Here is a 55,886-nt window from a genome sequence, read left to right as displayed (position 1 = left end):
CTTGATCAGCACAGCGGTCGCGGCCGGTTCGCTGAGCAACGCGGCATCCACCCTGCCCGTCAGCAGCAATTGCACGGCTTCCGGCGGCGAGGCGGCATATTCCAGCTTGATGTCGCCGGACTTCAGGCCGTTTTCGGCAACAAGGCGATGCAGCACGAAATCGGGCATATCATTCTTGAACGGCAAAGCGAGCGTCTTGCCGGAAAGGCTTTTCAGGGAGTTCAGCGTCTCGTCTTTCGAAACGATACAGAGCAGACCCGTGGTCAGCACGTTGAGCAGCCCGAGGCCGAGGCCGCGATTATGGAGATTGGCGGCGCCATAACTCGGCATCACCACCGCCCCCATGGAGCCGGAGGCAACGGCCGCGCGCATTTCATCCGGCGTTTTCCAGGCCTTGAAGACGGCCTCAGGCGCAACGTCCTTCAGGAACCCGCCTTTTACGGCATGGGCCAGCACGGCGGACGGCGCGGCGGGAGGCCCGTAAAAGGTGAGCGGTGTCTCCGCTTTCAGAATATGCGGTGCGGCAAGCGTCGCCACCGTGAAACCGGAAAGGGCCGAAAGAGCCTGACGACGGGTGAGATGATGGGCCATGGTCCTGATCCTTGTTCGCGCCGGAAGCGCCCCGATGCCGCACAACCAGCCTTGCGGCCCGGAGCGTCACCAACCCGGAAATGACATTTTGCAAGCGGGTGCTCTTTGCGCAGGATCAAACAGCACCGGAAGCAAGGGGCTATTTGCATGTTTTAAGAGACCGGGCCTCTCGCAGAATGCGCGAACCCTCCTGCGCGGCGGCGGCGATATCGAGAAACATCAGGCTCGCCATTTCGACGACGCCTTCATCGACCGTATCGTCCTCGGCAAAATCCGATAGCATATCGGTCAGAAGCCCGATCTTGCGCCGCTCCTCGCGGGCGGCGGCAAGGAGCTTGACGACATTGCGCTGGCGCTCGAAATCCTCAAGCTCGCGCAGCGCGTCGTGCACCTTGTCGCGGCAGCCGCAATCGAGCGCGCTTTGCAAAACCACGTTACGCACGAGATGGATCGCCGCCGCGATATCCGCCCCGCCCGGCGCTGCCGCAGACTGTGATTGCGCGTTTTTTCCGTTCGTCGTCATGCATTCACCCCATGCGCCGTGTTGCGGGCGCGGGCGATCCAGGCCGCCCCTTCCTGCCCGTGGTGAAAACCATTGGAAAAAGGCACGTCCGGATAGATTTGGCTGAGACGGGCAAGACCATCTCCCGCCCCCCGCCTGCCGGTCAGAACATCGTCATGGATCTGCGCCCCCGCCACCATGTCGCAATCCTGCGGCGAGAGGCGGAAACGGGCGATGCCGGCAGCGGCCAGATCCTGAAGCTCGCCAAGCAGCGACTGGCAGGTGTGCGACACCGTCTGCACCCCGTTCAGCGCCAGAAATGATTGCCGGTCAAGCGTGCGGACCGGCAATCCATCCGGATCGTCACCGCAGACGAACTGGCAATTATCCTTGATATTGCCCTTGGCGCGGGCATGGGCGCAGCGCGCCGAAATGGCGAGCGGCAGGCGGCCGAAGGCGAAGATTTCGAAGTCCACATCAGGCGTCTCCGCCACGATGCGCTCCACCGAGATCATCGGCAGTTCCGGCGGCAGGCAGATGGCGCTTGCCCCGCGCGAGGAGAGCAGCCGCGCGGTCGCGGCATTATAGACATTCACCATCGGCCCGACGACGGGCGGCGCGCCATGCAGCATGCCAAGGGCGGAAAGGTCATTCGCCTCGACGGGATAAGGACTATCGGCGATCAGGCCGCGCAGCTGGCGGCTTTCCCGTTCCAGCGTCACCAGTGAAAGCGTCGAAAGGATCACCTGTTTTCCGGCGTTCTCCAGCCGCTCGATCACCTCTGCCAGATGCGGCTCGGTGAAATGAAACCGTTTGGAACAGACGGTCTCGCCGAGATAGACATGGCTGACGGGCGCTTCATCGGCGATGCGGAAATAGAAATCTCGCCATTTCTCGCCCTGCCAGAGATAAAGGACCGGGCCGAGCGCCAGAGTGGCCTTTGCGGGTTTTGCCATCGCCTTCACCTCCAGCGTTTCTCATAAGCGCCAACGGTGGTGCGCTGGCCTTCGCTTAAGAGCCGCAGGCGTGAGAGCAGCCTGCCGCGCTCTTCGGCACCGGCGGAAAGCGCCCGGTGCAGGGTGGAAACCACTTCCGCCACATAGGCCTTGCCGCGCTGGCGACCCTCGATCTTCAGCGCGCTGACCCCCGCCTCGCGCAGCGCATCGATCTGGTCCATCACGTCAAGCGATACCGGATCCTCGAAGGCATAGGACTTGTCATCGGCAATCTCGAAACGGCCCTTGCACAGCGTCGGGTAACCCGCCGCCTCCCCCGCCGGAAAGCGGTTGATGGTGTAATCACCGAGTTCCGACACCAGCTCCTGCCCATCCTGCCGGTAATGCACATGGCTTGCCGGCGAGCAGACGCCGTTCATGTTGGGTGATTTGCCTGTGGCATAGGAGGACAGCGAGCACCGCCCTTCTGCCATGACGCAGAGGCCACCGAACACGAAGATTTCGATTTCGCAGCGGATTTGCCGCGCCAGCCGGGCGATGTCAGGAATCGTCAGGGTGCGCGGCAGCACCACCCGTTTGGCGCCGAAGGCATCGACGAGAAAATTGACCGCATCGGCATTGGAGGCGGAGGCCTGTACCGAGACGTGGATGCGCTGCTGAGGATGGTTTTCCGCCACATGCGCCATCAGGCCGAAATCGGCGAGGATAAGCGCGTCAGCCCCCGCCTTCACGGCGTCGGCCGCACCGCGATACCAGATGTCCTCATTACCGGCGCGCATGAAGGTGTTGAGCGCCACAAAGGTCTGGACACCGCGTTTCTTCGCGTAAGTGATGGCGTCGGCCAGCTCTTCGCGGGAAAAATTGAGGCCAGGGAAATTGCGGGCGTTGGTTTCATCACGAAAGCCGCAATAGACGGCGTCCGCCCCGGCATCCACGGCCTCACGAAAGGCGGCGGGCGTTCCCGCAGGACAGATCAGTTCCATGCCAGCTCTCCCCGCGTTTCGGACAGAACGTGGCCGCGCAGGCGGTTCGCAAGACCCGTTACCACCGGCGCGAAAGGCCCGGCAAATGCACCGAGGTCACGCGGCAGATCGATACCGCTATCATCAAGCGCATTGCGCAGCGCCAGCATCGCCTCCATGTCGCCGGTGACGCTGAGATCACGCGAAAAGAACAGCGCATCGGCATCCTGCCGCCCCTCCATCAGCGCAAGCAGCATGAAAAGCGGTCCCTCGACCGCCGCGTCCGCCTTGGGCAGGCGGCCCTTTCGGCTGACGGTGATGGCAGGACTTGCGGGTTCGACCATGAAGGCAAAGGGGAGATCGACAGGCAGAAAAGCGTAGCGCTTGTTGCGATGTTCGCCGAGCCGGACGAACATATTCGGATGCCGCTTCATGATCTGCGCCAGCATCGCCGCCGTCGCTCGCTGCACCACGGCAATCGGCAGAAAATTCAAGGGGGTGGCGATGGCGGCGGGAAAAGGTCTCATGAAGGGTCCTGTCGGCTCTGTTGCGGGCGGCAACCTAACCGTGGCGCACGGATGGCGGTTTGAGCGAACGCAAAGACAGGGTGATTTTCCGGCGTGAAACGATGAAAAGCGCTATAGATCACGGACTTGCCGAGCGAAGGAGGTCGCCCATGTCCGATATAAGGGTCAAACGGATTTACGAACCCGCCAGCGACGATGACGGCACGCGCGTTCTGGTGGACCGGCTCTGGCCGCGCGGCATGCGTAAGGAAGATGCAAAACTGTCGCTATGGCTGAAGGCGATCGCGCCCAGCAACGAATTGCGAAAGAACTTCTCCCATATGCCATCGCGCTTTGCCGAATTTACCCGGCATTATCATGAGGAACTGGCGGCCAACCCCGATGCCGTGGCCCAGATGAAGGAGCTGATGGCGAAAGACCGGGTCACACTGCTTTATGCCGCCCACGATACCGAACACAACCACGCCCTCGTTCTCGCCGACTATCTTCGTTCGCACTGAACCCGCATTTGCGGCAGCGCAAGGACATGCCCCACTGCCACCGGCAAACAGGCGGCATGAACGACGAGCGCACAGACAAAGAGACAGAAACGAAACCCTTCCGCGCTGCCGATCTGCGCGGTTTCGTCCGGCTGCTGGAAGAGCGTGGGCAGCTGCGGCGAATCCGCCAACCGGTCTCGCTGGTGCACGAGATCACCGAAATCCACCGCCGCGTACTCGCCGAGGGCGGGCCGGCGCTGCTGTTCGAGCAACCCGTCGACCACGAGGGCAAGGTGCGGGAGATGCCGCTGCTTGCCAATCTGTTCGGCACGCGTCAACGCATCGAATGGGGGCTCGGGCTGGAAACGGGCGGCCTGCCCACGCTTGGCGTGAAGCTGGCAGAATTGCGCGAGCCGCGGCCGCCGAAAACCATGGCAGAGGCCTGGAGCAAGCTGCCTTTGCTCCGGGCAGCACTTTCCACGCGGCCACGCAACGTCTCCCGCGCGCCGGTGCAGGAAAGGGTGCTGACGGGCAATGCAGTCGACCTTGCCCACCTGCCGGTGCAATGGTGCTGGCCGGGCGAACCGGCCCCGCTCATCACCTGGCCGCTGGTCATCACCCGTTCGCCTGATGATCCCGACGATATCAATGTCGGCATCTCCCGCATGCAGACGCTTGGGCCGGACAGGGTGATCATGCGCTGGCTGGCTCATCGTGGCGGGGCACATCACCACCGGCTGTGGCAGGCGCGCGGGCTGGATATGCCCGTTACCGTCGCCATCGGCACTGATCCCGCCACCATCCTCGCCGCCGTCATGCCGCTCCCCGAACATAGCGGCGAGCTTGGCTTTTCCGGCCTGTTGCGCGGCCCGAAAAGCCGCACCGCCAGAGCCTTGCCCGTGCCGATGCCGGTGCCCGCCAATGCCGAGATCGTGCTGGAAGGAACCGTCTCAGTAACGGAAACGGCGCTGGAAGGCCCTTACGGCGCCCATCCCGGCTATTATAATTCCGTCGAACCCTTTCCGGTCATGACGCTATCGGCAATCACCATGCGCCGCGAGCCGATCTATCTTTCCACCTATACCGGCCGGCCGCCGGATGAACCCTCGGTTCTCGGCGAAGCCATGCTCGAGATTTTCCTGCCGCTCGTCAAAAGACAATTTGCGGAAATCGTCGATCTGTGGATGCCGCCGGAGGCCTGTTCCTACCGCGTGATGGTCGCTTCGATCGACAAACGATATCCGGGGCAGTCAAAACGGATGATGATGGGCCTTTGGTCGATGCTGCCGCAGTTCAGCTATGTAAAACTCATCATCCTGGTCGATCCCGATATTGATGTGCGCAACTGGGCGGACGTCGTCTGGGCGCTCTCCACCCGTTTCGACGCCTCGCGCGATACAACGATCATCGACGACACGCCGATTGATTATCTCGACTTCGCCTCGCCGAAAGCCGGGCTCGGCGGCAAGATGGGGCTGGATGCCACCCGCAAGCTGCCGCCGGAGACGGAGCGCGAATGGGGCCGCGTGCTGTCCATGACACCTGACGTGATCGCGAAAGTCGATCTGATATGGCGTGATCTCGGCCTTGGAGAGCGGCCATGACTCCGTGCCGCGTCGTGGTCGGCGTTACCGGCGCCTCGGGTGCCGCCATTGCGCTGCGCATCGTCGAACGCCTCGCCGGGATGAAAAGCGTCGAAATCCATCTCGTCCTGTCGCAATCGGCCAGACGCACCGTGCTGCATGAGGAAGGTGCGCAAGCCATGGGGCGGATGTTGTCGCTCGCCAGTGTCAATCACGCCGTCGATGACATCGGCGCGGCAATTGCCAGCGGCTCTTTCCCGACAGCCGGCATGATCGTTGCGCCCTGCTCCATGCGCACACTTGCGGCCATTGCAACCGGGTTTTCGGACAATCTTCTCACCCGCGCCGCCGATGTGCATTTGAAGGAACGCCGGAAGCTGATCCTGATGACACGCGAGACGCCGCTGCATCTCATCCATCTGCGCAACATGTGCGCGGTGACGGAAGCGGGCGCCACCGTCATGCCGCCGGTTCCGGCCTTTTACAACAGACCGCAAAGCATCGCCGATATTGTCGACCAGATGGCCGCTCGCGCCATTGATCAGCTCGGTATCGCTTCCGCGCCGCAGGCGACGATATGGCAGCCACATGTTGTGAAAGCGCCCTGAGCGATCAGAGATAGGCCATAGGGTCCGCGCCGAAGAGCGCAGCATGGCCACCTGCTAGCAGCCACCAGATCGTCAACGCCGTCAGCGCCACAGCAAGCAGCATCGGCCCGTCCACGGCGAGGCGCGTTTTGCCGGAGAGGATTGCTGCGAAGGGAACCGTTGCGCTGCCGGCAGCCGTCGCGCTCCACGCATCGCCCAGTCTTTTCCGCGCGCGTTTTTCGGTCATGGCCATTCCGCCGAGAGAAAACAGCGCAAAGCCGCCGAAGAGAATAACGGAGCGCAGGTCGCCATTCGGCACGACATGCCCCAGCGACCAGAACAAAAAACCGACAAGCACCGGATGGCGCGTGATGCGCACGATTGCGCCCGGTCTCTGCCCCTGCCGTACGGAAATGGAGAGCGGATTGACGCTGAGGAGGCCTGCCAGCACGAAAAACAGGCCGAGCGGTGCTGCCAGAAACGTGACATGCGCCTGCCAGGGCGCGACATCCCAGAGCGGAATGTAATCGACGGACAGCGCGGCATAAAAAACCCATGCCAGCGTCAGAAGCGAGACCACGGAATAGGCACCGAAATAAGCGGGCCTGCCGATGGCCGCAATCAGCCGGCCGCGCACGGCCGGCACGGCGGGAATGGAATGCAGTGCCACGAAAAGCGAAAGAGCGGCGACAAGTTCAAGCATGCGACTGTCTTCTCATTGGTTCAGGAACAGCACCGACGCAATCGCCACGGAGGCAAGAACGGCGGAAACCGCGCCCATGCGCTGTAATACTCCCATACGGTACAACAGTACCGCAAAGCCAATGATAACAGGGGTTGCGACAATCAGCCCGACCTGTGCGTCGTTCATGGGAAGCTCCATTTTCCAGAGTTGCGCTTTGTCAGGACAATAGGGCTTTGCGCGCTCCCTTCTTTGACCGACCGCAAAGAAGCGGGGTTTGAGGACGCCTAAGCGTGGCTTGCTGTTTTACAATTACGGACAAGGCCATGGCGACAAATACGGAAGAGGAAAGCGGAAATCTGCTCCTGTGGATTCTGGTCTGGAGCGAACTTGCCGCCTTCGGCGCTTTGACCGGCGCATACATCATCGCCTTCGCCCTCAATCCCGATGCATTCGCCGCCGCGCGCCAGCATCTGCAGCCGCAGCTTGCCGGTCTCAATACGCTTATATTGCTGGCGAGCGGCTGGCAGGCGGCCGTGGCGGCCAGCCGTCACACCGCGCTGCCGGGCAAAAGGCGGGCGCTTGTCCTTGCCGGCCTTCTGGGCTTAGCTTTCGTTGGTGTGAAGCTCTATGAATATTCCACCGAAATCGCCTTCGCGTCCGATCCCGCCTATGGCGCATTCTTCGAGCTTTATTTCCTGCTCACCGGCTTCCACCTGCTGCATGTCGTCTTCGTGGCGATCCTGCTGTTCATCGTGGCCTGCTGGCCGAAAAACGAGAACATCACGCTGGTGACGACGCTGTGGCATGTCATCGATCTGGTCTGGATCGTCATCTTTCCCGTCGTTTATCTGGTTTGACATCATGATCCATCGCACCTCCCGCCAGCTTGCAAGAAGCTTCGCAGCACTCGCCATTCTCGTTCTCGCCGGCACAGCCGTCGTCACATCGTGGAAGGCGGCGTTTCTGCCGCCGGTCGCAGCCGCCTGCCTGATGCTGCTTTTCGCGCTCATGAAATCCAGACGCGTCATCGACGACTTTCTGGGCTTTCGCGAAGAGCACGGCCTGCTGCGCGCCGCCCTTCTGGCATGGCCCGCCATCTTCGCCGCCGCAGCCCTTTTGCGGGCATTCGTCCAGGGCATTTTGTCACTCTGAAAAGGCCAGCGGCACCACCTCTCCCGTTGTTTGCCAAAAGGCAAAGAACGCCCGCGGCCAACGGCTAGAAAGGGTTCAGGCCCCACCGCATTCCGCCAGCCAGCTGGCAAATCCCGGCATGAGGGTTCGATCAAGCCAGTCCGCATAAGCGGTCTTCCGGATGGAAAGGACCATTGGCATGGCAGAACGCCTGACCAAAACAGGAGCGCGAAACGTCTTTTACGGCGGCTCCATCTTCTTCTTTGTCATATTCGTCGGGCTGACCGCCCATAGCCATTATTACATGCGCACCACCTCGACGGATGAAAGCACGCTGACGGAAAGCGTCGCACGCGGCAAGCACGTGTGGGAGAAAAATTCCTGCATCAACTGTCACACGCTGCTCGGTGAAGGCGCCTATTTCGCGCCTGAACTCGGCAATGTCTGGAAGCGCTATGGCGGCGTGGAAGACAAGCAAGCGGCGCGCGATTCCATCAAGGGCTGGATGGCCGCCCAGCCCACCGGCATCGAGGGCCGACGCCAGATGCCGCAGTTCAATCTCACCGAACAGGAGCTCGATGATCTCGTCGACTTCCTCGAATGGACGAGCCGGATCAAGACGCAGAACTGGCCGCCGAACGAGGCAGGTTGAGGTGGACGGCAAGGAGATGACGAGATGAAATACCAGACACAAAAAGTCGCCATGCTGTATTTTTACGGCGCAATCGGGCTGTTCGTGGCGCAGATCCTGTTCGGCGTCGTCGCCGCCACGATCTACGTGCTGCCCAATACGCTTTCCGAGCTTCTGCCCTTCAACATCGTGCGCATGATCCACACCAACGCCCTTGTGGTGTGGCTGCTGATGGGCTTCATGGGCTCGACCTTCTACCTGCTGCCGGAAGAGACGGAAACGGAGCTTTACAGCCCGAAACTCGCCATCGCGCAGTTCTGGATCTTTCTGGTGGCCGCAGCCGTTGCAGTGGTCGGATATATGTTCCGCATCCATGAAGGCCGCGAATTCCTCGAGCAGCCCTTCGCCATCAAGGTCGGCATCGTCCTCGTCGTCCTGATGTTCCTGTTCAACATCACCATGACGGCGCTGAAGGGTCGCAAGACCACTGTTATCAACATCCTGCTCTTCGGTCTCTGGGGTCTGGCGATCTTCTTCCTCTTCGCCTTCTACAATCCCATGAACCTGGCGCTCGACAAGATGTACTGGTGGTACGTCATCCATCTTTGGGTGGAAGGCGTGTGGGAACTGATCATGGCCTCGATCCTCGCCTTCCTGATGATCAAGCTCAACGGCATCGACCGCGAAGTGGTGGAAAAATGGCTCTATGTCATCGTCGGCCTTGCCCTCTTCTCGGGCATCCTCGGCACCGGACACCACTATTACTGGATCGGCGCGCCCGGTTACTGGCAATGGATCGGCTCGCTCTTCTCGACGCTGGAAGTGGCCCCCTTCTTCACCATGGTCATCTTCACCTTCGTCATGACCTGGAAGGCCGGCCGCAAGCATGAGAACCGCGCGGCACTGCTCTGGTCGATCGGCTGCTCGGTCATGGCCTTCTTCGGTGCCGGCGTCTGGGGCTTCCTGCATACGCTGTCGTCGGTGAATTACTATAGCCACGGCACGCAGCTCACCGCTGCTCACGGACACCTCGCCTTCTTCGGCGCCTATGTGATGCTGAACCTCGCCATGATGGCCTATGCCGTGCCGGAAATGCGAAAGCGCGCGCCTTACAATCAGTGGCTTTCGATGACGAGCTTCTGGGTGATGTGCACGGCCATGTCGGTGATGACCTTCGCACTGACCTTTGCCGGCGTGGTGCAGATCCAGCTGCAGCGCGTCATGGGCGAAAGCTTCATGGATGTGCAGGACCATCTGGCGATCTTCTACTGGATCCGCCTCGGCTCGGGTTTCGCGGTTCTCATTTCGGCGGCCATGTTCATCTGGGCAATCCTGGTCCCGGGCAAAGAAAAACAGGGTGACGTTGCCCGCCTCGTGCAGCCCGCCGAATGAGAAAACGGACCGGCTCTCCTTTTCCCCCGGAGAGCCGGTTCCTTACCATCAAACATGGAGATGACCATGAACACCCTCTTCCGCCCGACACCGCCGCCCCTGCCGGATGCCCCCTTCTACACGCCGCTCGGCAATGAATGCGTGTTGTTCGAAAGCGCCTGGGTGCGGCAATTGCCGCTTCTGCTGAAAGGCCCGACAGGCTGCGGCAAGACCCGTTTCGTCAGCCATATGGCGGCGAAACTCGGCCTGCCGCTTTCGACAGTTTCATGCCACGACGACCTTGCCGCCGCCGACCTGACCGGCCGTTACCTGCTGAAAGGCGGTGAAACCGTGTGGATTGACGGCCCGCTGACACGCTCGGTGCGCCAGGGCGGCATATGTTACCTCGACGAGATCGTCGAGGCGCGCAAGGATGTGGCCGTCGTGCTGCATCCGCTTACCGACGACCGCCGCATCCTGCCGCTGGAGCGCACCGGCGAGGTTCTGCAAGCGCCCTCCGGCTTCATGCTCGTCGTGTCCTACAATCCCGGCTACCAGAACCTGCTGAAAAGCCTGAACCCCAGCACCCGCCAGCGTTTCGTCGCCATTGAATTCGACTTTCTGCCCAAGGAACAGGAAATCGCCGTCGTTTCGCATGAAAGCGGGCTCGATGCGCGCGATGTCGAGCCGCTCGTCGATCTCGCCCACCGGCTGCGCGGCTTGAAAGGCCACGATCTGGAAGAGGGCGTCTCCACCCGCCTGCTCGTCTATTGCGCCAGCCTCATCGATACCGGCCTTCCCGCCCGCCAGGCCGTGCGCGCGGCGATGATCGAGCCGCGGACCGACGGGCCTGACGTGAAGGCCGCGCTGCATGAAGTCGCGGATGCGATCATCCGATAGGGCGCATTTATATCCATATCGGAATGCGCGGCGAGGCCCGCGCATTCCGGCCCGATGCCATGAGGATAAACCATGCTGGACTTTCTGGAACTGGAAGAAACCGTCGGCCGCGCCTGGCACAGGCTGATCGGCGAAACCGGCACATGGCTGCGCTTTCCAGATCATGCCGTGAAGCTGGAGGACATGCAGGCCGTGCTGGCCATCTGTTTCCGCGGTTTTGGCGGTGAACATGCGGTGCAGATCGCCCCGGCGCGCGCGCGCACCTCCAAGCACCGGCTGAGGCTTCGCCAGCGCATGGGCCTTGGCGAGGAGAAACTGGCCCAGCCCGGCCGCGATCACGCCACGCTGATGCTGCCGCCGGTGCTCGATCTGTTTCCCGACCGCCGCCTCAACCGCGATCTCTATCTCTGGCTCGCGGCCGCCATGGCGATGATGCCGCTTCAACCGGTCATGGTCGCCGACCCGCTGCGCAACGATCTTGCCCGGCTCGACCGCGCCGCAGAACTGGCGGAAGCTGTCATCCGTGCCTTCCCCGGAATGAAGACCCGTTATCGGCGGCTTTGCGCTGCCCTGCTCGCGGTGCGCCAGAAGCGGCCGCTGCCGCAGGCCGAGCAGCAGGTGGAACAACGAGTGCTCTCCATGCTGGCGGAAGCGGCGGGGATCGAGGGCCACACACCGCCCGCCGGCTTCCCGGTCAAAGCGCCGCCGCGCTACCTGCCCATGCTGCCGGTTCCGCTCTGGCCGGACACGCTGCTGCGCGAAACCTCCGAGGCGCGGCAGGGCGAAGACCAGCCGGCAGCGAGCGCGGCGCCGCAGGGGGCGGAAGCAGCCCGCCATATCGCCGTGCGTGAAAAGGCGGAGAACCGGCAGACCGAGCGAAGCCCCTTCATCCTCAACCGTTTCGAAAAGATCCTTGCCATGGCCGAGATGGTCAATGTCGACCGTCCCGGTGACGACAGCGACGATGCCGACGGCAGTGCGGCCGACGAGTTGGACGACATGACGCTGGGAGAAAGAAAGGGACGGCCTTCCGCCCGCTTCCGCTTCGATCTCGACCTGCCGCCCGAAGCGCTGGATCATACGCCGCTGACGGCGGAACTGACCTATCCAGAATGGGATTATCGCAGTGGCACCTACCTCGCCGACCATTGCCGGGTCATCGCCTCCCGTGCGAAGGGTGCTGAGACGGCACCGGAACCCGACCCGGACACCAAGAGCCTTATCCGCCGGGTCAGGCGGCAGTTCGAGGTACTGAGGCCACGTCACGAAATGCTGCGAGCCCAGCTTGACGGCAACGATCTCGATCTTGACGCGGTGGTGCGCGCCAGAAGCGACATCGCCGCCGGCGGACAGGGCAGCGACCGCATTCATATGGCAAGCCGTCCGCAGGCGCATGATCTTGCCGTGACGATCCTCGTCGACGTATCGCTGTCGACCGACGCCTGGTTCAACAATCGCCGAGTGCTGGACGTGGAAAAGGAAGCGCTGCTGGTGCTTGCCCACGGGCTTTCCGCCTGCGGTGACAGTCACTCGATCCTGACCTTCACCTCACGCCGCCGCTCCTGGGTGCGGGTGGAGACGGTGAAGGATTTCGATGAGCCGATGGGCCACACTATCGAGCGTCGCATCGCGGCGCTGAAACCCGGCTTCTACACCCGCATCGGGCCCGCCATCCGCCATGCCAGCGCCAAGCTGCATGAAAGACCCGAGCGCCGCAAGCTGCTTCTGTTGCTGACGGATGGCAAGCCGAACGATGTCGATCATTATGAAGGTCGCTTCGCCATCGAGGACAGCCGCCGTGCCGTTTCCGAGGCAAGACGCTCGGGCGTCAGCGTCTTCGGGGTGACTGTCGACAGCAAGGCGCAATCCTATATTCCGGCCATGTTCGGCCAGAACGGTTATGCCATCGTCAGCAGGATAGCGAAGCTGCCATCGGCGCTGCCGGCAATCTATCGCAGCCTTGCCGGCTGAAGCCTGTCGCGCAAACAGACCTGACGAATCTCAGGTTTATTTGCGCGGCGACAATGTCTCCCAACCGCACGGCGGATAGGTTTTTCCAGTCCGCCGGCCGGCCGCACCGCCGGACATAGTTTCATCCGCGGCCGTGGAGCCAGCCTATGTCCGAAGCCCAAACTGCAACCAATATCGATGTGCGCATCATTCCGCACCGCGAACGCCATCCGCGCATTTTCGGCGCGCTCGGCGCATTGGCTCAAGGGCAATCGCTGCAGATCACCAGCGATCATGATCCCCGTCCGCTGCTTTATCAGCTTGCCACCAATTTCCCCGGTGAATTCGGCTGGGAATATCTCGAACAGGGTCCTGAAGTCTGGCGTCTCGATATCGGCCGGCTGGAAGAACAGGCCGAAGGTTCCGAGGACGATATGTCCGGCTGCGAATGCTGCTGCGGATCCGAGCATTGACCCCAGCGCCTGCGGCATGGTGAAAAGACCTCTGGCGGACGGCTCATGCCGCCGCCAGCCGACTAACGAGGTGAAGCAATGACGGAAATGATCAGGGAACTCGATGTCCGGCCGCTCTTGCAGAGCGGCGGCGAGCCCTTTCCGGCAATCATGGAAGCCGTGGCCGGGCTTGCGCCGGGTGAGGCGCTGCGATTATTGGCCACCTTCCGGCCCGTTCCGTTGTTCAAGGTCATGGCCGAGCGCGGTTTCAACCATCAGGTCCGGGAAATCGGCGGCGGCGACTGGGAAGTGCTGTTTACGCCGCAATCCAGTGAAGCCGAGCAGATTTCCGTTTCGCCGGCGCTTGCGGGCAATGCCGAAGAGCCGCAGATATGGCCAGACCCGGTCATCTATCTCGATCTCAGCGACGAGGCGACCGGGGGTCAGGCGAGCCGTACGCTTGCCGCACTTGACCGTCTTCCCCCGGGTGCCGTGATCTTCGTGCTGATGCCGCAGGAACCGACCTTCCTCTACCCGGAGCTTCTGGCCCGGGGCCATCAATGGGCCGGCAATTTCGACGAGGCGCGCACGGCGTTTCGCATCTTCATCCGCGCCGGGGCCGGTGCACATTAAACCATCGGGTATCCTCGATAACGAAACGCCCCGGAAATTGCTTCCGGGGCGTTTCGTTTTGGCGGTTTAGCAACGAACCCGACTACGCTTTCAGCGGTTTGCGCTCACGCATCAGTATCGGCCCATATTCAACGCAGAAGAGACCGAAACCCACGATCCAGAGAAGCGCCGAGCAGGCGTAAAGATGCATCATGGCGCCGGGGAAGAACTCGGCTGTAGGTCTCAGCAGCGCGCAGGCGATCAGCGCCACATAAGCGGCAATAGTGACCCTGCTGGCCGCAAGCTTGCGTCCGGTGTGGCCAAGGCTTGCTCTCGTCATGACCGCAAGCATCATGCAGCCGATGACGCCGACAGTGAAGATGTGCAGGACGGACCGCGTGTCCATGACATCCAGAGCCGCCAGCGCAATGGCGATGAAACCGGCGGGGATGAAGACATAGGCCACATGCAGCACCACTAGCACCCGCTCAGGCCAGGTTGTCCAGCCGCGCCAGCGGATGAGACGCACGGCGTGCAAGAAAGCTGCCCGAAGTGCCGTGGGCACGGCCACCATGCTCTCGGGCTCTACCGTCCAGACGGCCAGCGCCGCGATGCCGGTGAGGATGGCGGCGGTGTCGAAGCCGTTATAGGGCACGGGGAAATCCGTGCGGCCGAAACGGTTCAGCCAGTTGCGGGTAAAACTCGGCACGATCCGGCCGCCGACGATAATGACGAGCACGGTGTAGGCCGAAACGGCAAGGCGGGTCGCCATCTGGCTCAGGTCGCCTTCAATCGCCGCCACATGGAAAATGATATTGGCAATGGAAAGCGCCAATAGCCCACCCAGCACTTTGAGGTCCTTCCACTTGCGCCCGGCAATGACCTCGCGCGCGCAGATCGTGAGAAGTGCCGGCAGGAACAGCCCGTCAACGGCTGCAGCGGTGACCACGCCCACCGTGTCCGGCACGAGCAGAAAAATCCGGCCCGCGCACCAGAGCGCAAACAGCCATACCAGCGGTTTGCCCGACACCGGCAGCCGCCCTGTCCAGTTCGGCACAGCCGTCAGTAGAAAGCCGGCCAGCACCGCCGAAGCGAAACCAAACAGCATCTCATGGGCATGCCAGTTCGGCGCACCGTAATCTCCGCCGATGTCGACAAGGCCGGAAAGGGCTGCAATCCACAACACCATCGCCACGATGGCCCAGATGGCGCCGCCGAGGAAAAATGGCCGGAAGCCGTAAGAAAAGATAACCGGGCCGGTGCGTGCCAGCCCCCTTGGAATGCCGCCCTTTGGCCGGCTGCGCCCTTCGGTGAGAACGGTTTGGCTACCACTCATTATAATGCTCCTCGTTTGGTCTTGACATATGTCTAGGCGCAAGCCCGTCTCGCTTCTTTGCGAACAGGCAAAGAGGAGGTGCGACGCCTCCGCATGAAGTCGTAACCGCCTGCCAAAATGTCGCAGGTGGCCCGACGCGCAGTTTGCTCCATCTCAAATTGTATTTCCGCCCCTCCGCTACAAATGCTGTGACAGAGCGAAGCATGCTCTGCCCTAAGAGGGACAGGAGAAATATGATGACGGAAACCTTCCACATCACACGGCGTAATATTCTCGCAGGCGCAGCATTTGCAGGGGCTGTAGCCCCCATGGTCATACCATCGGCGGCGAGCGCGGCAGAGGAAAAGAAGGCCGCAGCCAAGCCATTGACGAGCGCGGAGATTGCAGCGCTTCCTCGCGTAAAGGTTGATCTCGTCAAGCCGCCATTCGTGCATGCCCACACGCAGAAAGCCGAAGGCGGACCGAAGATCGTCGAGTTCACCTTGACGATCAAGGAACAGAAAATGGTCCTCGACGACAAGGGCACCGAGGTCCACGCCATGACGTTCAACGGCTCGGTTCCCGGCCCCTTGATGGTGGTGCATAAGGACGACTATGTCGAACTGACCCTCATCAACCCCGATACCAATGAGCTGCAGCACAATATCGATTTCCACTCGGCCACCGGCGCGCTCGGCGGCGGCGGGCTCACCATCGTCAACCCCGGTGAAAAGGCGATCCTGCGGTTCAAGGCCACCAAGGCCGGCGTCTTCGTCTATCACTGCGCACCTCCCGGCATGGTACCGTGGCACGTTACCTCGGGCATGAATGGCGCGATCATGGTGCTGCCGCGCGAGGGCCTGACGGACGGCCACGGCAAGGAGCTTGTTTATGACAAGGTCTATTATGTCGGCGAACAGGACTTCTACATCCCCCGCGACGAGAACGGCAATTTCAAGAAATATGAAAGCGCCGGCGACGCCATGGCCGATACGCTGGAAGTCATGCGCAAGCTGACGCCAAGCCACATCGTCTTTAACGGCGCAGTCGGCGCCCTGACGGGGGAACACGCCCTTCAGGCCGCCGTGGGCGAAAAGGTGCTGATCGTGCATTCGCAGGCGAACCGCGATACCCGCCCGCACCTCATCGGCGGCCATGGCGATTATGTCTGGGCGACGGGCAAATTCCGCAACCCGCCGGATCTCGACCAGGAAACCTGGTTCATCCCCGGCGGCACGGCGGGCGCGGCCTTCTATACCTTCGAGCAGCCCGGCATCTATGCCTATGTCAACCACAACCTCATTGAAGCCTTCGAGCTGGGCGCGGCGGCCCACTTCAAGGTGACGGGTGAGTGGAACAACAGCCTGATGCAAGCGGTGCTCGCTCCGTCGAGCATCTAACGCGCCCGGAAGCGCGCCGCCGCCAACAGAGTGCGGCGCGCTTCCTTTCTGCTCTCTACGGCCTGAAGGCAGGCCCGAACTTTGGCGTTCCCAAAACGCAGGCAGGTTCCCATGGGCATTCCCGGCAACAGCCATTTTCCAAATGCCGTCTCGCTCCTTTTGCCGCTCTCGCTTGCCACGCTGCTCGCGACGGCGATCGGTTTCCAGTCAGGGATCATCCGCAGCGACACTGATCCGCGCGCAGCCATGGCGCCGCCGCAGGTCGTTACCGTGCCTGCTGGCAGTTTCACCTACCGGGCGGAAGGCGAATATTTCCGCAATGGTTATGCCGTCGATGGCCCGATGGTCGACGTAACGATGCGGCAAAATCTGACGATCATGAAATATCAGGTGTCGAGCGCGGATTATGCGCGCTGCGTCGCCGAAGGCGGCTGCCAGCAGCCGGAACCCGGCTTTGCCGCTGCGGTCGGCGGCGAGATACCGGCAACCGGCATCAGCCAGGATGATGCCCACGCCTATGCCGCATGGCTGAGCGAGCGGACGGGCACCACCTGGCGCCTGCCGAGTGATACTGAACTGGCCTTCGCCGCCGGCTCGCTTTTTCCTGACGAGACGCTTGGCGTAGCTGCCGATAGTGAAAACCCGGCCTTGCGCTGGCTGGCGGACTACGAGCGGCAGACCAGCCGCAAGGCCTCGGGCAATCCCGTTCCGCAATCCTATGGCAGCTTCGGCGAAAACGAATATGGCCTTGCCGATTTCGGCGGCAATGTCTGGGAATGGACCTCGAGCTGCAGCCGGCGTGTGACGCTTGGCACGGATGGCGAAATGCTGGATATCGTCGCCTCCTGCGGTATTCCCGTCGCTTCGGGAAAACACCGTGCGGCGATGAGCGCCTTCGTTAAAAACCCGAAAAGCGGCGGCTGCGCGGTCGGCGTGCCGCCTGATAATCTCGGTTTCCGGCTCGTGAAGGATACGCGCTGGTATGCGCCGCTTCTCGAAAAGCTTCGCGCAGCCGCTCTGATTTCTTGATAATCGTCAATTAAAACAATTAGTTGATTTATATCATTTGATCTTCTTCCACCGGTGATAGTGCTGTATTGTGAAGATACAGAAAAGGCCGATACCCGATTGCCCATTGCGGGAACCGTGGCGGCGGCCGACCACCGGAGAGGGTGCAAGTGAAGATTGACCGAAGCGTCATCCGGTCGCTGGCCTTGTTTGCCAAGATGGCCGACGATGAGCTGGACGGACTGCTGACCCACGCCACATCCCGGCTCGTGCCGGCGGGCGAAGCCATTTTCGAGCAGGGCCGGCCGGCCACGCATTTCTTCCTGCTCATCCACGGCCGCCTGAAGGTAACGCAGGTGACCCATGACGGTCAGCAGATCATCGTGCGCGTGGTGCATCCCGGCGATCTCTTCGGTTTCGCAAGGGCGCTGCAGCGGGCCGATTATCCCGGCACCGCAACGACGGCTGCCGAAAGCGTGATCCTGTCCTGGCAGACGGATCTCTGGCCGCAATTCGTCGAGCAGAACCCGCATCTTGCCGTCTCAGCCATGCAGACCATCGGCCAGCGTCTCGAGGAAGCCCATACGCGCATCCGCGAAATGTCGACGCAGGAAGTGGAGCGCCGGGTGGCCCATGCAGTGCTGCGCCTTTCGCAGCAGGCGGGCCGCAAGGAGGTGGACGGCATCCGTATCGACTTCCCGATTTCGCGTCAGGATATCGCCGAAATGACCGGCACGACGCTGCACACCGTTTCGCGCATTCTCAGCAGCTGGGAGACCAAGGGGCTGGTGCAGGGCGGGCGGCAGAAGCTTCTGGTCTGCAATCTGCCGGGCCTTGCCCAGCGGGCGGAAGGCGAAGCCAGCCAGGTGTAGAGTGGAGGCGCCCGCCTCCATGTGCTTGGCCTTCGCCAAGGGCGGGCCTCGACTGGGTAGCCCCCGGCTCTCACTCAACCGGCTTTGAGGCCGCGCTTTCAATATAGGCGATGAGATTGTCCAGATCTTCCGGCTTGCTGATGCCGGCCAGCGCCATCTTGTTTCCGGGTATTTTCTTTTTTGGCGCGCTCAGGAAATCCCGCAATTCCTCCGGCGTCCAGACGAGACCGTCCTCGCCCGCTTTTTTCATCGCACTCGAATAAGTATAGTCAGGCACGCCGCCCGCCGCACGGCCAATGATGCCGTTAAGCTGTGGGCCGATCCTGTTTTTCGCACCCTCGCCGATGGCGTGACAGGCGGAACAGCGCTTGAAGACCGCCTCCCCCTTGGCAACATCACCCTCGGAGAGAGCGGGAATGGCGCTTGCGGCGACCATTGCCGCCGCGATGATTATTATATTGCGCATCATGTCATCCTTGTCTTGCCGCTTGAGTGTGGCCCGTCCACAAATGCGGACGGGCCAACAGTTCTCTCTTTAGGTCGTGCCCCAGGCAGGCGTGCCCCTCTTGTAGGAAATGCGGTCTTCGAAACCACCGGGAATCTCGTCGTAGACGAGAACTTCCGTGGCCCCGATCTTCGACGTGAAGAAGCCGAGCAGCGTCAGTTGTTTGACCAGCGTAAAGGCATGCGGTTTCGCCGGTGTCTGTTCCGCCTTGGCCTGCTTGTCCAGCGCCGAAAGTAGCGCCTGCCGCTGTTCCGCCGTCAGCTCCAGAAAGGCCTTCTTGTGTTCGGTCTGGCTGCGCTTCTCGATGTCGGAAATTGCCGAAAGGAAGAGCGTTCGCTGCTCGTCGGTGTAGCAATCAGCCGCATAGACGGCCATGAATGCACCCACTTCGGCATCCTTCGCACCGGGCGTGGAAGTGCGCGGAATGATGGTCTCCGCCACTTCGTCCAGAAAGCGGATTTCCTCCGGTGTAAAGACATGGCCAGCGCCGGCAGGCTTGGCAGCATTTTCCGCGGCCGTCAGGACATCCGCGCCGATCAGCGGAAGGCCGGTGGCAATGGCTATCAGTTTCAGCAGTTCGCGTCTGTTCATCACAGGTTCCCCTTCTTGCGTTCGGAAACGGCAAATTCGGCTGCACGCGCCGTCAGCGCCATGTAGGTCAAAGACGGGTTGACGCAGGAAGCCGAGGTCATGCAGGCACCATCAGTCACGAAGACGTTCTGTGCATCCCAGACCTGGTTGTTGCCGTTGAGGACGGAGGTTTTCGGGTCACGCCCCATGCGGGCCGTTCCCATTTCGTGAATGCCCATGCCGGGTGCATAGCTGCCCCTGGAGGGTTTGACGTTCTTGATGCCGACCGCCTCGAACATCTCGACGGCGTCATTGACCATGTCTTCGCGCATGTCGAGTTCGTTCTGCTTCATCTCGACATTCATGGAGAGGACAGGCAGGCCCCATTTGTCCTTCTTCTCATGATCGAGCTTCACGCGGTTCTCGTGATAGGGCAGCATTTCGCCGAAAGCGGTCATGCCGATGGTCCAGCCGCCCGGTTCGGTCAGCGCTTCCTTGTAATCGGCTCCGATATTGAGCTCGGCGATTTCCCGTTCCCAGCGCGAACGGCTGGCCGAGCCCTGATACCCGAAACCACGCAGATATTTGCGCTTGTCGTCGCCGGTATTGCGGAAACGCGGAATGTAGAAACCCGCCGGACGACGGCCCTTGAAGTAGAAGTCGTCGAAACCTTCCACCTGGCCTGTCGCACCCATGCGGAAATGGTGGTCCATCACGTTGTGGCCGAGTTCGCCGGAGCTGCTGCCAAGCCCGCCTTCCCAGACATCGGTGGCCGAATTCATCAGCACCCATGTCGAGTTCAGCGTCGAGGCGTTCAGGAAGATGATGTCGGCGGTGTATTCATAGGTCAGGTTGGTTTCTGCGTCGATGATCTCGACACCGCGCGCCTTCTTCCTGTCCTTGTCGTAGAGGATTTCCTTGACGATGGAGAAAGGCCGCAAAGTGAGATTGCCGGTGGCGACCGCCGCAGGCAGGGTGGACGCCTGCGTGCTGAAATAGCCGCCGAAGGGACAGCCCAGCCGGCACTTGTTGCGGAACTGACAGCGCGTGCGCTCCTGATCGGGAAGTTCCTGGGTAATGTTGGCGCAGCGCGAATTGATGAGGTGGCGCGTGCCCTTGAACGCTTTCTTCAGCCGGCTGGCCACATCCTGCTCCACGAAATTGAGCGGAATGGGCGGCAGGAATTCGCCGTCAGGGAGAATGTCTAGCCCCTCGCGGCTGCCGGAAATGCCGGCGAAGCGCTCGACATAATCATACCAGGGTGAGACGTCTTCATAACGGATCGGCCAGTCGACGGCGATGCCGTCTTTCGCATTGGCCTCGAAATCCGTCTGCGACCAGCGATAGGTCTGGCGTCCCCAGAGCAGCGAGCGGCCGCCGACATGGTATCCACGGAACCAGTCGAAGCGCTTTTCCTCGACATAGGGTGTTTCCTGCTCATCGGCCCACATGCCGAGCGTTGCCTCTTCCAGCAGATAATCGCGGCTGAGAACGGGATATTTCGCCTTCATTTCCTGCGTGGCGCGGTTGCGATGGGGGTAATCCCAGGCTTCCTTGTCGGCATTCTGATAGTCGGTGATGTGCTCGATGTTGCGGCCGCGCTCCAGCATCAGGACCTTCAGGCCCTTTTGCGTGAGTTCCTTTGCGGCCCAGCCTCCACTGATGCCCGAGCCGACAACAATCGCATCATAATGATTGTTTGCCATGATAACTCCTCCGATATGAGTTTGGAAAAAACGACAGGACAAAGCGCTTCCCGTCGCGACGCGGCGGAAACTGGTTATGTGTCTGTCGAACCTCATGCGCCCCCGGCGAACCGGCCGCCGGGGAGCGGTTCTGGTTTTACTGGCAGTGTTTACTGAATGGTCGGAAGACGTTCGCTCAGGAACGCATTGCCCTTGGTCACGACGGCTTCGGCATCGAGCGGAAGGTCGTGTTCAAGGATGAACCATTTTGCGCCGGCCTGTTTTGCCGCCGGCAGGATCGTCTTCCAGTCGAGAATGCCGGTGCCGAGCGTCGCAAAGCCGCGCTCGTTTTCCGCCGTTCCCGCAGGCGCATTGTCCTTGGCGTGGATGGCAAAAACCTTGCCCTTCAAGGTGCCGAGGAATTCGGCCGGATCATTGCCGCTGCGCGCCACCCAGGCGACATCAACTTCGGCCTGCAGTTTCGGGCCAGCGGCATCGAGCAGCAGTTCCAGCGCGGTCTTGCCGTCGAACTTGACCATTTCAAAGTCGTGATTGTGGTAGGCCATGGAGAGGCCTGCCGCAGACAGTTTGTCCGCATATCCGCCGAGCTCCTTGCCGAAGGCAGTCCAGCCTGCGGCGTCCTTCGGACGGTCTTCCGGCTTCAGGAAAGGCACGGTCACGACAGGATTGCCGACGGCCTTCTGCTCGGTGATGACCTCGTCGAGATTGCCGCGCAGCTTGTCGATCGGCACGTGCGAAGAAATAACCTTGATCTTGTGCTTTTCGAGAAGCGTGTTCAGTTCGCTGGCGCTGACCTTCTGCATGTCCACCGTTTCCACGGCGGAAACGCCTGCGCGGTTGAGGATGGCAAGCTGTTCTTCCAGCGTTCCAGAATTGCGCAGGGTGTACATCTGCGCGGCGATCGGCAGCGTCTTGCTGTCATCGGCAAAAACCGGATTTGCGAAACCGGCCGCCAGTCCGACGACGAATGCCATGCCTGCAAGTTTTGACTTGAACGTTTTCAAACGCGTAACTCCCTTTCCGTTTGATCAATGTGACGACACGCCCACCCTTCTCGGTCTCCTTGACCGGGCAGGTGCCGGGCACAGCCTCCGGTGCCCTGGGTCGTCTCCTCCGATAGGCTGCGACCTAGATGTCGATTTTGACCCAGGTCGAGGTCTGGCTGGAGCGAACGGCGGCATCGATGAACGCGAGACCCGCAAGGCCGTCCTCCATGCCGGGGTAAATCACCTCCCCGGCGGCTGTTTTTCCCTCCCTTTTGGCGATGATTGCATCTGCGGCTTCGCGGTAGATCGTCGCAAAACCCTCGAGATATCCTTCCGGGTGCCCTGACGGCACGCGGCTAACACGGTTGGCGGCAGCTCCCGCGCCCGCACCGTTGCGGGTGATCAGCCGCTTCGGCTCCCCATAAGGCGTGAACCACAGCTCATCCGGCACGCGGTGGTGCCATTCAAGCCCGCCTTTATCGCCATAGACCCGGAGCGACAGGGCGTTTTCATTGCCGACCGCGATCTGGCTTGCCCAGAGCATGCCCTTGGCGCCGCTTTCGTAACGCAAGAGAATATTGGCGCTGTCATCCAGCTGCCGGCCCGGCACGAAGGAGGTCAGATCCGCGTAAAGGCTGCTGGGGATTTCGCCCGTGACGAAGGCGGCGGCGTTGAAGGCGTGCGTGCCGATATCGCCGATTGCCCCGCCCGCGCCGGAGCGGCTGGGGTCCGTGCGCCATTCCGCGCCCTTCGCCCCGGTCTTTTCAACCGCTTCGGTCAGCCAGTCCTGCGCATATTCGGCCTGGACGTGACGCAGCTTGCCGATATCGCCACTGGCAATCATCTCCCGCATCTGCCGCAGCATGGCATAGCCGGTGTAATTATGCGTCAGAATGAACAGCCTGTCGGATGCCCCGACGATTTTGGCCAGTTCCTTCGCCTCCTCCAGTGTCGCGGTCACCGGCTTGTCGCAGATGACGTGGATCCCGGCCTCGAGAAAGGCCTTGGACGGGGCGAAATGAAGGTGGTTGGGGGTCACGATGGCGACCGCCTCGATCCCGTCTTCACGACCGGCCTCAACCGCCGCCATCTCCTCGAACGAGGCATAGGAGCGCTCCGGCGCGATGCCGAGCAGCGTTGCCGAAGCGCTAGCACGCGTCGCATCGGAGGAAAGCGCGCCGGCCAGGAGTTCGTAACGGTCATCCAGCCGGGCGGCGATGCGATGCACCGCACCGATAAAGGCGCCCTGACCGCCGCCGACCATTCCGAGACGGATGCGGCGGCTATCGAATTTTTTTGTAACGGAGGACATGGCTATCCCTTTCAAAGTCCGAGAAGGCGACGGTTGGCGGCATCATCGACGCCGCTTTTGGCGAAATCGTCGAAAGCCCGCTCGGTCACGCGGATGATGTGGTTTTCAATGAAGGCTACGCCCTCACGCGCGCCGTCTTCCGGGTGCTTCAGCGCGCATTCCCATTCCAGCACCGCCCAGCCGTCGAAATCATATTGGGTGAGCTTGGAAAAGACTGCGCCGAAATCCACGTGCCCGTCGCCCAGCGAACGGAAACGTCCCGGCCGGTCGACCCAGCTCTGATAACCGCCATAAACACCCGAGCGGCCCGTCGGATTGAACTCGGCATCCTTGACGTGAAAGGCGCGGATACGCTCGTGATAGATGTCGATGAAATCGAGATAATCCATCGCCTGCAGCACGAAATGCGAGGGATCGTAGAGGATGTTGGCGCGCGCATGATTGCCGGTGGCGTCAAGAAAACGCTCGAAGGTGACGCCGTCATGCAGATCCTCACCCGGATGCAGTTCATAGCAGAGATCGACACCATTCTCCTCGAAAGCGTCGAGAATGGGTGTCCAGCGCTTGCCGAGTTCGGCAAAGGCCATTTCGACAAGACCAGCCGGACGCTGCGGCCACGGATAAACGAACGGCCATGCGAGCGCACCGGAGAAAGTCGCATGGCTTTTGAGGCCAAGATGCTGCGACGCCTTCGCCGCACACTTCAGCTGGTTGACCGCCCATTCCTGCCGCGCCTGCGGTTTGCCGCGCAGTTCGGCCGGTGCAAAACCGTCGAACATTTCATCATAGGCCGGGTGAACGGCCACAAGCTGACCCTGAATATGTGTCGAAAGCTCGGTGATCTCGACGCCTATCTCAGCGAGACGGCCCTTGATATCGTCGCAATAACCCTTGGAGGCGGCGGCTTTCTCGAGATCGAAGAGCTTGGGATCGGTCGGCACCTGAATGCCCTTGTAACCGAGGGAAGCCGCCCATTGGCCGAGATTGTCGAGCGTGTCGAAGGGGGCTTCGTCCCCGACAAATTGCGCGAGGAAAATCGCCGGGCCTTTGATCGTCTTCATGTCCTTACACTCCTTGCATTCACAATTCCGACTGGCCGCTACCGGTGCGGCGGGCGGCAGGGCGCGACCGAGCCGCGCACCACCAGTTCCGTATCCAGCACGATGGTTTCGGCCGTGCGTTTGCCGTTCAGCCGGTCTACCATCAGCGCCATGGCCTTGCGGCCCATCTCCTGCCGGGGCTGGCGCACCGTCGTCAGCGGCGGTTCGAAGGCATTGGCGAAGATGATGTCGTCGAAGCCGATGACCGAGACATCGGACGGAACCGACAGGCCCCTGCCCCGCAACTCGCTGATCGCACCGATCGCCATCTGGTCGCTCGATGCGAAGATCGCGGTGAAGGCAATGCCATTTTCAAGAAGACCTGCAATCGCCTGACGGCCGGCCTCGATGCTGTAATCGCCCGTCACAACAAGTTCGTCGGCATAAGCAATATCGGCCTCGGCAAGTGCATCGCGGTAACCGTCGAAACGCTCCTGCGCCAGACTTTCCGGCACGGGACCGGCCAGATGCACGATCCTTTTGTGTCCGGCCTCTATGAGGTAGCGCATGGCGTTGATGGAGGCGGCGCGGTTATCGACCTTGACGGTCGGCAGCGCGAGGCCGGGCACCGTCTCCGACGCAATGACAATCGGCGGCAGCGCATCGCCCTGATCGAGAAGCTCGGACGGGAACTGGCCAGTCATCAGGATCAGGCCGTCGGCATGTTTCTGGCGCACCATGTCGATATGGGTCGCCACGCGGTGCTCGTCGTTGCGAGCATCGCCCATCAGCACCTTGAAACCCGCTTCGCCGGCCGCTTCCTCCACACCCTTGTAGATTTCGAGATAAAACGGGTTACCGATATCGCGAACGAGAAGGATGACGGTGTTGTTGGATTGACGCCGGAAGCTCGCCGCCTGCGCATTGGGAACGAAGTTCGCCTGCCGGACGGCGTCGAAAACCTTCTTCCGGGTTTCCGGGCGAACCTTGTCGGGTTGCTGCAGCGCCCGTGATACGGTCGCGATCGAAACGCCCGCGAGAGCTGCAACTTCCCTGATATTCGAACCTTGGTCTTTGCTCATCTGTCACACACGCAACTGCTTTTGGCGGCCATAAAGCAGCATCAGCGCTAGCAACGTGACACCGAATATGATCTGCCGTGCCCATACATCGAGGTTGAGCGTTATCAGTACGCTTTGCAGAATGGTGAGCGCAACTGCCCCGGCCATGGTTCCGACATATCCGCCCGCACCACCTGCAAGCGAGGTGCCGCCGATGACGACAGCGATGATCGACGGAAGCACATATTGGTCGCCAACGGAGATGAAGGACGTGCCGGTGTAACCGATGACGCAGACCCCGGTCAGCCCGGCAAACAGGCCGGACAGGCCGTAAAGCAGCGTGCGAATCAGGGAGACGGGCAATCCGGTGAGCGTCGCCGCTCTCTCATTCGAGCCGATGGCATAGATGGCGAAACCGAAGGCCGTGCGGCGCAGCACGAACAGCATGATCGCGGCGATGCCCAGCCAGACGAAGAGCACGCCGGGAATGCCGAAGATGAACGGACGGTTGATGAAGCCCGCCAGCAGCGGTGCCGCCGCACCTGATGGAACGCCCTGCGAATAAACCACCAGACCGCCCTGAATGACCGCCGTCATGCCGAGCGTCATCACCAGCGGCGGAATACGCACGAAGGTGATGCCGAGGCCGTTGATGAGGCCGATCAGGAAAGGAATGCCGCCCGCAACGAGAATGGCAAGCGGAATGCCGGCATTCTGGCCGTTCATCATGTTGCCGGCAAGGACCGCGCCGAGCGAGATCATCGCACCAACGGAAAGATCGATGCCTTCGCGTCCGCCGAGGATGACGAGGTTCTGCCCCGCCGCGACGATGCCGAGAATGGCGGCGATGGTCAGCAACCGCACGATCTGCGAGCCCTGTGCAAAACCGGGCGAGAGCAATTCCCCGACCAGCAAAAGGAAGGCGGACGTGCCAATGGCAATGGTCAGAGGATCGGTGAGAAGGGTTTTGAGTTGCAAGCCGGGATTGGTCATATCAACGCCTCGTCACCAGAACACCGCCGGCAAGAGCCGTCAGCACGATCAAACCCTGCACCAGTGTCTGGTACTCAAAGGGCAAGCCCGCGAAGAAAATCACATTCCCGATCATGCCAAGCACGAGTGCGCCCGCAATCGACCCGGTCGAACTGCCGAAGCCGCCGGAAAGCGCAGTGCCGCCCAAGACCACCGCCGAGATGGAGGAGAGCGCCAGACTTGCGCCGAGAAGCGGATCGCCCGAGGCCGTCTCGCCGGTGAGGCAGAGCGCCGCCAGCGCCGAAAACAGCCCGGAGATCATGTAGGCGCCAATGCGGATGCCGGAGAGGCGCAGGCCCGTCTGGAAGGCTCCGGTGCGATTGCCGCCGACCGCCAGGAGATGCGTGTGAAACGGAATGCGCGATACGATCAGCGTGAAGGCGATGCCGGCCACGAGCACCCACAGCACGAAGGGCACGCCGATGAAGCTGCCGGAATAGGTCTGCCAAAAGGCTTCCGGCACCGGAAGACCCGCCTGCGGCAGCACCCAGATCGCCGTCCCGGCGAAGATGATGCCTGTCGCAAAAGTCGTGACAATCGGCTGGAAACGCAGGCCGGAGATGAAGAGGCCATTGACCAGTCCACAGAGCAGCCCGACAGCCGCACCCGCCGCCATGCCGGCAAAGACGGCGCCCGTCGTACCACCCAGCGCCGCGATGACACTGACGGTAACGACATTGGCGAGCGCCACGATGCTGCCGACCGACAGATCGATATCTCCCGCCAGGATGACATAGGTCTGGCCGATGGCCACCAGAATCAGCGGCAGAAACGTCGTCAGGTTCGATTGCAGCACGGAGGGCTGAACGAAAGACGGCTGCAGAAACGTGTTCACGGCAACGAGAACGGCCAGAACCACGAGGGTGATGATCCAGGGTTGCCTGCGCAGAAAACCGGAAGAGCTCATGCGGCGTCTCCATAAGCGGCGCGGGTCATGTTTACGGATGTCATGTCGGCTCCGGTCAGTTCCGCGGAGATGCGCCCGCCATTGAAGACGAGAATGCGGTCGGCATATTCGAGGATTTCCGCATCTTCCGAGGAATAGAGAAGAATGGTCGCGCCGGCATCGGCCTGCTGCCGCATCAGCGCGAAGAGATCGGCCTTCGCGCCGAGATCGATGCCCTTGGTCGGATCATCGAGCAGCAGCAGTTTTGGTGCGGTGGCAAGCCAGCGGGAAATGAAGATCTTCTGCTGGTTGCCGCCGGACAGCGTGCCGATCGGCATATCCAGGCCGGCGAACTTCGTCTTCATGTCATCCGCGACCTTCTGCACGCGCGGCTTCAGCGTCGCGGGCCGGATCAGCCGCATCTTTTCGCGCACCATGAGGGCCGCAACGAGATTTTCGAAGATCGACCGGCCCTGAAGCGACGCGTCACGCCCGCGGTCACCCGAGACATAGGCAAAACCACTATGAACGGCCTGAGAAGGCTTACCGATGGTAATGTCACTGCCCTCGAACCGGATTTGCCCCGTTGCAAACGGGCTGGCGCCAAACAAGCCCTTCAGCAAGGCCGATTGTCCCTGCCCCTGCAGACCGGCCAGACCGACGATTTCGCCCGGATAGGCTTCAAGACTGACGCCACGCACGCCCTCGCCCGCAACATCCGTTACCTTGAGGCTGGGGACTGCGGCGGCACGCCCCTGCTGGCGAGCCGGTGCTGCGCGGACATCGCCGACCATATCGTGCACGACGGCCTCGCGGGTGGTGGCCGCCGTATCCAGTTCGGAAATCGTCGCGCCATTGCGCATCACGGTGATGCGGTCGCAGACGGCAAAGACCTCATCGAGACGGTGGGAAATCATGATAGTGGAGACGCCGTCGGCCTTCTTGGCCCGAAGTATCTCGAAAAAGCGCTGCGACTGGCGGCCATCGAGCGCCGCCGTCGCCTCGTCCATGATCATCAGGCTGGCATTCTGGGCGAATACCTTGAGGATTTCGACAAGCTGGCGCTGATCCGGAGGCAGCGTGCCGACGATCGCATCCGGCTCCAGCCCTTCGCCAGCCACGCCGTCAAACAGCGCGATCAGTTTGCCCGCTTCGGCCTTCAGCGCCTTGCTGTCGACAAAGACGCCGCGTTTCGGCTCACGCCCGAGGAAAATATTATCGGCAACGGAAAGCTGCGGAATGAGGCTGAGCTCCTGATAAAACAGCGCGACACCGGCATTTTCGGCGTCCCGCGGGCTTTTGAAGCGCACGTCCTCACCGTTGAACCTGATGGTGCCGCTGGTCGGCGCGACCGCGCCCGCAACGATCTTGCAGAGCGTGCTCTTGCCGCAGCCATTGGCGCCCAAGAGCGCGTGAATTTCACCGCGGCCCACGGTCAGCCTGCCGTCCGAAAGCGCACGCACGGCGCCAAAATTCTTCGTTATGCCGGCCGCTTCCAAAGCGTTCGCCATCGCATGTCCCCGAATTGTGTCTGTCGCAGGCGGATGGCCAAGGCCCGGTCCGCGCTCGAATTTCTGGTTCGGGCCGGCGTTCGCCGCCGGCCCGAGACGGATATTACTTGAAGAACTCGCCCGCCTGTTCCGGCGTCACGGTTGCCGTAACGGACCAGTAGCCGGGTTTGCCTTCTGCAGTCTTGATGTTGTCGGCAAGATTGTCGTTGCTGACGAAGGGGATCGGAATGTAGATGGCGTTGCCATAGGTGCCGCCAAAAATGCCGTCCTTGAATTCCTTGCCCTGCAGCTTCAGGACAGCAACGTTGAGCGCGCTGGCCATGACGCCGGGAGGATTGACCGAAGCGCCGGAATTGAACTTTTCCTTTTCCCAACGGGTCATGAAGTCCTTGCGGATTTCACCGGTTGCGGCAATGTCCTTGGTCTTGCCGGCGGCTTCGATGGCGCGCCATGCACCATCCGCCATGCCGTCCTGAACCCAGACGCCGCTAATATCGGGATAGGTTGCAAGCAGGTTCTGCATGGCCTGCTGGCCCTGCGCCTGATCCCAGCTCGCATTGGCTTCGTTCAGCACCTTGATGTCAGGATATTTCTTGAACACTTCCCGGTAACCGGCGACGCGGGCTTCGTTGGCGGGGTTGCCGGCGATGCCGTTGATGGCGACGACGCTTCCCTTGCCCTTCAGCGCATCCGCAAGCCATTGTGCGGACTGGGCCGCCCATGCCTTCTGGTCGATGCCGACATAGATCGCATCCTTGGAAGACACTTCCGCATCGGTGGCGATGACGAGAATGTTGCGCGCCTTGGCCTGCGCGAAGATCGGGTCGAAGGCCGTCGGGCTGCCGGGATTGATGAGGATCGCATCAACGCCCTGGTTCATGAAGTTACGGATGTGACCGATCTGCCCCTGCACATCGACATTGCCGCTCTGAACGACGACTTCGACCTTGACGCCCTTTTCGCCCCACGCTTTTGCGGCAGCCTGAGCCTCTTCGATCATCTGCGTGCGCCATTCGCTGCCGACGAAGGAATTGGAAAGACCGATCTTGAAGCTCTGCTCCTGGGCGTGCGCGGACGTGCCGGCCGCCAGCACCAAAGCGGCGGCAGCCATCAAATGTCTAAACATGAAATTTGCTCCTCCAAGCACGGTTTTCAACTGATGAAACCGTTTACATCGGCAAATGTAACCGGTTTCATAATTGAGTCAATCCCGAGAATGATTTTTATTGCGGCGTACGGAAAGAAGGAAAATGACGGCTGGCAGCGTTCGAAAACCCATATGGAAGAGCGGGATAACCACGCGAGAACGGTCGTGTCATCGGGTTTTCGAGAGGCATATAAGCGTTTCCGGTCGGGCAGATTTTCACTCGGCTGTGGACAAGCGGGGAATTCCCACATCAAATCGCCGCTCGAGACCAGTCAGGAGGTGGCATGAAAGATGCTGCTCCCAGCATTGAGAGAACGGATTTCTGAGATGCAGATAATCGTGGGACAGTCACGTTTTGCGCCATTTGGCTTATCTTTCCCGGGTTTTGACGAACTCAAGGAAGGAGTGCAAAACGTGACTGCCCGTTATGATTATCACATCGGCGTGGATTACCACAAAAGCTACAGCCACCTGGTCGTGCAGGATTCTGCCGGGAAGACGTTACGATCCGGGCGGGTGAAAAACGACCGGCAAGCGCTGGGTTCGTTTCTGGAGCGATATCGGAACAATAGCCATGCTGTGATGGAAGCTACCCGCAACTGGATGGTGATGTACGACTGGCTCGACGACATTTGTGAAGATGTCGTTCTCGCCCACCCGTTGAAGGTCAAGGCGATCGCCGACGCCAGGATCAAGACCGACAAGATCGACGCGACGGTGTTGGCACATCTGCTCAGAGCCGATCTGGTGCCGCAAGCCTGGGCTCCTGGAGACAGGGTGCGGGAGTTGCGCCTCGCCCTTCGGGAGCGGATGTTCTATGTGCGGCTGCGCACGATGACCAGGAACCGGGTCGTAACCGTGTTTGACCGCTACCCGGAGCAGACGGCACAGTTGAAGAAGCTGGGCGATCTGTTCGGCAAGACAGGGCGCCAACAACTGGTTGGGCTGAATGTGTCGGAGATCGATCGCATCCAGATCGATCGTGGACTTGAGTTCATCGGCGACATCAATGAGCGGATCAAACAGTCTGAAGCGACGATCCGGGCGATGACGAAGACCAATGGCAATGTGAAGCTTTTGAAGACCATCCCCGGTATCGGGGAGTTCTTCGCCAGGCTGATCGACGCCGAGATCGACGACATCAGCCGCTTCCGCAATCCGAAGAAGCTGGCCGCCTATGCCGGACTTGTGCCCTCGACTTATTCGTCGGGCGGCAAGACTTACCACGGCAAGATCATCAGGCAGGGCAACAAGTGGTTGCGCTGGGCTTTTGTCGAGGCCGTTCAGCCGGCCATCGCGACAGACCCACAGCTGCGCGCCCAGTACGAACATCTGAAGTTCAGAGGAGTGAACAAGGCGCGCGTCGCGATCGCGCGCAAGCTTTTGGCGATCACCTTCCAGATCCTGCGTGACCAGCGCCCGTACGAGAGGCGCAGCGACAACAGTGTGGAAGGTTCATCGTCGACGAAATCCCGGCTGTCCTGATGGTGTTCTAGCGAGCCCGGCAGGTCTGGGCTGCGCTCTTTCAGGAGAATGGGAAGCCGGGAACCGAACGCCACTCTGTGACCGAAGCCGACAAGCAGGCCGGCGTTAGGGTCACGAATTGGAGAATGGTTCAGCACCGCAGGACGGCATAGGCCCCGTCCTGCGAACGAAGAAGATTTAGCCGATCGGCAGAAATGCCGGTCTCAACACCACCGAACCCAAGGAAATGCCACGCAAACCTTGCGTTTTGCCCCTTGAGTTCTTTCATTGGAGAACAACCATGGAAATATTGCGCGCGGGAACACGAGCGTCCGGCAAAGGCCCGGATGCCTGGTTCACCGGTTCGGTCCGTATCGATCCGCTCTTCAACCCCTTCGATGCCGAACGGGTGCAGGGTGCTCAGGTGACTTTCGAACCCGGCGCCCGCACCGCCTGGCACACCCATCCTCTCGGCCAGACCCTGATCGTGGTATCCGGCCTTGGCCGCGCACAGCGTGAGGGTGGGCCGGTGGAGGAGATTCGCCCCGGTGATATCGTCTGGTTTGCACCGGGTGAACGGCACTGGCACGGCGCCGCACCTGATGTGGCGATGACCCACATCGCGCTTCAGGAGGTCAAGGACGGCAAGGTGGTGGACTGGCTGGAACATGTGACGGACGAGCAATACGCCGCATGACGCTACTCCGCCGATCCGGTGGATGAATGACCCGTAGCAGCGTGCGGAGCGCCAGCAAAATCCGACGCGCCTGCGAGCCCCGCGGCGTTAGAGAAGCTGTCGCCGGAGCAAGGCCTCCAGCCACTCCGCAAAGACCTGCAACCGCCGCGACAGATGCTGGCGATGCGGATAAAGCAGCGTCATCGGCATCGGTTCGGCCCGATAGGCCGGCATCACCTCGATGAGTTCGCCGTTCTCCAGATGCGGCCTCACATCGTAGGCAGGTATCTGGATCAAGCCGAGACCGGCGAGACAGCAGGCGATATAGGCCTCGGCATTGTTGACGGTGACCCGGCCGCGCATGGAAAACGAATGCAGCGCCTCGCCTTCCACCCACTCCCAGTTTTCCACCCGCCCGCTGGAGGGCGACGCATAGTTGACCGCCCAATGGCGGGAGAGATCATGGGGCGTTTTCGGCGTTCCATAACGCGCGAGATAAGCGGGGCTTGCGACATTGATCAACGGCAGCTTGCCGATCGGCCGTGCGATCAGGCCGGAATCGCTGAGCGGGCCAACCCGCAGCACGCAATCGATATTATCCTCCACCAGATCGACGGCGCGGTCGGTAACGCCGAGACTGATGTCGATCTGCGGATAAAGATCGAGAAATTCCGGTAGCGCCGGCGCGATCACCAGTCGACCGATCCGGCCCGGCACGTTTATCCGCAACCGGCCAGAAGGCTGCGCCGCCGTTTGCCGGAAGAGATTTTCAGCATCTTCGACATCGGCGATCAGCCGCTGGCAGCGCTCGTAAAGAGCCGAACCATCCTCCGTCGGCGAGACCTTGCGCGTGGTACGGTTGAGCAGACGTGCACCAACACGTCCTTCCAGTTCCTGTACGGCTGCCGAAACCGATGAGCGTGGAATGCCGAGCGTATCGGCGGCCCGCGTGAAGCTTGCGCAATCGACAACACGCGTGAAGATGCGGAACAGGTCGATACGGTCCAACCGAAAACACCCTATTGTGCGGATTTTCTGACATGTCATATCAGAATGAGCGCCTTTATCACAAAATGCTAGACGATATCCTGCTGCAAAGAAAGCGGTCACCAGCGTGGCCGAGCACGGCAAAAGGAGGCCGACCCATGACAGACCATACTCTCAAGGGCAAAACCGTCATCATCGCTGGCGGCGCAAAAAATCTCGGTGGCTTGATTGCCCGCGATTTTGCCGGCCAGGGCGTCCGCGCCATCGCCATCCACTACAACAGCGCCGCAACCAGGGCCGATGCCGACGCAACCGTGGCCGCCGTGAAGGCGGCCGGCACCGAGGCCGTCGCCCTTCAGGCCGATCTCACCACGGCAGGTGCGGTTGAAAAGCTGTTTGCCGATACCGTCGCCGCCATCGGCCGCCCGGATATCGCCATCAATACCGTTGGCAAGGTGCTGAAAAAACCGATCCTCGACACATCGGAAGCCGAATATGACGAAATGACTGCCGTCAACACCAAGTCGGCCTTCTTCTTCCTGCAGCAGGCGGGTCGTCATGTCAGCGACAACGGCAAGATCTGCACGCTCGTGACCTCGCTCCTGGGCGCTTTCACACCGTTTTACGCCAGCTATGCCGGCACCAAGGCGCCGGTGGAACATTTTACCCGCGCTGCGGCCAAGGAGTTTGGTGAACGGGGCATCTCGGTGACGGCAATCGGTCCCGGACCGATGGACACGCCGTTCTTCTACGGCCAGGAAACGCCGGAGGCGCAGGCCTATCACAAGAGCGCCGCCGCTCTTTCCAGCTTCTCGAAAACCGGTCTCACCGACATCGAGGACATCGTTCCCTATATCCGCTTCCTTGTCACCGACGGCTGGTGGATGACGGGCCAGACCATTCTCGTCAATGGCGGTTACACCACAAAATAGTCGCCGCCGGATCACGCCGGCGGCTTGATACCGCCCGGCATGAGACTGGTCCTGGAACCCCGATGCCAAAAAAACACCAAACACCATCTGGCCTGGAATACACGCACCGGTGTAAAACCCCGTCATCCTGTTGATGGAAACCGGGGGCATCGGATGAATTCAGGGCGTCGTGGAGTTCTCGCATTTCTGGGCGGCCTTGTGCTGGCAAGGCCGTCTCTCAGCGCAGCATCGAGCAAGCCAGCAGCCTTTGCCGCATCCCGCTCCAGTTACAAGCCAAGGCATATCCTCTGCTTTCTCGGCGCGGAAAATGGGCTGGAAGCGCTCCAGAAGAGCGCCAGCGCCGCCATCAATGATTTTGCGCCGGATTTCAGCCTGGATGACGATTATTCACAGGATGAGCCGGACGACCGAATGGAGCGCTCGTTCAATGTCTGCTGGGATCGCGTCGACCCCGACGCCTACCAGCCGGAGGATGAAGAAGCCGTCGCCGGGCATGGCTCGGTGCTTTACGTGCTCAGCCCGCCCATGGATGCCGAAACAGCCGTGAAGACATCCGCAAATGCCCTCAGATTCGTACAGCACATGCTCGATCACGGCGCTGTCGCCGTGAAGGGTGAAAGTGCGGGCGTCGCCCATGGGGCAAGACGCTGGAAGCAGCTCTTCGAGCAGTCGCGTGGCGAGGCGGCCGCCGATGACGGGATGGCGCTTGCCAGAACCTGCCGCCTGGCTTTCGCACGCCGCCCCATAGGAGACGATGCCGAAGGAATGACGAGCGTCGGGTTTCACCTGATCGGCTTGCCCGATGTGCAGGTCCGCTTCATCAAAAAAGACGAAGGTCAGCCATCGACGAACGCCGAACAGTTAAAGATCGCCGCGTTGATGGATGATGTTGCCGAGCAAATGTCGCGTGAAGGCGTTGAAGCGGCCGTGAAGGGCCGTCACGCCACCCTCGCCGACGACGACCGGTATGAGGAAGACGAATATAAGTTCAATCCTTTCGGCGTCGTCAGCATTGACGGCTACAAGCTTTAACGCCCCCCGCGCAGCGGCCTTATGCGGCGGGGGCAGGATCGCTCTCGCCGGCCACCAGAAGCATGGGCCATACGCAATGGCGGGCCTGATCGGGGTAAAAGGGCGCGTAGGCCGGCATGGTCGATAGTAGCGTCTGGGCGACCGTCACGCCGAGATCATGCAGGGACATGCGGAAACTGGTGAGGCGGGGTTCCAGAAACTGACCGCGCGGACCATCGCGGAAGCCGATGACGGCGAGATCGCGCCCCGGTCTCAGGCCCGCTTCCGCGAGCCGGCGATAAAGACCAACCGCCATCAATTCGTAAATCAGCACGATCGCCGTTGGCCGGGGCCGCATCTGCAGCCATTCGCTGGCGGCGTGATAACCGCCCTGCTCGCTTGATTTCGCCCGGATGACCAGAGAAGAATCGTAGGCGATGCCATTGTCTTCCAGCGCGCGCCTGTATGCCTCCAGAAAAACGTAACCGAGATTGATGTCGCTGTCGGGCACGGCAACCGCGATCGAGCGGTGCCCGGCAGCGGCAAGGCGGTTCACGGCGTTTCTCGCAACTCCCTCGAAATCGAGGTCGATCCAGGCGTGACTGTCGCTGGAAGCGGTGCGTCCGAGCGACACGAAAGGCAGGCGGGTCTGCTTCAGGAAATCCACACGTTTGTCAGTCCGCCGGGTCGCGGAAATGATCATCGCATCCACCATGCGGCGCGCCACCATGCGCTTCAAATATTCATCCGGATCCTCTTCCCCCGGACAAGGGAGAACGATGAGATCGAGATTATGTCCGGAAAACACGCTTTGCAGACCATCCGTCACGCCCAGAAAGAAGTTGTCGGAGTTTTCAACAGTCTGCGCGTCGCTGCCGGTCATCAGGCCGATGACATTGGTGGTTCCCTGCCGCAGGCTGCGGCCGGACTGGTTGGCGACATAACCCAGCTTTTCCGCCGCTTCGAGAACACGCCGCCGCGTCTCTTCGTTCACATCCGGCTTGCCGTTCAGGGCACGGGAAACAGTGCCTATCGATATCTCGAGATAATCGGCAAGCTGACGAATTCCTTTCATGCACTCCCCTCCCAGGCCCGGCGCGCAATCGGTGCGCCCCTTAACGGTCTTGACATATCTAACATCATTGGCATAGTCTCGTAAACGTTTACGACGCTCTGCGCAAAGAGGAGTTTGCCAAGAGCCCGGGGAGATGAGATGACTTTTAGTGCCGTTTTATGCGGGTGCGGAGCCATGGCCAAAGGCTGGTTGCGCGCCATTCAATCAACGCCGGAAATCGCCAGTGCGATCAAGATCGCCGGTCTGGTGGATCTGAACGAGAACACGGCCCGCGCGCTGGCCGAAGAATTCGCCCTCACCGACGCGGTCATCGGCACGGATCTCCGCAGGGTTCTCGCTGAAACCAAGGCCGACATCCTTTTTGATATCGTCATCCCGCAGGCGCGTTTCGCCGTGGTTGAGGCCGGTCTAGAGGCCGGGTGCCATGTGCTCAGCGAAAAGCCGCTTGCCGCCTCGATGGAGGAAGCCGCAACGCTGGTGGAACTGGCGAAGAAATCAGGCAAAATTCATGCTGTGGTGCAAAACCGGCGGTTTGTGGCCGGTATCCGGCGGCTGCGCCGCGCGCTGGAAGACGGCGTTATCGGCGATCTGACGGCCATCCATTGCGATTTCTTCCTTGGGCCGCATTTTGGCGGCTTCCGCGAGGAAATGAAGAACGTCCTGCTTCTCGACATGGCGATCCACACCTTCGATGCGGCCCGTTTCGTCGCCAATGAAAAACCCCTCTCCGTCTTTTGCGTGGAGAAGAACCCGGCCGGTTCCTGGTATGCCCATGGGGCAAGCGCCAACGCCATTTTCGAGTTTTCCAACGATGTCGTCTTCACCTATCGCGGCTCGTGGTGCGCCGAAGGCGAGCGGACCAGCTGGGAAGCGCGCTGGCGGCTGATCGGCTCCAAGGGCATGATCCTGTGGGACGGGGAAGACAATTTCTCCGCCTCGGTGGCCGGCGACGAACAGGGGCTTCTGCGTGGCTTTAAGACCGTAAACGTTTCCGAAGCCGTTTCCGAGAAGGACACGCGCGGCCATGCCAGCGTCATTCTCTCGTTCCTCGAATCCATCCGCACCGGCCAGATGCCGGAGACAGCCTCCTTCGACAACATCCACAGCCTTGCCATGGTGATCGGCGCGATTGAAAGCGCCCGCCTCGGCCAGCGTGTTTCAATTGCAGCATAAGGACTGAAAGACGTGAGCAATCCGGCAACATCCATCCGCATCGGCACCATGGTCAGCGCCACCAAGGGCCAGGCGGCCGAACGTATCGGCCAGATCGCCGATCTCGGCTTTGAAAGCTTCGAGCCGTTCTTCTGGCAGACCACCAACGGTCAGGACCTTGCCGAGCTCGGCAAGCGCTGCCTTGACGCGATCGGCGAGCGCGACATCACCATCAGCACGCTCGGCATGTTCGGCAATCCGCTGGAAGAAACCGAGATCGACCTTGAGACATTGCAGGGCTGGAAAGACTGCATCGACAATGCCCACCATTTCGGCGCGACCTGCGTTGCGGGTTTCACCGGCCGGCTTCGCGGCAAACCGCTGCCGGAAAGCCTTCCCCGATATAAGGAAATCTGGAGCGAGCTTGCAAAACGCGCCGCCGACAAGGGCGTGAAGATCGCCTTTGAAAACTGCGCCATGGATGGCAACTGGCAGACCGGCGACTGGAACATCGCGCACAACCCTGATGCCTGGGAACTGATGTTCAACGAAACGCCGGATGACCATATCGGCATCGAATGGGAACCCTGCCATCAGATGGTCTATCTGATCGACCCGCTGCCGCAAATCCGAAAATGGGCGGACAAGATTTTCCACGTGCACGGCAAGGACGCGACCATCCGCTGGGACGTCATTCGCGAGCACGGCATTTTCGGCAAGGAAAAATTCGTCTTCATGCGCACGCCGGGCTTCGGCGACAGCAACTGGACGGACATTATTTCCGAACTGCGCCTCGCTGGCTGGTCCGGCTCCATCGACATCGAAGGCTGGCATGACCCGGTCTACCGCGATGCGCTGGAAATGACGGGCCAGGTGCATGGCCTGAACTATCTGAAAAAATGCCGCGGCGGCGATTTCGTCGTCGACCCGACATAACGGAAACCTTTTGGGAGAAGGTTTCCGAGAATTGCAGAGACGATAACCAAGAGGAGGAGATTATGGGTATCGCGAAATGCATGATGGCCGGCGCAATTTTGCTGGCGGGCGTATCCGCCGGCACCATTGCCGCGCAGGCAGAAGATGTGACGTTGACCCTCTGGTCGCTGGATCGAGATATCCAGCCCGCGCCGAACCTCATCAAAGAGTTCAACGCGCTCAATAACGGCATCAAGATCGAATACCGGCAATTGCAGTTCGATGATGTGGTGAGCGAATCCATGCGCGCCTATTCGACCGGCAATGCGCCCGACATCATCGCCATCGACAACCCCAACCATGCCATGTTCGCCGCACGCGGGGCCTTTCTCGATGTAACCGACATGATCGCCAAGTCTGAAGTCATCAAGACGGAGAATTATTTTCCGGGGCCGCTGAAATCGGTAATGTGGGACGGCAAATATTTCGGCGTACCGAAGGCCACGAACACGATTGCGCTTTATTATAACAAGGACCTGTTCAAGGCGGCGGGGCTCGACGCGGCAAAACCGCCGCAGACCTGGGATGAGCTGGTGGACGCAGCCCGCAAGCTGACCAATCCCTCGAAGAACGTCTATGGCATCAGTTTCAGCGCCAAGGCGAATGAAGAAGGTACGTTCCAGTTCCTGCCCTGGGCGCAGATGGCAGGCGCGACCTACAAGCACATCAATACCGAGGGCGCGGTAAAAGCGCTCGAAACCTGGAAGCTGATGCTGGATGAAAAGCTCGCGTCGCCGGATACGCTGACGCGCAGCCAGTGGGACTCCACCGCCACCTTCAACGCCGGCAATGCCGCCATGGTCATTTCCGGCCCATGGGAAATCGACCGCATGCTGAAGGACGCCAAGTTCGACTGGGGCGTGGCTCTGCTGCCGGTGCCCACACCCGACGCCCCACGGTCTTCGGCCATGGGCGACTATAACTGGGCGATATTCTCCAAGACCAAACATCCGGAAGAGGCCTTCAAGGCAATCGAATTCTTCGCCTCGAAGGACAAGGACATGTTCAAGAACTTCGGCCAATTGCCGGCGCGTTCGGATATTCCGGTTCCGCCCACCGGCAATGCGTTGAAAGATGAGGCGCTGAAGACCTTCGTGGAACAGCTGAAATATGCGCAGCCGCGTGGTCCCTCACCCGAATGGCCGAAGATTTCCAAGGCCATTCAGGACGCCATCCAGGGTGCACTTTCGGGTCAGATGACGCCGAAGGCTGCGCTTGATCAGGCCGCTGAAAAGATAAAGCTGGTCGAAGGCTGATCCGGGCAGGCGGCCGGGGTTTCTCCGGCCTCCACCCAAGGGTTCCTCCCGGTGGGGCTGCCTGTCGCGACAAGCGGCGGCGGCCCCGACTGGAGCTTGTGAGGATGTTTCATGAAAAAACTGTTTTCCAGCGTCAGTGACGGTCGCGGTTTCGACATCGTCCTTGTCGCCTTTCCTTTGGGCTTCCTGTTCGTCATGGCCGGGCTGCCGCTCATCTACAATATTGTCATGAGCTTTCAGGAAGTCGACATGTTCAGTCTGGGCACCTTCGTGCGCCCCTTCGTCGGCTTCAAGAATTATATCGACCTGTTCCGGCAACCGGAAACATTGCCGATCCTTTTCAACACCGTCACCTTTGTCGTGGCCTCGATTGCCGGGCAGTTCGCGATCGGCTTTGGCCTGGCGCTGTTCTTCTGGGTAAATTTCCCCGGCGCCACCTGGCTGCGCGGCCTGTTCCTCGTCTCCTGGGTCATGCCCGGCCTCGTCGTCGGCGCGATCTGGAACTGGATTCTCTCGGGCGATTTCGGCGTCTTGAATTTCTTCCTGCGGGAAAGCGGCCTGATATCGGGCAATATCTTCTGGCGCTCGGATGCGAATTTTTCGCTCTGGGCCGTCGTCATCGCCAATATCTGGCTCGGCACCTCCTTCAACATGATCCTGCTGTCAGTCGGCCTCGCCTCCATTCCCGGCGACCTCTACGAAGCCGCGGAACTGGATGGAGCCAATGCCTGGCAGCGCTTCTACACCATCACCCTGCCGATGATGCGTTCGACCATCGGCGCGATCGTCTCGCTCGGCCTGATCTTCACGCTGCAGCAGTTCGATCTTTTCGCCGCGATTACCGATGGCGGACCGAACAACAGCTCCAACGTGGCGCAATACTGGGCCTGGGACCTGTCCTTCCGGCAATATGATTTCGGCAAGGGCGCAACGATATCAGTCATCATGATCGTTTTCGTCATGCTGGCCTCCATCGTCTACGTGCGCTCGACACGGCATGAGGTGCGCGGATGAGCATCACCAACCGCAATCGCCTGATGCTGGCAATCGCCATCATTCTCGCCATCATTTACCTCTTCCCGCTCTACTGGATGTATCTGACTTCGCTCAAAAGCGGCTCGGAGATGTTCGCCAATCCGCCGTCCTTCTGGCCCAGCGATCCGCAATGGCAGACCTATGCCTATGTCTGGAACAGCCGCAACATGGGTCGCTACCTGTGGAATTCGGTGCTGATCGCTTCCAGCGCAGTGCTGCTAATCACCGTTCTCGGCGTCGGCTGCGCCTATGTTCTGGCGCGGTATCGCAATGTCTGGGTGGATATCGGCCTGTTCCTTATCCTCATGCTGCAGGTTCTGCCGGCATCGCTGATGATCACGCCAATCTTCGTCGGTTTCTCGCAATTCGGATTGCTGGATTATCCGCGGCTATCGGTCATCCTCGCCATTGCGGCGAAAAGCATGCCCTTCTTCGTCGTACTGGTACGCGCCACTTTCATGGCCGTGCCGCAGGAGCTGGAAGAGGCGGCGCTGGTGGATGGCAATTCCCGGGTCGGGGCCTTCTTCAACATCGTGCTGCCGCTGGCCAGAAACGGCATCCTCGTCAGCGCCATCCTCATCTTCATGCAGGCCTTCGGTGAGTTCGTCTATTCGAAATCCATCATCCAGGCAGCCGAATTGCAGCCGGCCAGCGTCGGCCTCAACTCCTTCATGGGCCCCAACACCAGCGAATGGAACAACATCATGGCCTATGCGACCATGTATGTGACGCCCATTCTCGCCCTCTTCATTCTCTTGCAGCGCCGCATCGTATCCGGCCTGACCTCGGGAGCGCTCAAATGACCCTTCAGATCGAACTATCAGGCGTCAACAAATATTACGGCGCCTTCCATGCGCTGAAGAACATCAACCTTTCCATCAAGAAGGGCACCTTCGTGGCACTTGTCGGCCCATCCGGCTGCGGCAAGTCTACCCTTCTGCGCTCACTCGCGGGCCTGGAGACCATATCGGCCGGCGACATGCGCATTGCCGGCACCCTCATGAACGGCGTGCCGCCACGCAAGCGCGATGTGGCCATGGTGTTCCAGTCCTATGCGCTCTACCCGCATATGACTGTCGAAGAAAACCTCACCTATTCGCTACGCATGCGTGGCGTGGCCAAGGCCGAGGCCCGCAAGGCGGCGGAAGAGGTTGCGGCCACGACCGGACTCTCCAAGCTGATGAAGCGTTATCCCCGCGAACTCTCCGGCGGCCAGCGCCAGCGTGTGGCCATGAGCCGGGCGATCATCCGCAATCCGCAGGCCTTCCTGTTCGATGAACCGCTCTCCAACCTCGATGCGGCCCTGCGCGTCCACATGCGCAAGGAAATCCGCGCCCTTCACGATCGCCTGCACGCAACTTCAGTCTACGTCACCCACGACCAGATCGAGGCGATGACCATGGCCGATCATGTCGTCGTCATGCGTGACGGCGTCATCGAACAGCAGGGCACGCCGCTGGAACTTTACGACCGCCCGGTCAATCGTTTCGTTGCGGGTTTCATCGGCTCACCGGCCATGAATTTCATTCCGGCGACCGTCAGTCCGGACGGCGCTTCGCTTCTGCTGCAGTTCGGCGAAGGTGATCCACAGCAGCCGATCAGGGCGCCGGCCGCCCTGCCGTCGGGAAAACATGTCATTGTCGGCATCAGGCCTGAACATATCCGCCCGGTGGCGGCAGAGGGGGCGGCATTGACGCTGCCTGTTTCCGCCGTGGAAACAACCGGTTCGGCCACCTTCCTCACGCTTGGCGGCTCCACCGAACTGGTTATCGCGGTACAGGGACGCAGCGCAGTCAAGGCTGGCGAAGCCATTGGCCTCGATATCAACCCGGCCGATATGCACCTCTTCGACGAGGCAACGAGCATTGGCCTTGCGAGACAATAATCCATATCCGTAGAAGGGCTATGCTCGCGGGCCGCATGACGGCCCGCTGTCCTTGCCGGGGCACCAAACCTGTTCTTACCCGGTCCTGCTCTTGCCGTGAGTGGTTTCAGCGCGATTTGAAGATATCGAACAAGCTACGGCGCGCTGTCGCGGAGGTGGCGGTAGCCCGACCAGCCTCGCGGGAGGCGATTGCCGGCGCAGCGGGCCCTTCTATATCCACCCAGCGACCCGCGTGATCGGTGGATTGGCGTTTCAGATAGGTATAGGCCGTTTCGTCCCAGCGCAAAACTTTCGCCTTCATATTGTCGAGAATGAAATCTCCCCGATCGGTTCTGACTGTCAGGATGGCGTGGCCCTCTCCCCGTTCGTCTCGCACCACTGTTATCAGGAGATTTGAAACAGCAAAACCGGACTGCATCAGGCGCCTGCGCTTCTCCAGCGCAAGGTCTTCACAGTCGCCCGCACCCTTGTAGGGATATTCCCAATAATCTTCATAACCCCAAACCTCCATGTCGGTGCGCTGGTCGATCTCGACGTTAACGGCATTGTTCACCGAAACAATCGTTGCCCATGCATCGGGGGTGAGGGTGAGAGGCGGCATGGCCGTCACCGGCTGACATTCAACCGGATGCCGCTGGCAGAAATCATAGTGGCCGACAGGCTGCGACGTGATCTTGCCAGTCTGCATGAAAGGAGACGCCTGAACCGGCGCAGCCAGGCAGGTCGCAATCAGAATGAAACAGGCTTGCAGCAATTTGATGGAAAGGGTCATGGTCGTCTCCTGACGACAGACCTATCGGCGGCGATTTGCGTTCACATGAAACAAAAAGCTCGATTTTTAACGAACCGGGGATTTCGGTTTCGATCGTGCGGGACGTCGATCAGAACGCGCATCAAACGGCTCCCAACGGTAATGTGAGCGATGCGAACTTGTCAGCTATGGCCGGCCTGCCTATGAAGGAGCCGTCGCCGCGATAACAATCCACACTACAAAGAACGCTGCATGAGCCTGTTTGCGAAGACAACCCGCGCAGCCGCCGTCATCCTGACGCTGGCCTCCCTTCCTTCCTACGCGCTGGCGCAACAGGTGACCGTCGTTCCTCCCGGAAACCGCTCCGCCGAGCAGCCGGAAATACCCAGAGCCTCAGCGATCCGCACCAGGGCCTCGTACACGACATACGACGAAAAGTTCCGCAAGACGGTCGATCTTTTAAACAGCGAGCCCGCCCTTCTCGGCAAGATCAAGAAGGCCGCAGCGGCCTATGGCATAGACCCTGTCCACATCGTCGGGGAACATACGTTCAACGTCTCGGCCGTGGATCGCCTGCAGACCTACTACATCAAGGCCATTTCCTACGCCGAACTCGATATAAAGTTCAGCTATGACGGCGTTTCCCTGAAGACATTTCTCCAGCGGCCGGAATTCCGGTCCTGCGAAACGCTTGCCATCACGTCAGAACAATGGAGCTGCCGCGATACCGTCTGGGACGAAAGTTTCCGCGGCAAGGTGGTGGATGGCGTGAGCTATGAGGCCATCTCCTTCCAGCGCGCTTTCTTCCAGCCCTTTTATGCCGGACAGACCTTCGGCCTTGGCCAGATCAGCCCGTTGACGGCCCTGCAGGTGACCGATCTCGTCAACAGGACGAGCGGCCTGCCGAAACTGTCGGCGGACAGGCCGAAAGATATCTACCGTGACGTCATGGATCCCGACCGCAGCATCATCTACATCGCCGCCATCCTCAGGGATTCCATCGATGCCTACAGGGAAAAAGGTTTCGACATTTCCGGCAATCCCGGCATCACTGCCACGCTTTACAATGTCGGCCAGCCAAGGCGTCGCGCCGAACGTCTGCGGACTGCCGTGGATGCGGGCGCAAAAAAACTGCTGCCGGTCGAAAACTATTATGGGTGGCTGATCAACGAGCGTCTCGACGTTCTGAAAAACATTCTCGACGGCAAGGCCATTGACCAGCGGACGACCTCTGATATCGGCGGGAAAAAGCAATAACGGCTTTTTATCGTCAAACAATCAGGCAATCGCCCAGATCGCACATCGCGCGCATTTCCCGGGAAATAATCACTTATTTACGCGCAAAGATTGCTAAAACGCATCGTCATGGCATCAAAAAATCGAAAATCGCTTTTCCAGCGGCCGGAAATTTGTTAGGTCGACCGGCACAAGAATTCACTGACAGTGGGATAAATCAACCCGATGCCTGACGAAGGCGACAGTACCGACAGTAGTCGACACCGAACGAGGCTGGCTCGCGCAATGCGAAGCCAGCCTCGGATTTTCTTGTTTTCCTCAACGCGACGACTTCCAGCCTCGGATGTTCCATCCGGGGCTTTGCGCGTTCGCACCCATTCCCATAAAGGCTCCTGAACATGGAATTCCTCGCAGATCCGAATATATGGATCGGCCTCGTCACCCTTATCGTTCTCGAAGTCGTCCTCGGCATCGACAATCTCGTTTTCATCGCGATCCTTGCCGACAAGCTGCCGCCGCGCCAGCGCCACAGGGCTCGAATCGTCGGTCTGTCGCTGGCGCTGATCATGCGCCTCCTGCTGCTGTTTTCCATCTCATGGATCGTCACGCTGACGCGGCCGCTTTTCACCGTCGCGGATTTTTCCTTCTCGGGGCGCGATCTCATCCTCATCCTTGGCGGCGCCTTCCTGCTCGCCAAGGGAACCATGGAGCTGCACGAACGGCTGGAAGGTGACCAGAAGCCGAAGCAGGGAAAAGTGGTGCATGCGGTCTTCTGGCAGGTCATCGTGCAGATCGTGGTGCTCGATGCGGTGTTCTCGCTCGACAGCGTCATCACCGCCGTCGGCATGGTCAATAATCTCTGGGTGATGATCACCGCTGTCTGCGTGGCCATGGCCGTGATGATGGCCGCATCCAGGCCGCTGATGGCCTTCGTGTCGAAACATCCGACCGTGGTCATTCTCTGCCTCGGTTTTCTCCTGATGATCGGCTTCAGCCTGATCGTCGAGGGTTTCGGCTTCCATCTGCCCAAGGGTTATCTTTATGCGGCCATCGGCTTTTCCGTGCTTATCGAGGCGGCGAACCAGCTCGGGAGGCGTAACCGTGAAAAGCGTATCACCGCCGGCGATATGCGCGAGCGCACCTCCGACGCCATTCTGCGGCTTCTGGGCGGCCGGGTCGGCGAACGGCCGTCCCTCGGTGAGACTGCCGATGTCATCGCCGCGCAGGCAGCGCAAAGCGATCTGTTCAAATCCGAGGAAAAGGACATGATCCGCGGTGTGCTCACGCTGGCCGAACGTCCCGTCGTCTCGATCATGACGCCACGAACGGAGATCGACTGGCTCGATGTCGACGCCGATCACGACACGCTGAGACACCGCCTGCTGGAACTCGACCATTCCCGATTGATGCTGGCACAGGGCAAGCTGGATTCATTCCTCGGTGTCGCCGCGACAAGGGATCTGCTGCGTGATCTTCTGCATGACGGAAAACTGAACCTTGAGCGCTCGCTGCGTGAGCCCCTAGTGGTGCATGAAAGCGCGACAGCGCTGCAGGTCATGGAACAGCTGCGAAAATCCCCCCTGCAGATGGCCGTCATCATCGATGAATATGGTACGTTGCAGGGCATAACGACGCCGACGGATATTCTCGAGGCGATTGCGGGCGAATTTCCGGATGAGGGCGAGGAATCACAGATTTCCGAACGGGCGGAGGATGGTTCCTGGCTGCTTGATGGCACTGTGGATGTCAGAAGGGTATCCTATCTCCTGGATATCGATCTGGTGGACGAGGCCGACCGCTACTCCACAATCGCAGGCTACATCCTCTGGCGCCTCAATCGACTGCCCGAGGTCGGCGAACGTATTGCCGGCGATGGGTTCGAGTTCGAGATCGTCTCCTGCTCCGACAGAAACATCGAGAAGCTCCGGGTGTGGAACGCCACCCTTTCCGATGGATGATCCCGGCGCGGGAGGTGGCCGGCAGGGCATCTCCCGCGCAAATGTTTGGATTGGAATAGGCGACGCCCTATGGCCTGTGATATCAGACCATGGTTCGCAACGGGGGAGTTGAATGGCGAGAGGGTTCGTGACAGCTGAAGAGGTGGCGAAAAAGGCCGGGGTCTCGCGTTCCGCCGTCTCGCGCACCTTCACACCCGGCGGCAGCGTATCGAAGGCCGTGCGGCGCAAGGTGTTAAAAGCCGCACAGGAACTCGGCTACCGCGTCAACCGTCTGGCGCAGGGTCTCAACAATGACCGCTCCAATCTCATCGGCGTCGTCGGCGCCAATCTCAGTTCTCCCTTCATTTCAAAGCAGCTGGATCTCCTCAGCATCGGGCTTCTGCGCCGTGGCCTGCAATGTCTGTTGCTGAATGCGGCGGATGCCCGCAAGGACATTGCGCCGCTGATCGAGCGTCTCTTCGAGTTCCGCGCACAGGCCATCGTCGTTCTCTCCGGTGAACCACCGGCTTCGATCGTTGATGAATGCATCGCCAATGGCGTGCGCCTCATCCTCATCAATCAGCGTCTTGATCGCACCGATACAAACATGGTGCTGAGCGACGATTCCCGCGGTGCCGATCTTGCCGCCATGCGGCTTGTCCAGGCAAAGTGCAAGAAGGTCGCGGTCATTTCCAGCGGCAGCCAGACGCCGGCACAGTTACGCCGCGCCAGCGCCTTCACCCAGCGCATGAGCATCGAAGGCGTCGAGGTCGTGCCATGGTCCGGCGGGCCGACGAGCTATGACAGCGGGTATCAGGCCGGCCGCGAGTTGCTCACGGACAAGACGATAGACGGCGCCTTCTGCGTGACCGATCTGCTGGCGCTTGGTTTCATGGATGCCGCCCGGCTGGAAATGGGCCGCCGGGTGCCGGAAGATATCTCGATCGTCGGTTTCGACGATATTCCGCAGGCCGCCTGGAAAAGCTACCAGCTGACGACCATTGCCCAGTCCTTCGATGCGCTGACCGACAAGGTTTTGACCGCGCTCGATAACGATGAGCCGGAAACCCGGCTTCAGGTCGTGCCCGTTTCCATGGTCGAGCGTATCACCGCGCGCTAGACCAAATCTCCTTCCGGGCAAAACTCTTCAGTTCAAACCGCAACGCGTTCATGGTGCGGCGCAAGCCGAAGCTCCAGATCGCGCGGGCTGCCTTCGGCACGCTCAAGAAACAGGCCGAGTGCTCCGAAGAAGATTTCGAGAAAGCTCTCCACCGAGCCATCGTGATGATCCGGCTCACGACCAAAGCGTTCCGCCAGCGTTCGATAAAGGGAAAGCCGTTGCGGCGCGATATGCGGCAGCGAAAGACCTGCGCCCTGGCGCAGGCAATACCAGTCGGCAATCAGCTCGAACATCGGCAGGTCTGAGGACAGGACAGCAGCATCAGACGAGGATCGGTCTTCGTCTCCAAGCAGGTCGAGAACGCCCTGAATGCTTTTGTCGGCGATTGCCCTGACGACCTCGGCCGGCCATTCCCTGGTGAAATAACGATGCCTGATCAGCGCCCTGTTGTGACCCAGCAGAAAATCACCGTAATTACCCGCCGCGAAAGCCCGGTCGTTTTCCTCACCCGCCAGTGCTGTTTCCTGTGCGTAACCATGGCAAATGCGGCCATTGACCGGCAGGGCGGCCATCTCCACCGTCTCGACGCGGATTTCCTGACGCGACGGGTGCACGACCTTGAAGGCGGGCGGAAAGGCGACGAGCGACGGCACGGCGATATTGGTGAGCAAATTTTCGCCCTCACCGCGCCGGGTTACGCCTTCCACATGCAGGTGCCCGCTGAAATGGACGGCAAGCCCGGCCTGCAGCAGCGCATCCTCCACCGCCTTGCGCGGCGTGCGGCGCACGACATTGGTTTTTCCGAACAGGGCGCCTTCCGCACCGCTTGCGCCGTCGAAAGGATCGAGCGCCGGATAGTGGGAAAAGCCGAGCAATGTCTTGCCAAGCGCCTGTGCCCTGCGGCGCACATCAGCGATCCAGTCGATGATGAAGGGCTTGCTGCGCAAAAGCGCGTTCCAGCCGCCGTAGGTACTGTCGGTAAAAGCCGCGTCCTCACCCCTTTCAAACTCACCATCGAGTGGTTCGAAAATATTGGCGTCGATCATCAGGAGCCACAGGCCCGGCTCCGGCTCGACCAGATAGGAAGCATCCATCAGGCTATAGACATTCCGCCCGTCGGGTGAGCGCACCTCGTACATCCGGTCTTCCGCCGCATCGGAAAGACCGAAGGGGGTTTCCCAATGCAGATAATCCGACTGACGGAAATAACCGAAGGCCGCCATGGGGCCAAGGCCCGCCGGATAACCCTCGCAATACATACGATCGCTGATAATGACACGCTCGCCGGCCCGCCGTGCATCGCTTGAAACGGAAAGGCATCTGCCGTTCTCCGTCAGAAATTCCTTGGTATGGTGCCGGCCACGTGGGCCGAAAATATCGTGATTTCCGGGCAGTGCATAAAAGGCGGTGCCGTGGGCATGGCTGTGGCGCTGCAGAATGCCCTTCAGCGTCTCAGTCGTTTCCCGCTGGCCGTCATCGGTATAATCGCCAAGCAGCACCACGTGGCGAATGCCGCGCTGCCGCACTTCTTCAAGCGCCGCGTGCAGCGCATCGGTGCTTTCGTTGAAAACCCGGGTGGATTCGCGTGTATCGGACCAGCTGCGCATGGTGATGCGCTGGCCATTGATCTCGATGCCGGGAAACCCGAAATCGGCAGCCGTGTCGTGAAAATGCGCGTCGGCGATGACGGCAACGGAGGGAAGCGTGCGTGTCAGCATGAGTGAACGGTCTTTCTGCCCTCGACCATGTCGATCCATTCGGAAGCACGGCGAGCGGCGGCATAAAGCATCGGTTTCGGTGTCTCGAACCATTCATCCGGCCGCAATTCCCGTTTCGTGCGGATCACGGCCAGTGCATCGTCGAGGGTGGGATAGAGATCCGGCTGCTGCTTGTGCAGGAAAAGCGCCACCAGTGAAACGGAGCGGCTGCGGCCGCCGCGGCAATTGACGAGCACATTGCCGCCATCGGCAAAGGGATAGGTTTCCCGCTTCGGCATGGTCTGGCGAAGCGCGCCGTCGAGAATGTAATAGGCGCCGAGCATCATGGTGTCGGGGCTACCCTCGCCATCAATAAGGCCGAGCTTGTAATAACGAATGTCGCCATAACCTACCGCGCGCCTGTCGCCCTCTTCTGCCGTGGCCTGCACGAGATTGATATCCAGATTGACGGCGCAATTGACGACGATGGTGATGCCATGACGGCGCAGGAGCCCGAGATCACCCGCACCATCGCTGCCGCCAATGTAAAGCGCAGCATTGTGCGGGCCCAACCCTTCCGCAATCAGGCTGATTGCTGGCCGGGCATAAACGGGTCCATCCATTTCATTCCTCCACATGCACGGAGCCCCCTTTTGGAGGGCCTCCGTCATAAATCATCCCGCCGCAGCTACCGCGCGGCAAGGACTATATTCGACGCCTGGCTGACGCCTTTGGCAACACCGGCGGCTGCAGCCAGCACCGGCCCGCCATCCCGCAAACTGCCGATTTCCAGAAATGGGCACACGTCGCCGCCAGCTTCGCTGACGAGTAGCAGGCCCGCAAGACAATCCCATGAATTCATATGCAATTCGAGATAGCCATCGGAACGGCCATCGGCCACATAGGCAAGCGCCAGAGCACCGGAGCCGGCGCGGCGGACATTCGCGCCCATATCGAGCAGCTTGCTGACCACATCGAGATAGGTGGCATTCGCGACGCGGGTAGACCACCCCATCTCGATCGAAGCCGCATCGAAACGCTCCGTTTCCGACGTCCGGATCGGCTCCCCATTGCGGGTCGCACCTTCGCCCCGGCGGGCGAGATAAAGCTCGCCGAGGGCGGGGTTGTAGATCGCCCCGATTTCGGTCCGGCCGTTTTCGACATAGGCGATGGAGATGCAGAAATGCGGAATGCCACGGGCAAAATTCGCGGTGCCATCGATTGGATCCACCACCCAGACGCGCTCACCGATCTCGCCGCCGCCCTCTTCGCCGAAAAAACTGTCATCCGGGAAAGCCGCCGAGATCGCGCCGCGAATATGCGCTTCGGAAGCCGCATCCGTCACCGTCAGAAAATCCTGCGGCCCCTTCATCGAAAAGCTGCGCGTGGCCTCGCCCTCGAAGCCTTTCAGCACCAGCTCCCCGGCGGAAAGAATAACGCTGCGGCACAGTTCGGCTCTCGCGGCCAATGTGTCGGGATAGTGGATTGAATCCATGTGTAAGAACCATTCCTAGAAATTTGAACACGCGTTCATAATGCACGCGCGTTCAAATTTTTCAAGGGAGTCTAAAAGGAACTTATGAATATCGCAGGCGAGAAGCTTCATCCTGCCAGGTCAATAGATTCGCCCGGCGCATGGCAAGAAGCGAAGGGTTTTCTCACGCATCAGTAATACCAATGCAGGAAACGCTTAATAACGAAAATAATGAAATGTTGCGAAATGCAGCACCTGCATCTTGCGGTTGATACAGTTTTATGTCGGTTAACCCTGTGCATTTCCAATGATGTAACGGGAATTAAGTTACAAATGCCGCTCTGTACTTGAAGAGCCATAAATGAAATTCCTGACCGCCACACAAAAATTGCAGGACTTCGTGTCCGTTCGGTCCGACAATCCTGATCTGCTGAAAGCGCAGTACCGTGCTTTCACCCGACAGATGCCGATGATGTATTTCATTCTGCTCTCAAGTACATGGGCGCTTGCCGTAACGCATATGCAGGTGGCGCCGCTCTGGCTCACCGTTGGAATTCCCGGCCTCTTCACCCTCGGCTGCACGCTGAGAGTCACCTTCTGGTGGAGGACGCGTGGTATTGATCCAGCTCCACAAGTGGCTCATGCCGCCCTCCGGCGTACAAACCGCCTGGCTGCCGGCATCGCCATGGCGTTCACGCTCTGGTCTTTTTTGCTGGTGCCCTATGGGGATGCCTACACGCGATCCCACGTCGCCTTCTATATGGCGATTACCGTCATTTCCTGCATTTTCTGTCTGATGTATGTGCGCTCGGCCGCTTTCATGGTGACGGTCATCGTCAATGGCGCCTTCATCGCCTTTTTTCTGGCGTCGCGGCAACCGACATTTGTTGCCATCGCCATCAACGTGCTGCTGGTCTGTACCGGCATGATGTCCATCCTGCTGACCAACTACCGCAATTTTGAGCGCATGGTCATTTCACAGCAGCGCACGGAAGCGCTCAGCAATGAAAACCTGCTGCTTGCCAATATTGACAGCCTGACGGAACTGCCCAACCGCCGCGCCTTCTTCGCCCACCTTGAAGCCGAGCTCGAAAAGGCCAGGGCGAACGGAACCCGGCTGGCGCTGGGGGTCATCGATCTGGACGGGTTCAAGCCGGTCAACGACCTCTATGGACATTCCGTGGGAGACAGGCTGCTGATCAATGTCAGCAAGCGCCTCACCGCCAATCTTAAGGCCAGCAAGGCGTTTCGACTGGGTGGCGACGAATTTGCCATTGTCGCGCCTATCATACCTGACGATGCGCAACTCGTGGCAAATGCCAATGCGATCTCCGAGCAGCTGAGGGCGCCTTACCATATGCCTGAGGGAACGGTGCATGTTTCCGCATCCATGGGAATAGCGGTCTTTCCACACCTCGCCTCCACGCTCGAGCAGCTTTTCGACAGGGCTGACTATGCCCTCTACCATGCCAAAAAACCCCGCCGTGGCGATGCCGTTCTGTTCGATGCGGAACACGAAAAGCAGATCAATATCGAAGCACGCATCGAACATCTGCTCAAACAGAGGAATATGGAAAACGAGCTTTCAGTCGTGTTCCAGCCGATTGTCGATATACGCGACGGCAGAACGGCGGGTTTTGAAGCGCTGGCGCGCTGGCACAGCCCGGTTCTCGGGCATGTGCCGCCTTGCCAGTTCTTCTCCATCGCGGAACGGGCCGGCATCGTCAGCTCACTGACACGGCCGCTTCTCAAGACGGCGCTCGCCTCCGCCTCGAAATGGGAACCCTCCCTGCGCCTGTCGTTCAACCTTTCGGCTCAGGACCTCAACTCCCACGAGGGCGTACTATCCCTGCTCGGCATCATCGAAAACAGCTGTTTCGATGCACGACGTCTGGACCTTGAAATTACCGAGACGGCTTTTGCCCATGATTTCGAACAGGTGAGGCAATCGGTCGAAATGCTGCGCCGCCTCGGCTGCGGCATATCGCTGGACGATTTCGGCACCGGCTATTCCAGCCTGACGCGACTGCATGCATTGCCGCTGACCAAGATCAAGATCGACCGCAGCTTCGTCACGGACCTGCACGAAAAACCGGCCAGCTACAAAATCGTGAAATCCCTCCTCACCCTCAGTCGCGACATGGGACTGGAATGCGTGGTGGAAGGGGTGGAAACACCAGCCGAGCTAACCGCACTCGAAGGCCTCGGCGCCACGCTGGTGCAGGGCTACATCTATGCGCCGCCGCTTCGGGAAGAGGATGTCGGTGCGTTTCTTTCGGGCCAGGCGAGTCCCAAACATCGCACCAAATCCATAGCTCTCAAAAATCCAAACAAGGCTTGGTGGTAAGCTCCGATGCGCTCCCAAGTAAAACTTCCCCAGCGCCGGAATAGACATCACCGATGAGCCAACCTGGGTCAGGGATACATCAAGCGCCAAAGAGATGATACGTGCCTCATCAAGGACATGCAGCCGTATTGCAGCGTCCCGGTGGCGGCCCATGTGTCTCGGCATTGTGGTTCGCCGCTGTAGTTGTCGGGGGGAGGCTCATGCCATTTCCCTCCCGGTCCACGTTGCTGCGATTTTAGAAGGCCTCAGGCAGACCCAGCCGCATCAATAACATTCGAAGCCTTCGGAAGCTCGCAACTCAGAGATCTGGGTGTTCTATCCGCTCCCAAGCCGCACCATCGAAGCGGAAAACATCTTTCGATGCGACGACCCAAAGCACGTTTTCGATCACCTGCGCAAAAAACGGACCATTGTCGATAGATTCGTTATCATCACGATTGCTCAAGCGCGGAAGAGGAGGATCAAATCTGCCAAAACGTCCTGTCTTGGGATCATACTCATAAAGACCGCCGGGACGAACGCTCGCCGCCATGACGAGTTTTTCCCGATACGGAGTGATCATGTGAAAGAGATTATGCTGCTGCCGTAATGCGACAGGCGAAAATCCCCGTGTGTGACTTCCGTGTATGAGAACACCTTCTCTCCCACATATCCAGACACTGTCAGGATTCTCGATGTAAATTCCGGTCAAAGCGGCCACCGGAATTGGAATTTTCAGTTCGTGCAACTCATGACCATCCCAGAAACAAAGGACCGGTTTGGTGCCAGGCCCCTCCTCCCCGCAAAGATAGATGGCTTCTTCCGACAAACCGTTTATGTCAAAGAACAGTATATCGCGGGAGGCTGGATTGAGGGCCGACCGAGTGACCCATTCCTGCCATTCCGGAGAAAGAAATTCCGGCTCTTTTTCAGGCTTTGCTTCCTCCTGCGCATTTGGGTTCAGCAACAATTTATCGGTCAGGAGACGCCAATCATTGTTCCCCTTGCGAACATAGATTTGCCCCCCCTCTCCGCAGGCATATAGGTGTTGCCCGATCTCGCGGATGCGAGTGAGACGCCCGTAGCCTTTCGAATCGTCACTCCAACTACCGGCTCCCTGAATTTTCTCTTGAAAATTCTCCTTCCAGTAGGTGTGATAAACGTCACCCTCCGACGACAGCAGAACGAAATAACCATCTGGCGTAGCGTGCTCAGCGCTATGATACACAGTCATGCTTTGAATATGGAAACCGAAGTCGGAATACGTCCAATCCTGCGGCGGCACGTCGTCACGATCATACCGATAAAATCGGCCATCAGGATCGAAAGGTTCAGCATTGTCTCTCGTTGCGACAACGGCGAGCGTTTTGCCCGACCTCGCATATGCTCTCGTGAAATCGATAGGCAGCTTGGTTTTCATGGTTTTCTGGTCGCTCCTTCAACAGCTCCAGACTTCAAAGCCGATATGGTTTCTTCAGGAAGGGGAGGATATTGTTTAGCTCGTAAAAGCTGGAACGGATTTTTTCCAGCATATTGGGTCGTCAGGGCTGCCATAATCTCTTTTGCACAATCGGGCCTCACGCTTATCATAGCCTGGGCTGACGCCTGAACTACTTTATGTAAGGGTGCCGTAAAAGGTGGCGTTGAATTTCTACCCGCATTTTCGATCGCCTTGTCCGCCAGATGACCACCCCAGTGCTCGGTTTGCTCTACCCGGGCATTCCCAATAACACATATAGCCATACCATCATTAAGGCTGGGCATATTCGGAATGCGCTTATCGGCCTCCTCTCTCGCGCCATAACGAAGCGTCCAGTCCGGAACTATATGGTGAGCCTGCATGCCGTACTGACCGCAGACGCTCTTCATCTTGGCGTAACGGTCGACCTGACACTTCTTGCGGTATTCGTCCCGATCGGAGACACGTACGGTTTCGCTCTGGGGTAATGCCTGTGGCCGGCTTTCTGGTTCCTCACGCACTCGCTGCCGATGTCGACGGAGCTCCTCCATCGCCCAATCCCGCATCTCCCAGCTGTCATGTCCGGCGTCGACACCCTCGTCGAACATTTCTTTGATCCGCCGCTCCTGATCGTCCCGTGGGACGACGTCAGACAGATTTGCACCATTATCGGGGATAAGGACGCTTGATAATATCCCGATGACATTTAGGCGGCGGGCCCAAATGCCCACCCTCGCGAGACGGCCAACTTTTGCAAGATCGCTCACAACCCTGTGAGGCGGGGTACGATACCACTGAGGCGCTCGGGCGGGTCCCGGGGTTATCACCCTTCCCGGACCACGAGGAACAGTCTGGGGGACAGTCGGCCTTGTCGCCGGCATTCCTCCGCGAAGTGCTTGCGCAGAGTTTTGAGCTGCCCCAGTCGTCGCTGCGGCAGCCGATCCCGCATAAGCGTATTTCTCACCCTCTTTAAACGGCTCGGGCGACGCATCGCTCATAACCCGGCCTTCGTCCGACCCGTCCTGCCATCTAAGCGACCCCCGCACCGGATCATCATCCTTGGGAGGATCATAGGTCTGCGTGCTGCGGACGAAGATCGCCTCACCCTGGGTATTCCTGCTGTTCATATAAAAACGATCGAGGTGGCGAATGACATGCGAGCCTTCAG

55 protein-coding genes (2 of these 55 cut by a window edge) are annotated in these 55,886 nt (G+C 60.2%); 28 read left to right on the top strand and 27 right to left on the bottom strand.

All coding sequences use genetic code 11. The features are described 5' to 3' along the window. The 5 genes from ASB65_RS13720 to ubiT form a co-directional block, all read right to left on the bottom strand. Positions 1-591 carry the 5' portion of an ABC transporter substrate-binding protein gene (locus ASB65_RS13720; RefSeq protein ID WP_060724284.1) on the bottom strand. Its footprint begins 396 nt before the window's first position, so the window shows 591 of its 987 coding nt (coding positions 1-591); the start codon lies at positions 589-591; the stop codon falls past the left edge of the window. A gap of 139 nt (positions 592-730) precedes the next feature. Then, positions 731-1,114: a hypothetical protein gene (locus ASB65_RS13715; protein ID WP_060724283.1), complete on the bottom strand. Its 384-nt coding sequence runs from the start codon at positions 1,112-1,114 to the stop codon at positions 731-733. Continuing rightward, positions 1,111-2,049 carry a ubiquinone anaerobic biosynthesis protein UbiV gene (gene ubiV / locus ASB65_RS13710; protein WP_060724290.1) on the bottom strand — a complete coding sequence of 313 codons (939 nt, stop codon included), beginning with the start codon at positions 2,047-2,049 and terminating at the stop codon, positions 1,111-1,113. Before ubiV ends, ASB65_RS13715 begins: the two co-directional genes overlap by 4 nt. 5 nt (positions 2,050-2,054) lie before the next feature. Then, positions 2,055-3,032 carry a ubiquinone anaerobic biosynthesis protein UbiU gene (gene ubiU, locus ASB65_RS13705; protein ID WP_060724282.1) on the bottom strand — a complete coding sequence of 326 codons (978 nt, stop codon included), beginning with the start codon at positions 3,030-3,032 and terminating at the stop codon, positions 2,055-2,057. Continuing rightward, positions 3,023-3,538 (bottom strand): ubiquinone anaerobic biosynthesis accessory factor UbiT, encoded by a 516-nt coding sequence (gene ubiT / locus ASB65_RS13700; protein WP_060724281.1) that lies wholly within the window; start codon positions 3,536-3,538, stop codon positions 3,023-3,025. Before ubiT ends, ubiU begins: the two co-directional genes overlap by 10 nt. 149 nt (positions 3,539-3,687) lie before the next feature. On the opposite strand from ubiT, the gene ASB65_RS13695 reads away from it, so the two are divergent. The 3 genes from ASB65_RS13695 to ASB65_RS13685 are packed head-to-tail and all read left to right on the top strand — an operon-like array spanning position 3,688 to position 6,208. After that, on the top strand, positions 3,688-4,038 hold the full coding sequence (locus ASB65_RS13695; RefSeq protein ID WP_060724280.1) for a DUF488 domain-containing protein: 351 nt from the start codon (positions 3,688-3,690) through the stop codon (positions 4,036-4,038). A 56-nt stretch (positions 4,039-4,094) separates the two neighbouring features. Then, positions 4,095-5,621 carry a UbiD family decarboxylase gene (locus ASB65_RS13690; RefSeq protein ID WP_060724279.1) on the top strand — a complete coding sequence of 509 codons (1,527 nt, stop codon included), beginning with the start codon at positions 4,095-4,097 and terminating at the stop codon, positions 5,619-5,621. After that, positions 5,618-6,208 (top strand): UbiX family flavin prenyltransferase, encoded by a 591-nt coding sequence (locus ASB65_RS13685; protein WP_060724278.1) that lies wholly within the window; start codon positions 5,618-5,620, stop codon positions 6,206-6,208. Before ASB65_RS13690 ends, ASB65_RS13685 begins: the two co-directional genes overlap by 4 nt. Positions 6,209-6,212: 4 nt before the next feature. Here the strand turns inward: ASB65_RS13685 and ASB65_RS13680 are convergent, their stop codons facing one another. Both ASB65_RS13680 and ASB65_RS28725 read right to left on the bottom strand, forming a co-directional pair. Next, entirely contained in the window at positions 6,213-6,890 is a 678-nt protein-coding gene (locus tag ASB65_RS13680; RefSeq protein ID WP_060724277.1) for an NnrU family protein, read from the bottom strand. 12 nt (positions 6,891-6,902) lie between these two features. After that, positions 6,903-7,058, bottom strand: a complete 156-nt coding sequence (locus ASB65_RS28725; protein WP_003504656.1) for a hypothetical protein — start codon at positions 7,056-7,058, stop codon at positions 6,903-6,905. A 137-nt stretch (positions 7,059-7,195) separates the two neighbouring features. On the opposite strand from ASB65_RS28725, the gene ASB65_RS13675 reads away from it, so the two are divergent. The 8 genes from ASB65_RS13675 to ASB65_RS13640 all read left to right on the top strand — a co-directional run bounded on the left by ASB65_RS13675 (position 7,196) and on the right by ASB65_RS13640 (position 13,940). After that, positions 7,196-7,729 (top strand): cytochrome c oxidase subunit 3, encoded by a 534-nt coding sequence (locus tag ASB65_RS13675; RefSeq protein ID WP_060724276.1) that lies wholly within the window; start codon positions 7,196-7,198, stop codon positions 7,727-7,729. A gap of 4 nt (positions 7,730-7,733) precedes the next feature. Further along, the gene (locus tag ASB65_RS13670) at positions 7,734-8,024 is read left to right on the top strand and encodes a hypothetical protein (protein ID WP_060724275.1); all 291 of its coding nucleotides are present in this window, start codon (positions 7,734-7,736) and stop codon (positions 8,022-8,024) included. Positions 8,025-8,202: 178 nt separating this feature from the next. Beyond that, complete coding sequence (locus ASB65_RS13665) at positions 8,203-8,655, top strand: c-type cytochrome (protein WP_003504650.1); 453 nt, start codon at positions 8,203-8,205, stop codon at positions 8,653-8,655. Between the two features lie 24 nt (positions 8,656-8,679). Beyond that, positions 8,680-10,026, top strand: coding sequence for a nitric-oxide reductase large subunit (locus ASB65_RS13660; RefSeq protein WP_003504648.1), 1,347 nt, complete (start codon positions 8,680-8,682; stop codon positions 10,024-10,026). Between the two features lie 66 nt (positions 10,027-10,092). Continuing rightward, positions 10,093-10,905, top strand: coding sequence for a CbbQ/NirQ/NorQ/GpvN family protein (locus tag ASB65_RS13655; RefSeq protein WP_060724289.1), 813 nt, complete (start codon positions 10,093-10,095; stop codon positions 10,903-10,905). A gap of 72 nt (positions 10,906-10,977) precedes the next feature. Further along, positions 10,978-12,876 (top strand): nitric oxide reductase activation protein NorD, encoded by a 1,899-nt coding sequence (locus tag ASB65_RS13650; RefSeq protein WP_060724274.1) that lies wholly within the window; start codon positions 10,978-10,980, stop codon positions 12,874-12,876. A 146-nt stretch (positions 12,877-13,022) separates the two neighbouring features. Further along, positions 13,023-13,328 (top strand): DUF2249 domain-containing protein, encoded by a 306-nt coding sequence (locus ASB65_RS13645; protein WP_003504642.1) that lies wholly within the window; start codon positions 13,023-13,025, stop codon positions 13,326-13,328. A 78-nt stretch (positions 13,329-13,406) separates the two neighbouring features. Further along, on the top strand, positions 13,407-13,940 hold the full coding sequence (locus ASB65_RS13640) for a DUF2249 domain-containing protein (RefSeq protein ID WP_060724273.1): 534 nt from the start codon (positions 13,407-13,409) through the stop codon (positions 13,938-13,940). An 82-nt stretch (positions 13,941-14,022) separates the two neighbouring features. On the opposite strand, the gene ASB65_RS13635 is transcribed toward ASB65_RS13640, so the two are convergent. Beyond that, the gene (locus tag ASB65_RS13635; protein WP_060724272.1) at positions 14,023-15,255 is read right to left on the bottom strand and encodes an NnrS family protein; all 1,233 of its coding nucleotides are present in this window, start codon (positions 15,253-15,255) and stop codon (positions 14,023-14,025) included. 236 nt (positions 15,256-15,491) lie between these two features. Here ASB65_RS13635 and nirK point away from each other — a divergent pair, with 236 nt between their 5' ends. The 3 genes from nirK (at position 15,492) to ASB65_RS13620 (ending at position 18,514) form a co-directional block, all read left to right on the top strand. Next, the gene (gene nirK / locus ASB65_RS13630; RefSeq protein WP_060724271.1) at positions 15,492-16,634 is read left to right on the top strand and encodes a copper-containing nitrite reductase; all 1,143 of its coding nucleotides are present in this window, start codon (positions 15,492-15,494) and stop codon (positions 16,632-16,634) included. 111 nt (positions 16,635-16,745) lie between these two features. Continuing rightward, positions 16,746-17,663, top strand: coding sequence for an SUMF1/EgtB/PvdO family nonheme iron enzyme (locus ASB65_RS13625; RefSeq protein ID WP_060724270.1), 918 nt, complete (start codon positions 16,746-16,748; stop codon positions 17,661-17,663). Positions 17,664-17,812: 149 nt separating this feature from the next. Then, positions 17,813-18,514 carry a Crp/Fnr family transcriptional regulator gene (locus ASB65_RS13620; protein WP_060724269.1) on the top strand — a complete coding sequence of 234 codons (702 nt, stop codon included), beginning with the start codon at positions 17,813-17,815 and terminating at the stop codon, positions 18,512-18,514. A 70-nt stretch (positions 18,515-18,584) separates the two neighbouring features. Here ASB65_RS13620 and ASB65_RS13615 read toward each other — a convergent pair whose 3' ends face one another. The 11 genes from ASB65_RS13615 to ASB65_RS13565 all read right to left on the bottom strand — a co-directional run bounded on the left by ASB65_RS13615 (position 18,585) and on the right by ASB65_RS13565 (position 30,249). Next, positions 18,585-18,980: a c-type cytochrome gene (locus ASB65_RS13615; RefSeq protein ID WP_060724288.1), complete on the bottom strand. Its 396-nt coding sequence runs from the start codon at positions 18,978-18,980 to the stop codon at positions 18,585-18,587. A 69-nt stretch (positions 18,981-19,049) separates the two neighbouring features. Next, entirely contained in the window at positions 19,050-19,610 is a 561-nt protein-coding gene (locus ASB65_RS13610; RefSeq protein WP_060724268.1) for a gluconate 2-dehydrogenase subunit 3 family protein, read from the bottom strand. Beyond that, entirely contained in the window at positions 19,610-21,295 is a 1,686-nt protein-coding gene (locus ASB65_RS13605) for a GMC oxidoreductase (protein WP_060724267.1), read from the bottom strand. The genes ASB65_RS13610 and ASB65_RS13605 overlap by 1 nt, the downstream gene beginning before the upstream one ends. 149 nt (positions 21,296-21,444) lie before the next feature. Beyond that, on the bottom strand, positions 21,445-22,299 hold the full coding sequence (locus ASB65_RS13600) for a sugar phosphate isomerase/epimerase family protein (RefSeq protein ID WP_060724266.1): 855 nt from the start codon (positions 22,297-22,299) through the stop codon (positions 21,445-21,447). Between the two features lie 124 nt (positions 22,300-22,423). Beyond that, positions 22,424-23,593, bottom strand: coding sequence for a Gfo/Idh/MocA family protein (locus ASB65_RS13595; protein ID WP_060724265.1), 1,170 nt, complete (start codon positions 23,591-23,593; stop codon positions 22,424-22,426). 11 nt (positions 23,594-23,604) lie between these two features. Beyond that, on the bottom strand, positions 23,605-24,654 hold the full coding sequence (locus tag ASB65_RS13590) for a sugar phosphate isomerase/epimerase family protein (RefSeq protein WP_060724264.1): 1,050 nt from the start codon (positions 24,652-24,654) through the stop codon (positions 23,605-23,607). 38 nt (positions 24,655-24,692) lie between these two features. Continuing rightward, entirely contained in the window at positions 24,693-25,715 is a 1,023-nt protein-coding gene (locus tag ASB65_RS13585; protein ID WP_060724263.1) for a LacI family DNA-binding transcriptional regulator, read from the bottom strand. A 3-nt stretch (positions 25,716-25,718) separates the two neighbouring features. Further along, positions 25,719-26,687, bottom strand: a complete 969-nt coding sequence (locus ASB65_RS13580; protein WP_060724262.1) for an ABC transporter permease — start codon at positions 26,685-26,687, stop codon at positions 25,719-25,721. Position 26,688: 1 nt separating this feature from the next. Beyond that, complete coding sequence (locus ASB65_RS13575) at positions 26,689-27,633, bottom strand: ABC transporter permease (protein ID WP_060724261.1); 945 nt, start codon at positions 27,631-27,633, stop codon at positions 26,689-26,691. After that, positions 27,630-29,123 carry a sugar ABC transporter ATP-binding protein gene (locus ASB65_RS13570; RefSeq protein ID WP_060724260.1) on the bottom strand — a complete coding sequence of 498 codons (1,494 nt, stop codon included), beginning with the start codon at positions 29,121-29,123 and terminating at the stop codon, positions 27,630-27,632. The genes ASB65_RS13575 and ASB65_RS13570 overlap by 4 nt, the downstream gene beginning before the upstream one ends. 103 nt (positions 29,124-29,226) lie before the next feature. After that, entirely contained in the window at positions 29,227-30,249 is a 1,023-nt protein-coding gene (locus ASB65_RS13565) for a substrate-binding domain-containing protein (RefSeq protein ID WP_035212759.1), read from the bottom strand. A 435-nt stretch (positions 30,250-30,684) separates the two neighbouring features. On the opposite strand from ASB65_RS13565, the gene ASB65_RS13555 reads away from it, so the two are divergent. Further along, on the top strand, positions 30,685-31,755 hold the full coding sequence (locus ASB65_RS13555) for an IS110 family transposase (RefSeq protein ID WP_060724287.1): 1,071 nt from the start codon (positions 30,685-30,687) through the stop codon (positions 31,753-31,755). 280 nt (positions 31,756-32,035) lie between these two features. Then, on the top strand, positions 32,036-32,431 hold the full coding sequence (locus tag ASB65_RS13550) for a cupin domain-containing protein (RefSeq protein ID WP_060724258.1): 396 nt from the start codon (positions 32,036-32,038) through the stop codon (positions 32,429-32,431). An 87-nt stretch (positions 32,432-32,518) separates the two neighbouring features. Here the strand turns inward: ASB65_RS13550 and ASB65_RS13545 are convergent, their stop codons facing one another. Beyond that, positions 32,519-33,418, bottom strand: coding sequence for a LysR family transcriptional regulator (locus tag ASB65_RS13545; protein WP_060724257.1), 900 nt, complete (start codon positions 33,416-33,418; stop codon positions 32,519-32,521). A 137-nt stretch (positions 33,419-33,555) separates the two neighbouring features. Here ASB65_RS13545 and ASB65_RS13540 point away from each other — a divergent pair, with 137 nt between their 5' ends. Next, complete coding sequence (locus ASB65_RS13540; RefSeq protein WP_060724256.1) at positions 33,556-34,329, top strand: SDR family oxidoreductase; 774 nt, start codon at positions 33,556-33,558, stop codon at positions 34,327-34,329. A 153-nt stretch (positions 34,330-34,482) separates the two neighbouring features. Continuing rightward, the gene (locus ASB65_RS13535; protein ID WP_060724255.1) at positions 34,483-35,361 is read left to right on the top strand and encodes a hypothetical protein; all 879 of its coding nucleotides are present in this window, start codon (positions 34,483-34,485) and stop codon (positions 35,359-35,361) included. 19 nt (positions 35,362-35,380) lie between these two features. On the opposite strand, the gene ASB65_RS13530 is transcribed toward ASB65_RS13535, so the two are convergent. Beyond that, the gene (locus ASB65_RS13530; RefSeq protein ID WP_060724254.1) at positions 35,381-36,415 is read right to left on the bottom strand and encodes a LacI family DNA-binding transcriptional regulator; all 1,035 of its coding nucleotides are present in this window, start codon (positions 36,413-36,415) and stop codon (positions 35,381-35,383) included. A gap of 138 nt (positions 36,416-36,553) precedes the next feature. Between ASB65_RS13530 and ASB65_RS13525 the strand changes: the two genes are divergently transcribed. The 6 genes from ASB65_RS13525 to ASB65_RS13500 all read left to right on the top strand — a co-directional run bounded on the left by ASB65_RS13525 (position 36,554) and on the right by ASB65_RS13500 (position 42,718). Next, positions 36,554-37,588: a Gfo/Idh/MocA family protein gene (locus ASB65_RS13525; protein ID WP_060724253.1), complete on the top strand. Its 1,035-nt coding sequence runs from the start codon at positions 36,554-36,556 to the stop codon at positions 37,586-37,588. 12 nt (positions 37,589-37,600) lie between these two features. Then, on the top strand, positions 37,601-38,503 hold the full coding sequence (locus ASB65_RS13520; protein WP_003504598.1) for a sugar phosphate isomerase/epimerase family protein: 903 nt from the start codon (positions 37,601-37,603) through the stop codon (positions 38,501-38,503). A 62-nt stretch (positions 38,504-38,565) separates the two neighbouring features. Then, a complete protein-coding gene (locus ASB65_RS13515) occupies positions 38,566-39,798 on the top strand; it encodes an ABC transporter substrate-binding protein (protein WP_060724252.1) in 1,233 nt (410 codons plus the stop codon). 111 nt (positions 39,799-39,909) lie between these two features. Beyond that, complete coding sequence (locus ASB65_RS13510; protein ID WP_003504594.1) at positions 39,910-40,812, top strand: carbohydrate ABC transporter permease; 903 nt, start codon at positions 39,910-39,912, stop codon at positions 40,810-40,812. Continuing rightward, positions 40,809-41,636, top strand: a complete 828-nt coding sequence (locus tag ASB65_RS13505) for a carbohydrate ABC transporter permease (protein ID WP_060724251.1) — start codon at positions 40,809-40,811, stop codon at positions 41,634-41,636. Before ASB65_RS13510 ends, ASB65_RS13505 begins: the two co-directional genes overlap by 4 nt. Next, complete coding sequence (locus ASB65_RS13500; RefSeq protein ID WP_060724250.1) at positions 41,633-42,718, top strand: ABC transporter ATP-binding protein; 1,086 nt, start codon at positions 41,633-41,635, stop codon at positions 42,716-42,718. Before ASB65_RS13505 ends, ASB65_RS13500 begins: the two co-directional genes overlap by 4 nt. A gap of 106 nt (positions 42,719-42,824) precedes the next feature. Here the strand turns inward: ASB65_RS13500 and ASB65_RS13495 are convergent, their stop codons facing one another. Continuing rightward, positions 42,825-43,490, bottom strand: a complete 666-nt coding sequence (locus tag ASB65_RS13495) for a transglutaminase-like cysteine peptidase (protein ID WP_060724249.1) — start codon at positions 43,488-43,490, stop codon at positions 42,825-42,827. Between the two features lie 231 nt (positions 43,491-43,721). Here ASB65_RS13495 and ASB65_RS13490 point away from each other — a divergent pair, with 231 nt between their 5' ends. From ASB65_RS13490 to ASB65_RS13480, 3 genes are all read left to right on the top strand, one after another. Then, the gene (locus ASB65_RS13490) at positions 43,722-44,726 is read left to right on the top strand and encodes a DUF1402 family protein (protein WP_060724248.1); all 1,005 of its coding nucleotides are present in this window, start codon (positions 43,722-43,724) and stop codon (positions 44,724-44,726) included. Between the two features lie 377 nt (positions 44,727-45,103). Further along, complete coding sequence (locus ASB65_RS13485) at positions 45,104-46,663, top strand: TerC family protein (protein ID WP_060724247.1); 1,560 nt, start codon at positions 45,104-45,106, stop codon at positions 46,661-46,663. 112 nt (positions 46,664-46,775) lie between these two features. Further along, a complete protein-coding gene (locus ASB65_RS13480) occupies positions 46,776-47,762 on the top strand; it encodes a LacI family DNA-binding transcriptional regulator (protein ID WP_060724246.1) in 987 nt (328 codons plus the stop codon). Positions 47,763-47,794: 32 nt separating this feature from the next. Here the strand turns inward: ASB65_RS13480 and ASB65_RS13475 are convergent, their stop codons facing one another. The 3 genes from ASB65_RS13475 to ASB65_RS13465 form a co-directional block, all read right to left on the bottom strand. Further along, positions 47,795-49,480: a metallophosphoesterase family protein gene (locus ASB65_RS13475; protein ID WP_060724245.1), complete on the bottom strand. Its 1,686-nt coding sequence runs from the start codon at positions 49,478-49,480 to the stop codon at positions 47,795-47,797. Next, positions 49,474-50,082 (bottom strand): dual specificity protein phosphatase family protein, encoded by a 609-nt coding sequence (locus tag ASB65_RS13470; protein WP_060724244.1) that lies wholly within the window; start codon positions 50,080-50,082, stop codon positions 49,474-49,476. Before ASB65_RS13470 ends, ASB65_RS13475 begins: the two co-directional genes overlap by 7 nt. 65 nt (positions 50,083-50,147) lie before the next feature. Further along, the gene (locus tag ASB65_RS13465; protein ID WP_060724243.1) at positions 50,148-50,954 is read right to left on the bottom strand and encodes an inositol monophosphatase family protein; all 807 of its coding nucleotides are present in this window, start codon (positions 50,952-50,954) and stop codon (positions 50,148-50,150) included. Positions 50,955-51,294: 340 nt separating this feature from the next. On the opposite strand from ASB65_RS13465, the gene ASB65_RS13460 reads away from it, so the two are divergent. Beyond that, on the top strand, positions 51,295-53,280 hold the full coding sequence (locus tag ASB65_RS13460; RefSeq protein ID WP_060724242.1) for a putative bifunctional diguanylate cyclase/phosphodiesterase: 1,986 nt from the start codon (positions 51,295-51,297) through the stop codon (positions 53,278-53,280). Between the two features lie 298 nt (positions 53,281-53,578). Here the strand turns inward: ASB65_RS13460 and ASB65_RS13455 are convergent, their stop codons facing one another. Both ASB65_RS13455 and ASB65_RS28510 read right to left on the bottom strand, forming a co-directional pair. Continuing rightward, the gene (locus ASB65_RS13455) at positions 53,579-54,679 is read right to left on the bottom strand and encodes a hypothetical protein (protein ID WP_060724241.1); all 1,101 of its coding nucleotides are present in this window, start codon (positions 54,677-54,679) and stop codon (positions 53,579-53,581) included. Further along, positions 54,676-55,886, bottom strand: the 3' portion of a protein-coding gene (locus tag ASB65_RS28510) for a DUF4150 domain-containing protein (protein WP_065695414.1). Its footprint extends 358 nt past the window's final position; 1,211 of the gene's 1,569 nt are visible here — the last part of the coding sequence; the start codon falls outside the window, past its right edge; the stop codon is at positions 54,676-54,678. The genes ASB65_RS13455 and ASB65_RS28510 overlap by 4 nt, the downstream gene beginning before the upstream one ends.

The sequence above is a fragment of the Agrobacterium tumefaciens str. B6 genome (genome assembly GCF_001541315.1).
GTDB classification, from domain to species: domain Bacteria; phylum Pseudomonadota; class Alphaproteobacteria; order Rhizobiales; family Rhizobiaceae; genus Agrobacterium; species Agrobacterium radiobacter.
Note: the sequence above shows the minus strand (reverse complement) of the source record. Positions and strands in the feature narration are given on the sequence as shown.

What these genes read in the sequence shown, in the direction of transcription:
- ASB65_RS13715 (WP_060724283.1), bottom strand. Translation starts at nt 1,114, where the DNA reads ATGACGACGAACGGAAAAAACGCGCAATCACAGTCTGCGGCAGCGCCG.
- ubiV (WP_060724290.1), bottom strand. Translation starts at nt 2,049, where the DNA reads ATGGCAAAACCCGCAAAGGCCACTCTGGCGCTCGGCCCGGTCCTTTAT.
- ubiU (WP_060724282.1), bottom strand. Translation starts at nt 3,032, where the DNA reads ATGGAACTGATCTGTCCTGCGGGAACGCCCGCCGCCTTTCGTGAGGCC.
- ubiT (WP_060724281.1), bottom strand. Translation starts at nt 3,538, where the DNA reads ATGAGACCTTTTCCCGCCGCCATCGCCACCCCCTTGAATTTTCTGCCG.
- ASB65_RS13695 (WP_060724280.1), top strand. Translation starts at nt 3,688, where the DNA reads ATGTCCGATATAAGGGTCAAACGGATTTACGAACCCGCCAGCGACGAT.
- ASB65_RS13690 (WP_060724279.1), top strand. Translation starts at nt 4,095, where the DNA reads ATGAACGACGAGCGCACAGACAAAGAGACAGAAACGAAACCCTTCCGC.
- ASB65_RS13685 (WP_060724278.1), top strand. Translation starts at nt 5,618, where the DNA reads ATGACTCCGTGCCGCGTCGTGGTCGGCGTTACCGGCGCCTCGGGTGCC.
- ASB65_RS13680 (WP_060724277.1), bottom strand. Translation starts at nt 6,890, where the DNA reads ATGCTTGAACTTGTCGCCGCTCTTTCGCTTTTCGTGGCACTGCATTCC.
- ASB65_RS28725 (WP_003504656.1), bottom strand. Translation starts at nt 7,058, where the DNA reads ATGAACGACGCACAGGTCGGGCTGATTGTCGCAACCCCTGTTATCATT.
- ASB65_RS13675 (WP_060724276.1), top strand. Translation starts at nt 7,196, where the DNA reads ATGGCGACAAATACGGAAGAGGAAAGCGGAAATCTGCTCCTGTGGATT.
- ASB65_RS13670 (WP_060724275.1), top strand. Translation starts at nt 7,734, where the DNA reads ATGATCCATCGCACCTCCCGCCAGCTTGCAAGAAGCTTCGCAGCACTC.
- ASB65_RS13665 (WP_003504650.1), top strand. Translation starts at nt 8,203, where the DNA reads ATGGCAGAACGCCTGACCAAAACAGGAGCGCGAAACGTCTTTTACGGC.
- ASB65_RS13660 (WP_003504648.1), top strand. Translation starts at nt 8,680, where the DNA reads ATGAAATACCAGACACAAAAAGTCGCCATGCTGTATTTTTACGGCGCA.
- ASB65_RS13655 (WP_060724289.1), top strand. Translation starts at nt 10,093, where the DNA reads ATGAACACCCTCTTCCGCCCGACACCGCCGCCCCTGCCGGATGCCCCC.
- ASB65_RS13650 (WP_060724274.1), top strand. Translation starts at nt 10,978, where the DNA reads ATGCTGGACTTTCTGGAACTGGAAGAAACCGTCGGCCGCGCCTGGCAC.
- ASB65_RS13645 (WP_003504642.1), top strand. Translation starts at nt 13,023, where the DNA reads ATGTCCGAAGCCCAAACTGCAACCAATATCGATGTGCGCATCATTCCG.
- ASB65_RS13640 (WP_060724273.1), top strand. Translation starts at nt 13,407, where the DNA reads ATGACGGAAATGATCAGGGAACTCGATGTCCGGCCGCTCTTGCAGAGC.
- ASB65_RS13635 (WP_060724272.1), bottom strand. Translation starts at nt 15,255, where the DNA reads ATGAGTGGTAGCCAAACCGTTCTCACCGAAGGGCGCAGCCGGCCAAAG.
- nirK (WP_060724271.1), top strand. Translation starts at nt 15,492, where the DNA reads ATGACGGAAACCTTCCACATCACACGGCGTAATATTCTCGCAGGCGCA.
- ASB65_RS13625 (WP_060724270.1), top strand. Translation starts at nt 16,746, where the DNA reads ATGGGCATTCCCGGCAACAGCCATTTTCCAAATGCCGTCTCGCTCCTT.
- ASB65_RS13615 (WP_060724288.1), bottom strand. Translation starts at nt 18,980, where the DNA reads ATGCGCAATATAATAATCATCGCGGCGGCAATGGTCGCCGCAAGCGCC.
- ASB65_RS13610 (WP_060724268.1), bottom strand. Translation starts at nt 19,610, where the DNA reads ATGAACAGACGCGAACTGCTGAAACTGATAGCCATTGCCACCGGCCTT.
- ASB65_RS13605 (WP_060724267.1), bottom strand. Translation starts at nt 21,295, where the DNA reads ATGGCAAACAATCATTATGATGCGATTGTTGTCGGCTCGGGCATCAGT.
- ASB65_RS13595 (WP_060724265.1), bottom strand. Translation starts at nt 23,593, where the DNA reads ATGTCCTCCGTTACAAAAAAATTCGATAGCCGCCGCATCCGTCTCGGA.
- ASB65_RS13590 (WP_060724264.1), bottom strand. Translation starts at nt 24,654, where the DNA reads ATGAAGACGATCAAAGGCCCGGCGATTTTCCTCGCGCAATTTGTCGGG.
- ASB65_RS13585 (WP_060724263.1), bottom strand. Translation starts at nt 25,715, where the DNA reads ATGAGCAAAGACCAAGGTTCGAATATCAGGGAAGTTGCAGCTCTCGCG.
- ASB65_RS13580 (WP_060724262.1), bottom strand. Translation starts at nt 26,687, where the DNA reads ATGACCAATCCCGGCTTGCAACTCAAAACCCTTCTCACCGATCCTCTG.
- ASB65_RS13575 (WP_060724261.1), bottom strand. Translation starts at nt 27,633, where the DNA reads ATGAGCTCTTCCGGTTTTCTGCGCAGGCAACCCTGGATCATCACCCTC.
- ASB65_RS13570 (WP_060724260.1), bottom strand. Translation starts at nt 29,123, where the DNA reads ATGGCGAACGCTTTGGAAGCGGCCGGCATAACGAAGAATTTTGGCGCC.
- ASB65_RS13565 (WP_035212759.1), bottom strand. Translation starts at nt 30,249, where the DNA reads ATGTTTAGACATTTGATGGCTGCCGCCGCTTTGGTGCTGGCGGCCGGC.
- ASB65_RS13550 (WP_060724258.1), top strand. Translation starts at nt 32,036, where the DNA reads ATGGAAATATTGCGCGCGGGAACACGAGCGTCCGGCAAAGGCCCGGAT.
- ASB65_RS13540 (WP_060724256.1), top strand. Translation starts at nt 33,556, where the DNA reads ATGACAGACCATACTCTCAAGGGCAAAACCGTCATCATCGCTGGCGGC.
- ASB65_RS13535 (WP_060724255.1), top strand. Translation starts at nt 34,483, where the DNA reads ATGAATTCAGGGCGTCGTGGAGTTCTCGCATTTCTGGGCGGCCTTGTG.
- ASB65_RS13530 (WP_060724254.1), bottom strand. Translation starts at nt 36,415, where the DNA reads ATGAAAGGAATTCGTCAGCTTGCCGATTATCTCGAGATATCGATAGGC.
- ASB65_RS13525 (WP_060724253.1), top strand. Translation starts at nt 36,554, where the DNA reads ATGACTTTTAGTGCCGTTTTATGCGGGTGCGGAGCCATGGCCAAAGGC.
- ASB65_RS13515 (WP_060724252.1), top strand. Translation starts at nt 38,566, where the DNA reads ATGGGTATCGCGAAATGCATGATGGCCGGCGCAATTTTGCTGGCGGGC.
- ASB65_RS13510 (WP_003504594.1), top strand. Translation starts at nt 39,910, where the DNA reads ATGAAAAAACTGTTTTCCAGCGTCAGTGACGGTCGCGGTTTCGACATC.
- ASB65_RS13505 (WP_060724251.1), top strand. Translation starts at nt 40,809, where the DNA reads ATGAGCATCACCAACCGCAATCGCCTGATGCTGGCAATCGCCATCATT.
- ASB65_RS13500 (WP_060724250.1), top strand. Translation starts at nt 41,633, where the DNA reads ATGACCCTTCAGATCGAACTATCAGGCGTCAACAAATATTACGGCGCC.
- ASB65_RS13495 (WP_060724249.1), bottom strand. Translation starts at nt 43,490, where the DNA reads ATGACCCTTTCCATCAAATTGCTGCAAGCCTGTTTCATTCTGATTGCG.
- ASB65_RS13490 (WP_060724248.1), top strand. Translation starts at nt 43,722, where the DNA reads ATGAGCCTGTTTGCGAAGACAACCCGCGCAGCCGCCGTCATCCTGACG.
- ASB65_RS13485 (WP_060724247.1), top strand. Translation starts at nt 45,104, where the DNA reads ATGGAATTCCTCGCAGATCCGAATATATGGATCGGCCTCGTCACCCTT.
- ASB65_RS13480 (WP_060724246.1), top strand. Translation starts at nt 46,776, where the DNA reads ATGGCGAGAGGGTTCGTGACAGCTGAAGAGGTGGCGAAAAAGGCCGGG.
- ASB65_RS13475 (WP_060724245.1), bottom strand. Translation starts at nt 49,480, where the DNA reads ATGCTGACACGCACGCTTCCCTCCGTTGCCGTCATCGCCGACGCGCAT.
- ASB65_RS13470 (WP_060724244.1), bottom strand. Translation starts at nt 50,082, where the DNA reads ATGGATGGACCCGTTTATGCCCGGCCAGCAATCAGCCTGATTGCGGAA.
- ASB65_RS13465 (WP_060724243.1), bottom strand. Translation starts at nt 50,954, where the DNA reads ATGGATTCAATCCACTATCCCGACACATTGGCCGCGAGAGCCGAACTG.
- ASB65_RS13460 (WP_060724242.1), top strand. Translation starts at nt 51,295, where the DNA reads ATGAAATTCCTGACCGCCACACAAAAATTGCAGGACTTCGTGTCCGTT.
- ASB65_RS13455 (WP_060724241.1), bottom strand. Translation starts at nt 54,679, where the DNA reads ATGAAAACCAAGCTGCCTATCGATTTCACGAGAGCATATGCGAGGTCG.